The following is a 48238-nucleotide window of genomic DNA, read 5'->3' on the forward strand; positions in this document are numbered from 1 at the left end:
TGGGAAAAAGACCATGAACCCCCTGAAGAGGGAATCAACTGGAAAGACCTCTGTAACCGCGCCTTCTGGGAGGAGAAAACCCGGCGCAAGCGTGCCACGGAGAAGGGTCACGAGGTGCAGGTTTATGTGCCCTTGGGATTGGTGAAGCGCCAGCAGCAACCGCGACGGACGGGAGAAGAGATGCCGGGGGCGGAAGCGGGGATGCAGCAGTATCAACTGACGGAAAAGGAGATCGAAGAGCGCTACGAATACGAGAATTTTTTAGCGAAAGTTATCGGTAATGCGGAGAAAAATTTGGCCATTATTGGGGAGCCGGGGGCGGGAAAAACGACCTGGTTAGACCAGATTGGGCAGGATTTGATTAACACAGAACGTTATCCGATTTGGATACCCTTGGCGCGGTTGCAGGGGATGACGCTGGAGGCGTTTTTACTGGAGAAATGGTTAAAGGAAAATTTGCAAGTTTTGCAGCCGACACCGGAACAGAAGGATGAGTTTATTGAGTGGTTTAAGACGGAGAAGGTGTGGGTATTGTTGGATGGTGCAGATGAAATGTCTGCGGCTAATCCCGTGGTGGAGATTCGCGAGTCGTTGACGGGATGGGTGCAGCAAGCGCGGGTGGTGTTGAGTTGTCGGTTGAATGTCTGGGAAAGTAACCTGACAACGTTAGAGGGTTTTGAAACCTATCGCACGTTATGTTTTGAACGAGAGCAGGTGGAGCAGTTTATTACAGATTGGTTTAAGTGGGAGAAGGAACCGGAGTTAGGGAAACAGTTGGCGCAGAGGTTGCAGGAAGCGGAAAGTGCCCGGATTTTGGATTTGGTGAGAAATCCTCTACGGCTGTCTCTGTTGTGTAAAAGTTGGGTATTAAATCCAGGAATTTTACCCGTAACCAAAGCTAATTTATATGAACAGTTTTGCCGAGATTTTTACATCTGGAAACAGGATAAGTTTCCGACCACGTTTGTGCAGAGACAGCAGTTAAATCAACGGTTGGCCGAGTTAGCACTCAGAGGTATTAGAGAGAATGTGCTGTTTCGGGAAACTTTGGTGTATGAGGTATTGGAGGAAGAGGAATGGGTTAAGTTAGCCAAAGATGTCGGTTGGTTGAATTTTGTCTATCTCGATAATTACACTGAGGAGCCAGTTTATGCCTTTTTACATTTGACGTTTCAGGAGTATTTTGCCGCTTGTGCGGTGCCAATCTGGCACTGTTTTCTGCCCTCGGATCATTCGCCAGAACAGCCTTCGAGCCAACCCTATCGGATTTTTGAATCTCGTTGGCGCGAGGTAATTTTATTGTGGTTGGGACGTAGAGATGTTGAGCATGAGCAGAAGGAGGAGTTTATTGAGGCGTTGGTAAGTTTTGAGCATGGGATTGAAGAAAGATTTTATGAAGATCGAACCTATTTACTTGCGGCTGACGGGCTGGGACAGCTTGAAAATACTGAAAATACTAAATTAAGTGATGCTATTATTAGACAGATTATAGTCTCGGCATTTCATGATTTTGAGATTGGGCAAGGAGGATGGCAACCTTCTATTTATCCAATTGAGTTGATTTACGAGAAAACATTCTTAGCAACTAATAAAGATCGATTAATCGAAGAGCTATCGACCTTCATTACTTCTTCTGAATATTCTGCATACGCTCGTAGTAATGCTGCCAAATTTTTAGGGAAAATAGATCCGGGAAATCAAATAGCGATTTTGACTCTAATAGAGATCATGCAAACACCTGAGTATGATGGTATTTTTGAATATGCTGCCTATAACTTGGCAGAAATAGGTTTCGAGAATACAGATGCAATTGACTTTTTTATTTCAATTATTCAATCGTTTAGAAATTTCTATGTCCAGGACGAAGAGAGGGTTTGGCGAGCAGTTGAAATGCTGGGTTGGATAGGGCATGGTAATTGCAAAGCAATAAAAATATTGTTGAGTATACTAAAAGTAGGAAAAAGAAAATATAGAATATCTTTTTCTCAAGCGTCTGAAACTTTAAAGTTAATTGCACAAAATAATTATTATGCTATCTCTAGATTACAGCATATTCTGACTCATGATAGAGAATGCGATCGTCATGTAATTGCAAAAACTTTGGGACTTATTGATCCCCAAAATAAATTGGCTATTGCTGAGATGACTGAACTTTTAGAGATGACGGAAAATCCTGATGAACGTAGAGTAATTGCTGAAGATTTAGGGGAAATCGATCCAGGCAATGCTAAGGCGATTTGTGCATTGCTCAGTTTGATTCGATCTCCTAGAAGCAGTGTACAGATATTTTTTGTTTCTGATGCTGTGTCTAGTTTAGTGGAAATCGCTAATGGAAATCAGCAAGTAATTGAAGAATTATGTAATATCCTAGAAAACAATAATGATGAGTTCATTCGTGCGTCTATTGTAAAGCATTTATGGAAAATAGATCCCGATCATTTCCAATCTCTAGCCGTTTGTGAATTGGTTGATATCCTGAAAAAAACAGATCATTCACTCCTCCTCTTAAATTTACCACGAGACTTGGAGAAAATTGCCAAAGGAAATGCTGATGCGATCGCTGTCTTAATTGAAATGATGGTAACGACTGATAGTGAAAATATACGCAGAGGTGCCATTCATAGTTTAGGCCAGATTGCCCAAGGTCATTCTGATGCGGTCACGACTCTAAGTAATATTCTTGACTGCAATCAAGATGACCAAACGTTGTGGCAAGCTGCTGATAGTCTAAAAATGATCGATCCAGGAAATTCTAAGGCAATAGTCACTCTACTCAAGCTACTTATAACTAGCAAGCATCAACATACACCTAAAAATGCTGCTCAAAGTTTAAGCAATACGACTCTGAGTAATACACAAGAAAGAGGCATTGTATCTACTCTACAACGTCAGATCAACAATGAAACCTACGAGAACAACTCCGATCTATTCAACAACTGCTACGAACTCCTCTGGAATATTGCCCAAGATCTCCCCTACCCCGACTTCTACCGCGCTTGGCATCATCTCGACACTGCCCCCCATCCCGAAGTCGCAGACCAAACCCCGGTAGGCAAAACCGCCCTCACGGACACCCTCAACGCCCAACTCCTCGACCTCCCCAACCAACTGCACCCCACCCCCCACACCACTCCCGTCTGTGTGGATATCGAACACTTAACCGACTATACCAACAAGAACGAACTCGCAGAAGCCTTAAGTAACCCCATCTTTGAGCAGCTTTTTCCTGGGGAAATCGTGCCAGAAATTACCAATCGAGCGAAACTGCAAAGGCAACTCATGAACGCCAAACAACGCCTACCCCGCCCCCACATTGCCCTAATTTTGCACAACGGCGACCCCCAAGAGTGCCTCCTGCATCTGTGCCAGTTCCTCGCTCCCACCGTCTCCATTGCCGGCATTACCCATACTCCCCTCGATGCTCCCCTGCGCGGCTTCCCCCCAGATCGGGAGAACTTGGTCTCGGCGCTGCAATCTTGGCTAGAGTCCCTAGTGTGAAAAGAAACCAGGTTTCTAAGGACTTTCCTGATGGGATGCCAGATTGGGCAAGAAACCCGGTTTCTCTCTCTTCGTTATTACCGCAAAAATCGAGTAGTGACCACGAAAGTTCAAATTTAGATAAAATATCAGCAAATCCCCTCTTCTCTGTCAGCGCGATCGCTTGCCGACAGTTATCGATTTCCATACTGCCAATATTATAGGTATCATCAGAAGAGATGAATTGACTATAACCCAATATTTGATGCCGATTGGCGATCGCGAATGCCAATCTTAAGGATTAAACTGATAATCGCGCAGCCAAATCCGAATCGCCTCGGAAATGGCGGCTTCTCGACTCTCTGGTAAACGAAGCAACCGCTCCCCATCCGTCACCGCAGACAAGAGTAAGACTAACTCCCATCCCTGTTCAGTCTCGCTCAAAAATAGCCAATAATAGATCTGGCGATCCACAATAGTCAGTCCTTGATAGGTGCGCTCTAAGGAGGTGAGAAACACTTGGCGGGAATTTTCCGGAATCTCTTCTTCAAAGGGAAGAGGTAAAGGGTCAAAATCGGGTTTTCCCACCGTAATGACTGAGGGTAAAGGATTGGGTTTTATCCGGTCGCGCTGACGCTGAATCATCCGATTGGCATAACCGGGAAAATCCCGCACCATATCCTGGATTAACTGCTCAAAATTATCCCCATAGCGCTTCACGCTAGGGAATAGGGAATGGGGAATAGGGAATAGGATTGTGGTATATGGCTTTGGCGATGCAGCAGTGTCCTCCAATACAGCACTTTGTGCTGTATTGGTTGAGGCAACCCTAACTTCTGAACCTTCATACACAACCCAAGGATGTCCGAGGGTCAATTCCCAGAACAGCATTGGATTTAACCTGTAAGCTCATCAATAATCCGCCTCCAGGCTCCTTGGGGATCGGCAGCCGCTGTGATGGGCCTGCCAATTACCAAATAACTCGCCCCTGCTTTGAGTGCCTCTTGGGGAGTCATCACCCGTCGCTGGTCTCCCCCTTCTGCCCAAGTCGGGCGCACTCCTGGACAAACCAACAGAAACTCCTCACCACAGACGCGCCGTAGCCCAGCCGCTTCCTGGGGAGAACAGACAGCTCCCTGAATGCCCGATTCCTGGGCGAGTAGAGCCATCTGTAGAGCATATTCAGGCAACTCCACAGGCACTTTGAGATCGAAGGCTAAATCCCGCGAATTTAAGCTTGTGAGCAAGGTAATTGCTAAGAGATTCGGAGGGGATAATCCCGCCGATTCCGCCCCTTCTCTGGCGGCTTCTAGGGCACGCTGCAAGGCTGTTCGACCGGCTGCTCCATGGACAGTCAGTAGGTCTACCCCATAGCGTCCGGCGGCTCGACAGGCTCCAGCCATGGTGTTGGGGATATCATGAAATTTGAGATCGAGAAAAATGCGCTTGTGCCGTTGTTTGAGTTCATCAAGGATGCTGGGGCCGGTGCTGACAAATAATTCGAGGCCCACTTTCCAGAACTCGACATCAGGCAATCGATCCAAAAGAGCGATCGCTTCTTCCCGACTTGAAACATCCAACGGCACGATAATGCGGTGGCCAGCCGTCATACATTCCCCTCCTTATTTGACCAACCGCGCAAACTTGTTTTTACCAACCTGCAACACTTTGCCCTCCATCTCCTCAACTTCTTCAAACACTAAATTGGGATTGCTCACTTTTTCCCCAGCTAATTTTACCCCACCGCCTTGGATCAAACGCCTCGCTTCCGAAGACCCCTTCGATAATCCCGCCGCGCTGACAATGTAAAATAACTTGGCTGGAAACTCCACATTTTGCAAACTAAACTCAGGAATCGTTCCCGCTTCCCCTTGACTCAACGCTGCTTTTTGGGCTTCTAAAGCCGCTTCCTGCCCCTTATATTGAGTCACCACATCCAAGGCTAATACCTTTTGCCGTTCCCTAGGATTTTCGGGTAATTCATCCCAAGAAAGATCGGTCAACAACTCCACATAGTCTTGAATAATGGAATCCGGAGTTTTTTCCAACTTAGAATACATCGTGACTGAATTCTCCCACAGTCCCACATAATTGCCCAAGGATTTCGACATTTTCTGCACTCCATCCGTCCCCAGCAAAATCGGAACTAACAAACCAAACTGAGGTTTCAGTCCAAAATGGCGCTGTAAATCTCGACCCACGGCAATATTAAACTTCTGGTCAGTTCCTCCTAACTCCACATCAGCTTTGACTGCCACAGAATCATAGCCTTGCATCAGAGGATAGAGAAACTCATGCAGATAGATAGGGTTTTCCTGGCTATAGCGTTCAGCAAAGCCTTCTTTCGCCAACATTTGGCCCACCGTCATCGTGGCCAAAAGTTTTAAAATTTCACTTAAATCTAACTGGCTCAACCATTCCGAGTTATAGCGAATTTCCAAGCGTCTGGGAGTCTCAAAATCGAGAATAGGACGCAATTGATCCAAATAGGTTTGGGCATTTTCCTTCACCTGTTCGGCCGTTAATTGACGGCGTACCTCAGATTTTCCGGTTGGGTCACCAATTTGAGCGGTAAAATCACCAATAATCAAAACTGCTGTATGGCCAGCATCCTGAAAGGCTCGCAATTTCCGCACGGCAATACTATGACCGAGATGCAAATCTGTCCCAGTGGGATCGATGCCTAATTTTACTCTCAACGGTTGTCCGGACTGCTCAATGCGTCGTTGTAAGTTCTCATCAGGATCGTTGCTATCGGGGCGATCGGGAAAAATTTCACTTACACCGCGATGCAGCCAATTCCAGGTTGAGTTGATACTTGTCATGGGATCAGAAGTTCTATAATCCATTAATATTTTGCTAATCTCTGTAATAACTGTTAACAGTTATCGCGGGTACAGGTTAAACTATGGGTCAGTCCCCATTCATCTATCCCCTAAGACTCAAGGTCTGGTTCTTATCCCTATCCATTTGTTCGAGCTGAGGAAGTTAAATCATCGTGTCGTCTAATACTATCAGTCGTAAGCCATCTAAATCTATTACCCCGGCCCTTCAATTTGTCCAAGGTGTGGGCAAAGTGGCAGGGGGTACGATTTTGGGAGTGATGATGCTCACCAGTTCTATCTTTGCTGGAGGACTGGTGGGTTTGGCCTTAAGTTTTCGGAATCTGCCAGATGTCCGCAGCCTCAGAAGCTATATGCCAACAGAGACCAGCTATATCTACGATATTAATGGCGAACTGCTGACTCGGATTCATGATGAGGCGAACCGGGAAGTGGTGCCTTTAGAGCGGATCTCTCCCCACTTGAAACTGGCGGTACTGGCGATCGAAGATTCCCATTTCTACCAGCACAATGGGATTAATCCCAGTAGTGTCGGTCGGGCATTGTTAGCCAATATTGAGAAGGGAGGGATTCGAGAGGGGGCTTCCACCATTACGATGCAGTTGGTGAAAAACCTGTTTCTGTCTCCAGAGCGGCAATTGAGTCGGAAGGTCGCTGAAGCGGTTTTAGCCCTGCGCTTAGAGCAAATTCTGACCAAAGATGAGATTTTAGAACTGTATTTGAACCAGGTGTACTGGGGCCATAATACGTATGGGGTGGAGACGGCTGCCCAAAGTTATTTTGCCAAAGCGGCGGCGGATCTAACTTTGGCAGAATCAGCAATGATGGCGGGTTTGATTCAAGCGCCGGAGAGTTTTAGCCCCTTTGTGGATTATAAGTTAGCCAAACGACAGCAGGCGATCGTTTTGGGGCGGATGCGAGAATTGAATTGGATTACGGCTGAAGAAGAGAAAGAAGCAAAAGAACAGCCGTTATTAGTGGGACGGGTGACTTCTTTTGGTCAAAGTAAAGTGCCCTATTTAACGGAGGCAGTGATTCAAGAACTCTCAGACCGCTTTGGTCGCGATATGGTGGTCAAAGGGGGATTGCGGATTCAAACCACGATCGATCTGAGGCTACAACGAATTGCCGAGCAAACGGTTAAGGATTGGCATAGTCGCCTCTATAGCCGAGGTGTTTATTACGATTACGATAATGGACAATTAGCTCTTGTAGCGGTTGATCCTCGCACCCACTTTGTAAAAGCGATGGTGGGAGGGTTTGATTATGAAACCAGTCAATATAACCGAGCAGTGCAAGCGCAACGACAACCTGGATCTTCGTTTAAACCGTTTGTTTACTATGCGGCATTTGCTAGTGGCAAGTATACACCTGAGTCGGTGGTGAATGACTCGCCAGTCAGGTATCGGGATGGTAGTGGCTATTATTCACCCCAAAACTATGGGGGGAGTTTTTCTGGCGCGGTCAGTTTGCGTAAGTCTCTTGAAGTCTCTTTAAATGTGCCAGCGGTTAAGATTGGTCAAGCGGTTGGTCTGAATAAGGTCGTTGAAGTCGTCCGAAATTTGGGGATTAAAAGTCCCATGGACCCGGTAATTTCCTTACCCCTAGGATCGGTTGATTTAACGCCTTTAGAGATGGCTGGTGCGTTTGCGACGTTTGCGAACAATGGTTGGCATTCCCAGCCGACGTTTATTGCCCAAGTGATTGATAGCCATGGCAATGTTTTATTGGATAATACACCTAAGCCGAAGCTGATTCTCGATCCTTGGGCGGTGGCTTCTCTCAATAGTACATTGCAAGGGGTGATTTCACGGGGAACGGCTACTGGTGCTAGATTGGGTCGTCCAGCGGCTGGTAAAACGGGAACAACCACTTCGGAGCGGGATATTTGGTTTGTGGGTTATGTACCCCAATTGTCTGTAGCGGTTTGGGTGGGCAATGATGATTATAGACCTCTGGCTAAGGGAGTTACTGGAGGTACATTTGTAGCTCCGATTTGGCGCGATTTCATGCACAAAGCTTTGGCGAATGAACCGGTGGAGAAATTCCGTTCTCCAAGTGAATTTCCCCGACCACAGCCATAGGATGGGTTCAAGATTTACGATTGTTTTTCTAGTTCAGATTTCATCCGCTCTAGGGTGAAATTCATTTGATCGAACATTTGTTGTGGGGTGACTCCAAATTGGCCCAACTGGGTTTTGAGTTGTTCAACAGTCATTTGGGCCATGAAGTCTTCGGAGAGTTCAAAGCGTTTCATAAATACTTTATATCGATCCATTAAGGCTTCCATCTGTTCAATGAATAGCTTTTTCCCTTCTCGATCGAATTTGCCGTAGTCACTGCCAAGCTGGATCAGGGATTGATAATCCTCAAAGAGTTTCTTTGCTTCTTGTTGAACAATTTCTGAATCAAAAAATCCCATAGCTTTTTTTGGATAGGTTTACTAACGGTGTTAAGGGCATTGAGATGATGCACTGGTTTTATTCTAATGGAGTCGGAGGTTCGAGTAAAATTCGGTTTTCCGTATTTATAGGGGATAGGGGGCTTCAACTGCTCAAGTATTGCACAATGAAATAGAAAGACTATGAGCATCCTGGTTTTGTGACTGCTCTAAAAATGGACTATTTTAGTTGGGTCAAGGGACTAGGATGTGCTTGAGGCTGGAATGGGGGTAGCTTAACGGTGTTGAATAAGGAAAAGAGTCGAAAGGTGGGTATGATTTTGGCGTTTTCTGGGATGTTGATTCCGATCGCCGGATTGCATAAGTTTTATTTAGGTCAACCTTTATGGGGGGCGATCTATTTATTATTGTCTTGGACTCCAATTCCCCATGTGGCTAGCGCAATTGATGGCGTGTGGTATTTGGTACAAAATGATGAAGAATTTAACCAGAATTATCCCGGCCCGGTTCCTGTTATTCCAGGACTGAAAATCCCCCAAGTCAATTGGTCAAAGTTTTGGCCGAAGCAGGATTCTACACCAACTGGCCCGATCGCCGATCGAGTAGAGTCGGTAGCGGATGCCCTACGGGAGTTAGAGGCTTTGCGTCAAGAGGGACTGATTACTGAGTATGAGTTTGAACAGAAACGCCGCCAACTTTTAGACAAGATTGCTTAGAGTAAGGAGGCAATTTAGGCAGTTGGGGAAGTTTGGGCAATGCAGGAAGCGTCGGGAGGGGAGGTAGGGTAGGCAGAGACTGAAGACTGGGCAAGGAGGGGAGGGAGGCCCTGTGACCCCATATACTAGAGCGTTGTGACGGAACGGGCCAACCGAGGTGGGTGGGTTGTTGATAAATGCGTTTCAAGGTATTGAGGTCGCGAGAGGAGATGGGGGGAGGATTGGGCACTTGGGAGAAATAGAGCGCGTCGGTGGGTTCGGGAGAATGGCCCCAAATGCCGAGAGCATGGCCCAGTTCGTGACGAGCAGTGGCGAGGGTATATTCTGAGGTTTGATTTGGAGTCAGGAAGATTTCACAGCGATGGAGCAGGTATTCCCGATCGGGCTGATGAGGAGGAGAGTCAAGATAGAGTTCATAGTTAGTGGTAGCCGATCGCACTCGTCCAAGCTGACCATCGGGGCCGAGTTTGAGGGGAGGGCGCTGTCGGTGAATGATGATATGGGATCGATCGGGGCGATCGCTAATTTCTAAGGGAAAATAGGCTTGCCATTCCTCAATGGCACGGGTGACGGCTTCAACCCAACGCGGATCGGGGGTATTGACATCCAGAGACACTTGTACGGGGAATTCAGACCAAATTAAATACCCAATTTTGAGGGGTTTAATCGCTTCAAAATAGTCTCCGAGTTCTTCCGGATCGTGCCATTGGGCTAAAAGGGAGGGGAGGGGATGGGCTTGTGGTGGAGAAACCCTAATTCTGGGGGGAAGGGCTAGAATGGTTGTACAAGAAAAGACCGCCAACAGGACTGTGGCGATCGCGTAAGCGATGGGTCGTATCATCATGCCCATCCAAGATCTTAAGCATAGACCTTGACGGAAAAGGTTTAACCTTTTGGCTATCCATCGCCAAGGAGCCATGGCATTAACCAACAGGTTCTAACCATCCAGCGCTTAACACTACCGTTAAGCCAAGAAAGAGAACGGTTAAAGCCCAGGTTGTCCGATTTAAGGTTGTTTCAGCACTTTTAGCACTGGTAAATAACTGGGCTTGGCCGCCAATACCGCCAATACCGTCTCCTTTCGGACTATGGAGAAGAATTAAGACCACCAGACTAAAGGCTGAGATGGCCCAAACAATTTGTAGGATACTGACAACACTCATAGGGTGAAATGGAATAAACAATCATGGAATAATGAAGTGCGGGTTTACCGAGAGAGGGAAACCGGCGATCGATTGGGTTGCACTTCATAGACAGGGTTCTGAAACATAGATTTCCCAGTCATTTCCTTAGGTTGAGGAATTTGTAGAATTTCCAGGATGGTAGGGGCAATGTCTGCCAAACAACCATCGCTTCTCAAGGCAACATTGTTGCCATGGCCAGGAATTTTACGCTTTTCACCTTCAACCAGGATAAAAGGCACGGGGTTCGTCGTATGGGCTGTCCAAGGATTCCCTTTCTCATCGTACATGAGTTCGGCATTGCCATGGTCGGCAATAATAATCGTGGTTCCTCCGACTTTACCGATCGCCTCGATCAGATGACCTAAGCAGCGATCGACCGTTTCAATCGCCTGAACGGCTGCATCCATCATTCCCGTATGACCCACCATATCTGGATTGGCATAATTAATCACTACCATAGAATAAACTTGTTCTTCGATGGCAGCAATGGCTGTTTCTGTGACGGCTTCGGCAGACATACTCGGCTGTCGATCGTAGGTGGGAACCTGGGGAGAGGGAATTAATTCTCGGTCTTCTCCTTCTACTGGATCTTCGAGTCCCCCATTAAAGAAATAGGTTACATGGGCATATTTTTCGGTTTCTGCACTGCGAAACTGTCGTAGTCCTTGTTGGGCCAAAACTTCTGCCAAAATATTGTTCAGGTTTTGGGGTTCAAAGGCCACAGATACCGGCAGACTCGCATCATATTGGGTAAACGTAACGAAAGACAGGGGATCGATGATAGTCCGCTCAAATCCGTCAAAATCAGGATCGACAAAGGCTTGGGTAAGCTGCCGAGCGCGATCGGGGCGGAAGTTAAAAAAGATTATGCCATCCCCCGGTTCTACTGAACCTGGAGCGCAACGGACAGGGATCGCAAACTCATCGGTGATTCCTTGCTCATAGGATGCTTTTAAGAGTGAGATCGCGTCCCCTTGAGCAGTAATGGTATCGTCGATCAGGACTTGATAGGCTTTTTGCACCCGATCCCATCGGCGATCGCGATCCATGGCATAATAGCGGCCCATGAGGGTGACAATTTTCCCAACTCCCATGCAGTTGAGTTCTGCTTGCAGTTTTTCCAGGTTTTTCACCCCATCAGTGGGATAGGTGTCACGACCATCCATGATCGCATGAATACAGACTTGTTCAATCTCCTGTGTTTTGGCTAGTTTTAGTAATCCCAATAGATGGTCTAGGTGGGAATGAACCCCTCCGTCTGAGCAAAGTCCAATCAGGTGGAGTTTGCTAGAGCGGGATTTGACTTGCTCACAAACCGTTTGTAAAGCGGGGTTCTCTTGTAGGGAACCTTCTTCTACTGCATCACTAATGCGAAGCAGTTCTTGTTTTACAATTCGGCCTGCGCCAATGTTCATATGACCCACTTCTGAGTTACCCATTTGCCCTTGAGGTAACCCGACAGCTTTTCCAGAGGTTTGAATTAAGGTATTGGGGTAAGCTGCCTGTAGGCTATCCATTATGGGTGTTTTCGCGACGGCAATGGCGTTTCCGTCGGTGGCTTCACGGTAACCCCAGCCATCTAAAATGACCAGCACCACAGGAGATATCGGTGCTTTTGCCATAACCTCTTCACCCTTTTGCTGAATTTCTGTGCCCATCATACCATCAGTGTGAAAAAGCTGCTGCTTAAATTGCTGTAGAGGTGAAAGTTAATTGAAAATGGGAAGCTAAAATTAAGGGAGTTAGTTTAAGGTGTCGATAGTAAACAAGATGCGTTTTTGCACTTGTATTCTTCATGGTAATCAGGATCTTCTGGGTGGATAAAAGGCTATGAGCTTATTGGTTAAACGGGCGATCGCTTATCTGGGTGTATTTGTTATGGGAAGTAGTGCAGGTTGGCTAGGGAGCCGATATCTGGAGCGAGATCGGGTTTTAAGCTATTCCGATTCTTCTGCGGTTCCTGTTGTGTTGCCTCCTTTACCTCAACCTTCGGCGATCGCTAAATCAACGGAGCCTATCCCCACTAATTTTATTGCTAGAGCGGTGGAAAAAGTAGGCCCAGTCGTAGTCAGAATTGATGCCACTCGACGAGTAAAATCTCGGATTTCTCCACCATTTCGCAATCCGTTATTGGATCGGTTCTTTGGAGACGATATCCCTACTGAACCCGAACGGTTGGAGCGGGGAACGGGATCGGGCTTGATTTTGAGTACCCAAGGACAATTGATTACTAATGCCCATGTGGTTGAAGGTGCAGATGTAGTAGATATTACGCTCCGGGATGGGCGAACCTTTCAGGGAGTGGTCTTGGGTAGAGATCGGGTAACGGATATTGCTGTGGTTAAAATTGAGGCTCAGGGCTTGCCTGTGGTAGAAATCGGTGGCTCAGAGCCTTTAGTACCAGGACAGTGGGCGATCGCCATTGGCAATCCGTTAGGCTTAGACAATACGGTGACGGCTGGGATTATTAGTGCCACGGGGCGATCGAGCGCTCAAGTCGGAATTCCGGATAAGCGCGTGCGTTTTATTCAAACTGATGCCGCCATTAATCCAGGAAATTCCGGAGGACCCTTATTAAATGAGCAGGGCCAAGTGATTGGCATTAATACAGCCATTCGTGCTGATGCCCAAGGATTGGGATTTGCCATTCCCATTGAAACCGCCCTACGGGTCGCCGATCAATTATTTACTACGGGTACAGCAGAACATCCATTTTTGGGCATTCAAATGGTGGATTTAACCCCTGCCGCCAAATCTTTATTGCAACAACAGCAATTCCCGATCGCCGAAAGCCTCAATGAAGGAGTGATTATTACAGGAATTGTCAAGAATTCTCCAGCGGAAAATTCCCAATTACAACCTGGAGATATTATTCTGAGAGTTGATGGAATTCCCGTACAAAAGGCCACAGAAGTCCAAGAGCTAGTAGAAGAATCTACCGTGGGCGAATTATTGTTTTTAGAAGTTAACCGAGCCGGTCAGAAAGTGGAGATTTCTATTCGCCCTGGAACCTTGCCCCAGTCTCAACCCTAAGCCTGGTCAATTGACCACAGCGTTCCGGATGAGAGGAATCCATCGAAGTAGGGGATCAAAATCAAGAATTAATCGGATTTTATTGCCACAAAGAACCCATGGTTGATTATTATAAAGGTTGGATTATTCAAGTTTTTTTCGACGAACAATATTGGCACGTAGATCTAATGAGTCCAAAAGGAGATTATTCCGGAATGGGGTGTTTAGTCGGCATTCATTTCGATCCCTTTTCTGCTCTTCAGGAAGCTCGCGATCGCATTGACCGACGAAATGCTTGGACAAGCCTGGAGCAGGTCTTAGCCGAGTTTCGTGATTGTGGCTTGATTTCTGACACCGAATGGGATTATTTAAGGGACTCCTTAACCTGTTGGGTTGTACAGTAATGGAACAGGAATAGGGACTAAGTTAGGTGAATTCAAAGAAATTCGCGGTTGCTATAATCCTTGATTGGAGGCGCAGTTGAGCAATCTCCGGTTGACATGTGTATAGAAAAAGTGATATAGTTATAGACTATTTTGAGATAGTCTATGCCTCGTTCCAGTCAACCCATTCAACTGCCAACCCTAAAAGATGAAGCTCTTTGGCTTCATGCTTTAACCCATCGCTCTTATACGAATGAGCATTCAGATATCCTAGAGGATAACGAAGCATTAGAGTTTTTGGGAGATGCCGTTTTAGGGTTTTTAGTCAGCGAACTCATTTATAAGCGCTATGGCAGTTCCGTAAACATTACAGAAGCTCAAATGACACGATTGCGTTCTAAATTAGTCGATGAAAAGCAATTAGCGCGATTAGCCGAAGAATTAGGTATAGGTGAACTGATGCGTTTAGGGAAAGGGGCAATCCAAAACAATGCCCAGAACAATCCGGCTTTACTCAGTGATACATTAGAAGCAATTATTGGTGCATATTATTTAGATACCGGTATCGTCAAAGTGCGGCAGTTTGTAACTCGTTTGTTTACAGACATTGCTGATGATTTGATAGAGTCATCGGACGATCAAACCCTTCCAAATTTAATCGATAGTAAAGGAAAATTTCAGCAATGGGCATTGAAAGAATATCAACAAACACCAGAATATAAATTAGTCAAAGAAGCGGGAGAAGATCATGAGAAAATTTTCTGGGTTGAAGTTTGGGTAAAGGGGAAAAAGTATGGAGAAGGTCAAGGTCGTCGCAAAAAGGAAGCAGAGAAAAAAGCCGCTGAAGATGCCTTGCAGCATGTTGGTGGTTAGATCAATGAAAATGGGTAAGGGTTGGGTACAATTGCTTCTAGCAAGGATAATATAGAATCTATAAGGCGACCATTACCTGTTCCCTATCCCTCATTCCCAGCACAAAGCCCTATATTTTCATCTTCTACTCAGCAGAATTTCAGATTAAATTCACCAGAATGAATTATTCTATATCTTAGCTCAGAGTTGGGGAAAATGGAGTTAATCAGATGAACAGGGGTCTAGGTCAACGAGCGATCGCCTTAATCTTAATTGCATCTGGTGTTGCCTTAACGATTATCGTTCTGCAAGGGAAAAATATGCAGGACTTGCTCAAAACCCTACTGATCTCGATTCAATATTCTCAACAGGGTATTATCGCTTATATTCTCTTGTATAATCTTGCCACTGTACTATTAATTCCCGCTGTCATTTTAACCCTGGGTGGTGGTGCAATCTATGGCGTATTCTGGGGATCGGTTTATGTATTTATCGCTTCCACATTAGGAGCAACCCTGGCATTTCTATTAGGACGGTATGTTTCCAGGGATTGGGCAATCCGCAAACTCTCCCAATATCCCAAATTTCTTGCCCTCGATCGGGCAGTTGTTAAATCTGGATTTAAGATTGTATTATTAACTCGCTTATCTCCTATTTTTCCCTTTAATTTGCTCAATTATACCTTTGGAGTGATGCAAGTTTCTCTTCAAGATTATGTTTGGGGATCGATCGGTATGATTCCGGGTATTGTCGGTTATACTTATATTGGCTCTTTAATTGGGGATGTTACCCAATTAGGGAATTCCAGTCTGGATTTAGGGATCAGAGGACAGATGGTTCAAGGTACAATTTATGCGATCGGGACTTTAGCGACGTTAAGCTTGATTATTTATGGTTCAAAATTAGCTCAGAAAACATTAGAAGAAAGCCTATAGATCGAGGTGAATTCTATTTTTTATATTCCTCATTCCCCATTACCAGCCCATAGCGCTATATAACAAATTGTTACGAAAAACCCCCTAGATAGGTGACGTTTGCCCCCTTCAGTTGAGAGAATAGAGTGTGTGTTCGAGTTAAAACCTGAACGTCTCTATGAATGTTAATGAATTTCTAGACCGTTATGCCGCAGGGGAACGCTATTTTAAAGACGTTGACCTGTTCCGAGCTGAATTGAGTAGTGCTAGTTTACCCGGAATTCGCTTATTGCGAGCGGATCTATTTGCTGCGAATCTGTTTCGGATTAATCTATTAGGTGCTGATTTGTTTCGCGCTCGGTTAATTCGAGCCAATTTGTACTGTGCTAATTTGAGTGGAATTAATCTCAGTGAAGCAGATTTAATTGGTGCAGATCTTCGAGGCGCGGATTTAAGTGGTGCAGATTTAAGTAGCGCGGATTTAACTGGCGCAGATTTAACCGATGCTAATTTAAGCTATGCTGATTTAAGTCTGGCTAGTTTATGTCGGGCGAACTTAACAAATGCCCAATTCGACACAGCCAAGTTGGAGAAAACAGACTTGAGTAAAGCTGTTATGCCAGATGGGGGAAAACATCCTTAAGAAAAAAGATCGGAACAAGGCAGAGGGCTTTAAATCACCTTGTTACGGCGATCCAGAACAGTGGGTTAAGTACAGCATAATTAGGGTATCTTCTGACATCTACACTTCAAAATTATGTAACTATAATTGAAATTAGATTATGTCAAGTCAATTTTTTTCCCAAGATAATGATGTGATGAACGTAGATCCTGGCAGTCAGGAAAGTCAGGTAGAAGCCTTAAAACAGGATTTTATCCGTAATCTGCATTGTATTCAAGGGAAAACGATTAATTTATCCACGCCCCATGATTATTATATGGCTCTGGCGTATACGGTGCGCGATCGCCTCCTGGATCATCGCCTCAATACCAGCAGTCGCTACCGCAAACATCAAGCCAAAACCGTCTATTACCTGTCCGCAGAGTTTCTCATGGGTCGCCAATTGAGTAATAATTTACTCAATTTGGGCATTTATGACGATACAGTAAAAGCCTTAACGCAATTGGGCTTAAACCTACAAGATTTGGTCGTTTTAGAAGCAGAACCCGGTTTAGGCAATGGGGGATTAGGTCGATTGGCTGCCTGCTTTTTAGATTCATTGGCTACCTTAAGTTTGCCCGCGATCGGGTATGGAATTCGCTATGAATTTGGCATTTTCGATCAACTGATTATCAATGGGGTGCAAATAGAACGTCCTGATAAATGGTTACGCTATGGAAACCCTTGGGAGGTGTATCGTCCAGAAGCCAGTGTGCGGGTGAAATTTGGCGGCTATACGGAATTTCACCCTGATGAATCTGGGCAAATGCATGTTCGCTGGATTGGCGATCGCGAAATTACTGGAACGCCCTATGATACTCCTGTCCCTGGATATCAAAATCAGACCGTCAATCGGTTACGATTATGGCGAGCTTATGCCACGGAAGAACTTGATTTTGCTCAATTCGATCGCGGAGATTATATAGGAGCTGTATCGGATAAAATTTTCTCAGAAAATATTTCTAAAGTTCTCTATCCAAATGATAATACTTATCAAGGTAAACAGTTACGTCTAGAGCAACAATATTTCTTTGTCAGTTGTTCTCTACAAGATATCATTAACCGCTATCGACGGCAATATGAGAATTTCGATCATTTCCATGAAAAAGTGGCCATTCAGCTTAATGATACCCATCCCTCCATTGGTGTAGCCGAGTTGATGCGGCTATTAGTGGATGAGTACAACTTGGGCTGGAATAGAGCTTGGTATATTACCAAGCATGTTTTTGCCTATACGAATCATACCCTACTTTCGGAAGCGCTGGAAACTTGGCAGGTGAGTTTATTTGAGTCGTTGCTCCCCAGGCATTTAGAAATCATTTATGAAATTAATCAGCGATTTTTAAATGAAGTTCGTTCTCGATATCCAGGGGATTTAGAGCGGTTATCGCGCATGTCTTTAGTGCAGGAAGATCCAGAGAAAAAGATTAGAATGGCCCATTTAGCTTGTGTAGGTTCCTATTGCATTAATGGGGTGGCACAACTGCATACTGATTTGTTAAAAGCTCAAGTTTTACCTGATTTTCACGACTATTGGCCGCAAAAGGTTCAAAATAAAACGAATGGCATTACACCAAGGCGCTGGTTGCTGTTGAGTAATCCCCAATTGTCTAAATTAATTTCCTCAAAAATTGGCCAGGACTGGATTACGGATTTAGATCAATTGCGAGGGATAGAACCTTATGCTGACGATCCTGAATTTCAACAGGAATGGCAACAGATTAAATATGACCATAAGGTGGCTTTAGCCGAGCATATTTTGTTGTTTAATGATTTAGAAGTGAATCCAGATTCTTTGTTTGATATTCAAGTGAAGCGGATGCACGAGTATAAGCGTCAACTGTTGAATGTGTTGCATATTATCACGTTGTATTATCGGATTAAGCAGAATCCTGGGTTAAATCTCGTCCCTAGAACGTTTATTTTCGCCGGGAAAGCCGCTCCAGGGTATTTTATGGCAAAAATGGTGATTCAGTTGATTAATGCGGTCGCAAGGGTGGTGAATCACGATCCAGAAGTGGGCGATCGCCTAAAAGTCGTATTCCTGGCAGGCTATTCCGTTTCCTTGGGACAAAAAATTTACCCAGCCGCCGATCTCTCAGAACAGATTTCCATGGCAGGAAAGGAGGCATCGGGGACGGGAAATATGAAATTCGCCCTCAATGGTGCAGTCACTATTGGTACATTAGATGGGGCAAATATTGAAATCCGGGAAGAAGTGGGAGAGGAGAATTTCTTCTTGTTTGGTTTAACTGCATCTCAAGCGCAAGCACTAAAAGCAAAGGGATACGATCCGAAATCCTATTATCACTGGAATCGCGAACTGAAAATGGTGATGGATGGAATTGCGAAAAGAGAGTTTTCACCCGAAAATCTGGAGTTATTTCAGCCTATTATTGATTCCTTATTGGATCGGGATGAATATTTGCTCTTTGCTGATTATGCAGATTATATCAACTGTCAAGAACGCGTCAGTCAAGCCTATCAAGATCGGGCAAGCTGGACAAGAAAATCGATTTTGAATACGGCGAGGATCGGTAAGTTTTCTAGCGATCGCGCGATCGCCGAATACGCGAGAGATATTTGGCACATTCACCCGGTTTATTCATCTTAGCAATTAGGCAATAGGCAATAGAAAGTGGCCTAATATCATTCCTGTATCATGTTGCGCTTAACAAGGGACTTTTAAGCCCCTTGCCTCTCACAATACCTTCGCCATTTTCCCGTAGGTTGGGTTGAACGAAGTGAAACCTATTCCCTATTCCCTAGCGCGCAGCGCTATATGAGCGTCGCGCTCTTCTAGGACATTAGCTGTATTACCTTTCCCTCTAGTTAAATTTGATCCGATAATAAAGGCCGCTAATCCAACGAAAGGACTAATTAAAGTAGGAAAGCCATCAAAATCGGGCGTAAATAAATCATTGGGAATATAGAGTAAAGTATTGTCCAAGCCAAATGTCGTAGGCATGAGAACAAACATGACAATACGAGTTAGCGTTCCCAAAATAATACAGGCTAAGGCTCCTTGTTTTGTTGCCCCCGGCCAATAGAGTCCTCCGGCTAGGGGAATTAATAACCCAGCAAAGCCAATATCAAAAGCTAAGAGTAAGAGAATCCCCGTTTGAGGAATACGCAAGGCAAAGAATAAGCCCATGGCGGTAATGACAACGGCCATTAATCGGGTAATTAATAATAAACGATCGCCGCCAGCATTGTGTTCATCATGGCGAATACCGATAATATTATGGGCAATCACCGAAGACGTGCCTAAAATTGCCCCATCTGCTGTGGACAAAGAAGCAGAAAGAATCGCTGCAATCACCAAAAGTCCCACTAGGGGAGGAACAACGCCTTGCAGCAAGGCGTAGAGCAGGGGCCCCTCTGGGGTAATATTCGCTTGTGCTAAAATAGACGGTGCAGACAACGCCACCATTGAGAACGGCACGCCAATCAGGATGGTTCCCGCAGAGCCAATAAAACAAGCTCTTTGGGCGGTTTCTGGACTATCGGAGGCAAAGACACGAGCCATAAAATCAATCGCCACAATATCGCCCAAACCCAAGGCTAAGAGGGTTGCCCAGTTAATCGCTGCACCCGCTCCAGGATTGGTTAACTGCTCCAAGTGCATGGGGCCCATACCTTCGGGAATGGTAAAGCCAAAGTTAAAGCCAATAAAACCCACTAGAGCAATCATACCGACTAAGGCGATCGCCACTTGAATAGCATCGGTATAAGCAACGGCAAACAATCCCCCACTGGCAGTGTAGATCAGGACAATCATGGCAATAAACATCGCTCCAGACGTATAATTTGTCCCCATGAACGCTTGGAATAAATAGCCCCCAGCCACCAGATTACCCGCCAGCAGAAAGGAGAAACTCAGCACCATAATCACTGATGCCACCCATTCTGTAGTGCGATCGTACTTGATACGATAGAAATCGGGTAGCGTAATCAATCCCATACGGTTCATCGGTTTAGCGAAAAACAGCGCCGTCAGAAACAAGCACAACGCTAAACCAATCGGTAACGACGCACCCGCCCAAAATCCAAATTCAGCCGCTAAATCCGTATTGCCCAAAGTCGCATTAGAATCCACAGACTGAGCCATCAAGGTGGCAGCCGCTAGGGGAAGAACCAGCCCCCGTCCAGCCACCAAATAGTTCACGCTGTCTCCCTTAATCTGCTTAGAAGCCCAGACACCAATGCCTAGGGTTCCAAAGAGGAAGAGCAAAATTCCCCAGAACAAAATCTTTTCTGTCATAATTATTTTCTCCCGGTCTACTTAGACCGATGGACTGTTTTTGTGGTTTAGAGCTACTCCAAGTTTTGGCAGAACATTGGAGTAGCTTTTTTAATTCAACCTAAACGGGCATCGCCAGCGGTTGAGCCGACGCTGGGGTTACTTGAGTGCGAACCCAAGTAAACCAAGCATCTAATCCCTCACCGGTTTTTGCCGATAGGGGAATGAGGGTAACGTGAGGATTGATTTGCCGCACGTTTGCTTCAAGTCGCTCTAGGTCAATCTCTAGATAGGGAGCGAGATCCATTTTGGTGACCAAGAGACAATTGGCTTCTTGAAACATAATTGGATATTTGAGGGGTTTATCTTCTCCCTCAGTAATGCTTAAGAGGGCAACTTTGGCATGTTCGCCCACTTCAAATTCTGCGGGACAGACCAGGTTGCCCACGTTTTCCACCAGAACTAAATCAAAGTCGGAAGGGGTGTATTGGTTGGCTAACTGGTGAATGCCTCCAGAGACCATCTTTGAGTCCAGATGACAGGAACGCCCAGTATTGATAGCAATCACGGGCACGCCATATTGACGCAGACGCTCGGCATCCAGTTCGGTGGTCATATCTCCTTCAATGACGACCATGTTGAGGTCAGAATGCAAGGCTTCTAAGGTTTTCTCTAGAAGAACCGTTTTTCCTGCACCCGGACTACTCATCAGGTTCAGACAAGTAATCCCCCATTCGTCAAAATGGGCACGATTATGGTCAGCTCCCGCTTGGTTGGCATGGAGTAAGTTGATTTCTAAGGCAGCATCAAAGGTTTGGTGCATGGCTGGTTTGGGTTAATGGGCTATATTCAATGCGATCGATTTTGAGTTCTCGTCCAGAGCGAATATCTTCCATAGGAGAATTGCAGGTTGGACAGGCATAGTGCTGGCCAATTTGCGGTCGATATTCGATTTGACAGGAATGGCAAAAGGCGATTAAGGGTTTTTCTTGAATAGCCAGTTTGGCTCCTTCTAAAAACGTGTTTTGAGTTTGCACTTCAAAGGCGAATTGCAAGCTGGCCGGTTCGACACAGGTGAATTGACCAACGATTAGGTGAACCGTTTCTATTTTGGGCGATTCTTCTTGGTCATTCCACCAGTCTCGCAACGTCAAAATTAAGGCTTTAGTCATATCAGTTTCATGCACGTTGTTTACCTGCCTCTAGTGATATCCTCGGGTTAGGTCCATTCAACGTGTTCCGGTTGGGCTTCTGGATGAATATAGCTAGGCTTTTCTTGGCGAGGAAGTTGCTCAGAAATAACTAAATGAGCCATCGTATCACAGATGACGCGAGTGGCCATTAAAGCCGTGATATCACTAATGTCATAGGGAGGGGAAACTTCCACGACTTCTAAACCACAAACGGGAGTATTTTGGACAATTTTTTTCAGTAAGTAGAGTGCTTCCCTGGGTAGGAGCCCGCCGGGTTCTGGCCAACCGGTTCCGGGGACAAAACCCGCATCGATACAATCAATATCGAAGCTAATCCAAACACAATCTGTGCCATCGGTAGCTCGCTGTATGGCAAAGTCTGCGGCAGCATCTAATCCCATGTCTGTAATGTCGGTTACCGTTAGGATATTGGTCGCTCTCTCTCGACAAACTTTGACTCCTTGACGGGGAACTTGCCAGCCTCCAATTCCCAGTTGAACGAGGTTTTTAGCGGGGGCATTTTTGATGTTGGTGGCATGAAACCAAGGGCAGGTATGCATCCGTTCGTCTAAGTCGGTTTCTTGGGTATCCACATGGCGATCGAAGTGAATTATGCCGATTTTTTTATCTCCTAAGTGGCGACAAATACCGCGCACGGTGGGGAATCCAATGGAATGATCGCCGCCTAAAACGATGGGAAATGCACCGGAATGAAAGACATGGGCAATGCCTTTGGAGATTTGATCGAAGGATTTTTCGTTGTTAGCGGGAATGGTAAAAATATCACCGACATCGCAAAGGGTGATTTGTTCGCGTAAGTCAATGCCAAGTTCAAAATTATAGGGGGTGTAAAGGGCACTGATACGACGGATACCTTGGGGACCAAATCGAGTACCGGGACGGTAGGTGGTTCCGGAGTCGTGGGGAACGCCGATAATGGCGATATCGTAGTTGCCGACGTTCCGCACATCTTCTAAGTAAGGTGCTTTGAGAAAGGTGTTAATCCCGGCGTAGTGGGGGAGTTCTCCACGGGAAAAGGTGGGAATGGTGCGATCGCGGATACTTTGAGCAGCTTCTAAACCATATTCTAATCCGCGATCGACTTCCTGCTGCCAACCGCTTAGGGGTAAATTTCTCTCTTTTTCTAAAGCCTTCTGAGCTTCAGAATCAGGAAGTTGAAATGGAAGTTGTTCGCTCATTATGGGTTGCTCTATATTTTTAAGTATGTTCTGAATACGTCCAACAAGAAGAAAGCCCAGGAGTTTGACGTACTCTTTCTCAACGCCAAAATCTCCCGGGCTTTTATCCCGCCGTGGAGCTATAGTCTTTTATGGATTAGACTTTAGCTTGCTTCTCTTGGACCAGTCACTGAAGTACTGTAAACTTCAATCGGAACCCTAGAAGCGGTTATTCTTGTATGACTTGACCTGTGTTATAACCAGTTTTGAGACAATAAACTGTATTGAGAATTACTAAATTGAGTCTTGATTTTTATTGGGATTGCCTTCTGCATCGTCTTACCCGCTAAAGATGTATTTCATAAATAGGTTCTAACTAGCTACAATTGCATAATACAGCATTAGAGTTTACCCAAGAATTTGTCGAGATGGGGATACTGAAAACGGATATTTTGATTGGAGTTCAACCACCATCTATCCGCACAGTTTTCGGTTATGCGATGGGTTAATTATCGTTCTAAGTCCCGCACTCGTTGTAATAATTGAGCCGCCGCGATCGCCCACTGTTGATTGCCTTCTGTCTCATACAGTTTCTGTGCAAACGCTAATACCCGTTGTGCTTCTTGATAATCTTGTTGTTCTATAAACACTAATCCAGCGCCATAATAGGCATTCCCATAATTAGGATTGGCTTCAGCCGCTTTTCGGAAGGCATTCAGCGCTTCATCCAGTTGCCCCTGTTGTAATAAAGTGGAGCCGATCGCATAATAAGCTTGGGCATACTCTGGATTTTTGTCCACTGCCTGACGGAATTTCTCCATCGCTGGGGTTAATTGCCCCTGTTCTTGATAAATCAAACCCGAATAATAATAGGGTTCTGGAGCAGTCGGCGAAAACACCATGGCTTGCTTAAATGAGGCGATCGCCGCCGTCCTATTTCCCTGTAACTTTTGTACCAATCCCAGATTGTAATGTCCCACTCCCAACTTTGGATCGAGCTGGACTGACATTTGTAAATACTCCTGAGCCTGTTGTAAATTACGCCCTTCCAACAGCGCTGCCCCTAAATTCGCGTAGGCGATCGCGAAATTTGGATCGATCTGAATGGCTTGGTGGAAGGCACTCGCCGCTCCCTGAAGATCCCCCCTTTGCCGTAGCGCTAGACCTAAATTATACGAAGCTGGAGCTAGATTTGGCCCTAACCGTGCTGACTCTTGAAACGCGGCGATCGCCCGTTCCACCTCTCCCATTTGAATCAACTGCAACCCTTGATTCAAATATTCCACTGCCTGAGAGTTAACCTCAACCTGAGCCAACTCGATAGGATCGAGCGATCGCACTGCGCTACTAGAGAATAAAGTGGCGATCGCCGTTGCAAACCAGAAACCGATCCACCACCGATTACCAAAACCCATCATCATGAATTTATAAGAGACATGCCGAAAACCCTGTAATTTATTGCGGGGATGAAGACTAAGGGCAAGTTTTAACTTGCCTATCTTAAACCAGATTTGCGATACTGTAAGAGTCAGTGGCATTAGTCCTTACCTATGGAGAAAGCCTTTAATTACCGATTTTACCCCACCCCTAAGCAAGAGTTGCTATTGCGGCGTACTTTGGGATGCGTAAGATTAGTTTACAATAAAGCTCTCCACCAAAGGACTCAGGCTTGGTATGAACGACAAGAAAGAGTCAGCTATCGACAAACCTCTTTCATGCTAACCGACTGAAAAAAACAAGAAGAATTAGATTTCTTAAATCAAGTCAGCAGCGTTCCCTTACAGCAAGGGTTAAGGCACGTATAAAGTGCATTCACTAACTTCTTTGCTGGCTGGAGTAAGTACCCAAACTTCAAGAAAAAACACCAAGGAGGTAGCGCCGAATTTACCAAATCCGCTTTTAAAAAGTCTGCAAATTATAGTTCATAAAGAAAGGGTTAAAGTCCCTTGAAACCACTAGGATGGCAAATCATCGTAGCCGAATGTTATGATTGCCCCGATAATCATCATTGCATCAACCGGAATTAAAATGACTACAAAATCAAAGTGTGGTACACACCCCTTGAGCTGCATGAGTATCAGTTCTGCTTTAGTTGCTGCAACTGCTGCTGTTAGCACAGCAGTTGTCAATGGTGCAGCTCACGCAGCCTCAGTTACTCTATACAACGGAAGTGGACTACCAGGCTCTCAGGGACAACTAGTTTTCGGAGCAATAGACAGCTCTGGAAATCCCGTCGGGAGCGGAGAAACGCCTGTTGCTGGGGGAGTACAAGTCGACAGTGATGCCAATAGCGCTGAATATGCAGGCTACTCCAACTACAACCCCTTAACTATGAACTTTGTTAACTCTCCATTACCCTACACACTCGATCCAACCACCGGATACAGTATTTTTTTTAACGCAACTCTGAACTCTACAACCTCAAATAGTAATGATAGAGCCGCGTTTTCGATTACTGCGACGAGCGTTGGCGGCTCAGGTATTGAGATAGCCTTTGAAAATAGCTTGATTTTTGCTCAAGATGCTAACTTTACTCGGGGTGAAAATGCTCCCTTTACAACCCCCTCCAATACTAACTATGAATTGAGAGTCATCGGTAGCAGTTACCAGTTTTTCGCTAACAGCTCACAGCTTTTGACGGGTTCACTACGAAATTATAATTTTAATCCAGCAACAAGCAACCCCCCTCTAACTTTCAATCCCTATACAATCGACAATTTTATCTTTTTTGGAGATAACACGGGTCAAGAGCAGGGTGTATACACTCTAGGAGAAGTTCGCGTACAAACTGGAGTAGCAGGTGTTCCCTTTGAATTTCCAGCCTGGACAGGTATTTTAATCATGGGAATTGGTACAACTGTTTACCAATTCAGGAGGAAGAAAAAGTAGGGAGAGTTAAGAGATAACCGAGGATAGGTTAACCCGTTGCTGTATCATACTGTTGTCATGAGTGCTGAAATCTTGTGCGTGTCCTAACCTTAAAATACTTGTTACTGGCGATCGCTGTCTGCCTATTAGCCGTTCACCTGACGCTGAATTGGCAGTTTACTGGCGATCTAAATCAGTTGAGCCTGGCTGCTTTCGGCAGTCTCAGCCTCCTATCTCTGCTCTGGGAAAACCATCACAATTTGACTCTAAAAGCAGGACTAGGGTCAAGCCTTTTGGGAGGATTACTGATAGGTTGGATAGCGCTTCGCAGTGTCTCTGTCTCAGCGGCTGATGATATCTTACGAGAAGTATCTCTCCTCATTTCTGGTATCGGACTAGCCTTACTAGCCTCTGGAGTGCGAGGACTGAAACAACACAAGAAACCATTATTCATTTTAGCGATTATTTCTCTGCCAGTAACTGCCTTACCTGGACTGATTGACCCCATTTTAGGGGTTAGTATCAATACAGCAAAAGCCGCTACATTTGCCCTCTGGTACTTCGGATTTGAGCCTATCCGTCAAGGGACGGAAATTTTCTGGCAAACTGGGGGAGTTGAAGTTAATGATTCTTGCTCTGGTATTCATGTGATGATTTTATTGTGCCAACTGGCAGGAATCTTGGCTCTGAGATACTCTTTCAGTCAGATGAGTATGCTGTGGATTTTGGTCAGTGCGATCGCCATTACATTTGTTATGAATGTAGGGCGCGTGATCTTACTGCTATTTCTGCGAGCTAATCTGCAAGAAGCAGCGTTCGAGTATTGGCATCATGGCGGTGGAGCGCAATGGTTCTCTACGATAGTTATGTTGGCATTCGGACTCGCTTGTTATGCGATCGCCAAACAACAAGAATTGAATCAAACTCTTTTTGATGATGTTGACCCCCAATCCTAGCTATACTCTCCGCATAGGGGGATTGATGCTCATTCTGAGCGGTGTACTCCTTACCTTGGGACATATTATTCTGAGGTCACCCGTGAATCAGGAAACCTCGCTACCGATAGACTTAACCCAGCCTTCTCTAGTAGAATGGAGTTATCGGGGTAGTGATGCTCTTAATGACCCTCCAGGAAGAGTTTATCGATATCGTGAAGATCGGGATGGCGATCGCCACCTAACCGTTGAAATTCGCTATCTCACTCACACCGACGGAAATATTGCCACCTATTTTCAACGCTATTATAATATCCAAACTACATTCAACATTAAACATCAAGAGAAAACCGGATTTTATAGTTTATTTTCTCAAGATCGAACAACCTATTTAAGTTCATGTATTGACGTTCATGGAAACACAACAGTAACTACAGAGCAATTCGCTCATAACCGTAACACTCAAGACCTAGAATTCAGACGAATCTTATCTTGGTTATTAGGTCAGTCTGACTTGCGTCAATGGAATTGTTTGTGGATTATCCTTTCTCTCCCATTAAACAGTGATATTCCAGGCGAGAACTATACAAACCTAGAACGCATTTGGTTAGAATTGGTAGCCAATAATTACCTGAGCTATGAATAAACCCAAATTTTCTTCATCTAAACCGCCAAAAGAACCCTTAATTTGGCCATCAGAAACCACCTTACAACGGTCTGAATCTATATTACATACTATCGGTTATATTTTGTTAGCCTTGGCGGTTGTAGATTATTTAATTATTCTAACTCCCTTGCAATTGACCAATCCTCTATGGGAATTTCAAACCATAGGACGAATCGTTGAACACTCTCCAGTCCCTTTAATTGGATTAGCTTTCATTTTTTATCGCGGCCCTAGCCCCCTACACCGAAGAGAATTGTATCTCCTGAAAATACTCTCTTGGGTTTGTATATTAGTCGGTATTCTTTATTTCATCATCATCCCTTTGGGAATTCAGAACGCTCTTCGTCTCAACCAGATTAATACAGCTCAACTGAATAACAGTATCTCCCAGCAACAGCAGCAGTTAGCAACCCAGCAGTCCCAAATTAATCAATTAAATAATGAACAGTTGCAAAACTTATTGGATTCAGCTTCGATACCAGACAATGTAATTGATTTAGAAACTCCAGAACAACTGAGGACACGATTGCTAGAGAGCGTTAACCGGAGTAAAGAAGGTTTGCAGAATCAAGCAGAAACACTACAACAAAATCAGACGCTAGAATTAAAGAAAATGGCAATCAAATTTAATCTAGGCGCATTTTTATCGGGTATTGCATTTATGAGTATAGGGTACTTTAGCCGATGGGTAAGACAATACCGCCGCTGAAATCATTAGGCGATCGCCGCCCAATTCACGATGACTAAAGGATGGCTAATAACAATCGCGATCGCCAAAGGGCAAAGTTTACAAATTATAGTTCATAAAGACATGGTTAAAGTCCCTTGCAACCGCTAGGTTGGCAAAGAGTCTAGATGCAGGCGATCGCTTTGTTGAGGGGTGCCATCGCCAATGCCAGCAATTGCGTAAGTTTCCCTATTCCGGACGTTCTTACGCTCATAAATTATGAGAAGCACATTAAATAATGTCAAATTGTTACGAGATTTACTGTTTTTTGTTTTTCTTTGTAATCCTGAGCTAACGTAAAACTATAAGGTTGAATTAACACCATTCATAAGAGGTAAACTCTGATGATGCAATCCTCAGTTAAGATGCCCCAGCCTCCCACACCGGCCCATATTTGCCCCATGGATCGCACCTGTAGTTACTTGCAGCAAGCCGGTTCCGAACTCAATACCGATCCGGGTATCCTGGCCGTTTTGGAGAATCCCCGCAAAGTTGTCACCGTTTCCATCCCCGTTAAGCTTGATACCGGAGAAGTCCAAGTTTTAGCCGGACACCGGGTTCAACATTGCGATGTTCTCGGCCCTTACAAAGGCGGAACTCGCTATCATCCCTCCGTTACGTTGCAGGAAGTCTCAGCTTTAGCCATGCTGATGACCTGGAAATGCGCCTTATTGGGCATTCCCTACGGCGGAGCTAAAGGCGGTATTGCCATTGATCCCCGTCAATATAGTGTCGGTGAGCTAGAGCGCATTACCCGCCGCTATACCAGCGAACTGATTAAAGACATTGGCCCAGCCGTCGATATTCCAGCTCCAGATATGGGAACTTCGGCGCGAGAAATGGCTTGGATGATGGATACCTATTCCATGAATGTCGGTCATGCAGTTCCTGGTATTGTCACCGGTAAACCCCTCTCTGTCGGTGGTTCTAAGGGACGACAACAGGCGACGGGTCGAGGTGTCATGATTGTAGTGCGCGAAGCTTTGGCGCAACAGGATAAACCGTTGGCGGGTGCTTCCGTGGTCATTCAAGGTTTCGGGAATGTTGGGGGTGCGGCGGCTCTGTTGTTCCATCAAGCAGGCGCTAAAGTGTTGGCAGTTTCCAATGTTTCCGGTGCTATCTTTGCCGAAAATGGCTTAGATATTCCGGCGTTGCGTAAGCATGTGGTCGAAAATCATGCCCCGATGAACAACTTCCCAGGTGGTGAATGGATTACCAATGAGGAACTGTTAACCTTACCCTGTGATGTCTTGATTCCAGCAGCTCTCGAAGATCAGATTACGGAAGACAATGCCCCTCGAATTCAGGCAAAAATTGTGGCAGAAGCGGCCAATGGCCCGGTTACGCTAGTGGCGGATCAACTGTTGCACAGTCGCGGCATTATGGTCTTGCCGGATATCTTGGCTAATGCTGGCGGTGTAGTCGTCAGTTATCTGGAATGGGTACAAGGTCAGTCCTATGTATTCTGGGATGAAGAACGGGTAAATCAAGAGATGGAAGGCTTGATGGTACGGGCGTATCATCGGGTTTATGAAACGTCTCAACAACGGGGAATTCCGTTGCGGTTAGCGGCGTATACCTTGGGTGTCGGTCGTGTGGCTCAGGCTCTTGGCGATCGCGGTTTATATCCGTAACTCACTTCTCATTTTTCCCTCAATTTCTAACTCGACAATTTTGGTCTACTTTAAGATTCTTTTGCTAGAATTGAGATAATCACTTTTGAAATCTTTTTTTAATATTCAGGGATCATTTTTAACTCCCCTTTTATCCTATTCCATTTTTAGGGAAAGATTCCCGGCAGAGGTGGCGTTGATTCCCATCCCCTACCCCATGGATGTATTCTCCGAATCTTTACCTCTTTGATTCAATAGGCAAAAATCTCTCCAACCCCCTTTTTTAGGGAATTAATTGATGTGGCACAAAGCAACAGGCTGTAACTATTCCCTGTTGCCTATTGCCTGTTGCCTCTATTATTCCAGTTTTGGGAGCGATCAAAAAAATGTTGAAAACTGTTGATTTAACAAACGCTTATACCGAACAATCTAAAGCTTTGATATTGTGGAAAGAAAATGCTTTTATCCTGTGGTTCGATCAAGTCGGTTTAGAAGATATTGGGTTAGTGGGCGGTAAAAATGCTTCGTTAGGAGAGCTAATTCGTCAGTTAACCCCCAAAGGAATTAATGTTCCCCAAGGATTCGCCATTACAGCCCATGCTTATCGTTATTTTATCTCTTCGGCGGGGCTAGAGCCGCAATTGCGGGAACTATTGACAGATTTAGATGTGGATAATGTGCTATTGCTGCGTCAGCGAGCCAAACAAGTGCGATCGCTCATTCTCAACACCCGATTCCCCAAAGAGATCGAAATGGCGATCGCCGTCGCCTATAAGCGCTTAGGCGAACTCTACGGTCACAATCCGGATGTGGCAGTGCGCTCTTCAGCCACCGCAGAAGATTTACCCGATGCCAGTTTTGCCGGTCAACAGGACACCTATCTGAATATTTCCGGCTTAAAAGAGGTCATCAAGGCGGTTCATCGCTGTTTTGCCTCCCTGTTTACCGATCGCGCCATCTCCTATCGCACCCATAAAGGCTTTGACCATTTTGAAGTTGCCCTCTCTGTGGGAGTGCAAAAAATGGTACGCTCTGACCTCGCGACTTCAGGGGTAATGTTCTCGATCGATCCAGAAACGGGATTCAAGAATACGGCTCTGATTACCGCTTCCTATGGCTTAGGAGAAACTGTGGTGCAGGGCGCGGTAAACCCGGATGAATACTTGGTGTTTAAACCTACATTGCGGGAAGGGTTCAAACCGATTTTGCAAAAACGCCTAGGTCGTAAGGCCATTAAGATGGTCTATCGTCACGATGGCAATCATGCGACTAAAATTGTGCCCGTTCCTTGGGTGCGACAACAACAGTTTGCCCTCAGTGATGAGGAAATTCTCAAATTAGGCGATTGGGCTGTGATGATTGAAGATCATTACTCTAAATTGCGGCAAACCTATACGCCTATGGACATTGAATGGGCGAAAGATGGGCAAACGGGACACTTATTTATTGTCCAAGCGCGGCCAGAAACGGTGCAGTCCCAGAAGTCAAGCCAGGTTTTACGCCATTATCAGTTGAAAGAAAAAGGCGAGCTGTTAGTGCAAGGTCGAGCAGTGGGAGAGGCGATCGCCTCTGGACCGGCACGGGTGATTCTGGATGTGTCACAAATCGATCAATTCCAGTCCGGGGAAGTGCTGATCACCCATCGCACCGATCCAGATTGGGAACCGATCATGAAAAAGGCGAGTGCGATCGTCACCAATACGGGTGGACGGACGTGCCATGCCGCCATTATTGCCAGGGAAATGGGCATTCCGGCAGTGGTGGGTTGTGAAAAAGCCACGGAGCGGTTAACCAACGGTCAGGAAATTACCGTCTCCTGTGCAGAAGGGGAACAGGGCAATGTTTACACCGGTTTGTTACCCTTTGACGTGCAAGAAACGGTGTTAGATGAACTGCCGAAAACCCGGACGCAGATTCTCATGAATGTGGGCAACCCAGAGGAAGCCTTCCGGTTGTCAGCCATTCCCTGCGACGGTGTGGGTTTGGCTCGCCTAGAGTTCATCATTACCAATCAAATTAAAACCCATCCCTTGGCGCTCCTTCACTTTGACGCACTCGAAGATCCGGATGTAAAAGCCGAGATTGAGGAGCTTACGGCACACTATCCCTATAAACCCGATTTCTTTGTCGATCGGTTAGCCTATGGTATGGGGGCGATCGCGGCTGCCTTTTATCCCCATCCCGTCATTATCCGCCTTTCCGACTTCAAGAGCAACGAATACGCCAATCTTTTAGGCGGTCGTCAATTTGAACCCCAGGAAGAAAACCCCATGATTGGTTGGCGCGGAGCCTCCCGCTATTACGACCCCCAGTATCGGGAAGCCTTTGCCTTAGAATGCCAAGCCTTAAAACGGGTTCGAGATGACATGGGATTAGTAAATGCCATCCCCATGATTCCCTTCTGTCGAACTCCAGAAGAAGGGCGCAAGGTGTTAGCAGAAATGGCGAAACATGGATTGAAACGGGGTAAACATGGCTTGCAAGTTTATGTGATGTGCGAGTTACCGAGCAACGTGATTTTAGCTTCGGAATTTGCCCAAGTCTTCGATGGTTTTTCCATGGGTTCCAATGATTTAACCCAACTGACATTAGGCTTAGACCGGGATTCTGGCTTAGTTGCACCCTTGTTTGACGAACGCCATGAAGCAGTGAAACGGATGGTGAAATTAGCCATTGAAACCGCAAAAGCGGAGGGTCGTAAAATCGGCATCTGCGGTCAAGCGCCGAGTGATTATCCAGAATTTGCCCGCTTTTTAGTGGAGTTAGGCATTGATTCGATTAGTTTGAATCCGGATTCAGTGTTGAAGACGATGTTGGACATTGCCGAACTGGAGCGCGGATAATGTTAAGTTAGGTCGTTGTCATTGCAACCTCAGGAAAGCAATCGCAACAATCCACGAGATAGTCGAGATTGCTTCATTCTACTTCGTTCCATTCGCAATGACTTATCTGAATAAGACTGTACTCCGTTACAGCGCTTTACGCTGTAAACGGCGCGATGCCCAATGATAGTCTTAAGCCCTCTAGGAGCGGGTTATACCCAAATCTAGAACACCCACCCATGTCTAGAAACCCGGTTTCTTGAAGAAACCGGGTTTCTGGTCTTCGCCGGAATCAATCAATTGCCGCCCCTTGTCATCATTTAACCAAACCTGATTTTTTCGCTTGTGCTAACCACTCTGGATGGAGATCCTTAACCCAAGAGGGTACAACTAGAGCTTTACTAGGATCATCAAGCCGCAATTGGCGATCAATCAGTTCAAGAATGTTCCCTGGCCGATAATTGCCTAAATCAAACGTCAAAATACTACAAGGTCTGCCATGTCTATAGCGGGCCTATTGGATTTATGAACAAAAAAGCTCGTAATCAGATAAAATAAAAGTCTGAACTTCAAGAGACGAGCCGGTCAAATGCATTCTAACCATTCCGAGAGCAAAAAACAAATAGAAATCTTAAAAGGGTTTATTATTTGCTTGTGTTAAGCGTTTATTTCAACTCTTTGTTGATTTCAAGTTGTTCAATCTTCCCGATCTGAAAAAATACGATGCTTTTTCACAATTCGTTTAGGCCCGCTATATTACTAATAATGAACAATCGGTTTTCCTCCAATGAAGAGATTTTAGACCTGCTCTATCAACTCTTGCAAGATTACGGAAAGAAGGCACAGCAAGAAGCCGTTTACAGCGCTTTGCGCTGTTATGAGGGACAGTAACAACAATGAGTAAACCAGTTTTTTAAAGGTTCAGGATCGATCAACTTAAGAGCTACGGACAGAAGAACATCAATCATAGCAGGGGTAGTAGGAGCAAAAGCGAAGACAAAAGACTTCAGTTGTGACCACCACATTTCAATGGGATTAAAATCTGGAGAATAAGGAGATAAATAGATGACACTAGCACCCACCGCTTCAATTTTAGAGACAATTGAAGCAAGTTTATGAACCGGTAAACTATCCATCACAACGACTGCACCTGGCCATAATTTAGGCAGGAGACAATCATTGATAAACACCTTAAATGCCTCTCCATCTAATGAGCCATCAAGAGTCATTAATGCTAAAACTTCCTGCTGACTAATGGCTCCGACAAGAGTGATTTTCGCTCCTCGATAATAAGGTTTAAGTTCTCTGACTCTTGTCCCTTTTTCTGAACGACCATAAGCACGACTTCCTCCTAAGAGAATACCCGATTCATCTATAAATACCATGTCTTCTGGCTTTATTTTTTTGATTTTTTCCCAATATTCTACTCTTAGTTTTTGTACTCTTTCTGTTGCCGCTTGACTGCTATGCCTCGTGTTTTTTTACGAGATAACCCTAATTTCTGTAAACAGCGACACAGGGCTGTCGGACTTACCCAATTACCAGTCGCTTCGGCAAAGAATTCACACAGTTCCCTTAGAGTGGCATCTATATGTTTTTCTACTAAGGCTTTCACTTGCTCTTGAGCTTCAACACTTGTCAGATGACTAAACTGGGGCTTGCCTCTGCGTTTTGGCTCTACATTTCCTTCTATTTTTTGTTGTTTTACGTTCCTTGTGAACTAAATTTTTACTCACTGAAAATCTCGCGGCCACTTGTCTAATTGAGTAGTTTTCTACTAGATGCGCTTTAACGATTTTTTCTCGTAAGTCTACGCTATATGCTTTCATCATCTACTCCATCACCTCTATTTCTTTACTGTACACCATTACAGCGCAAAGCGCTGTATCTAGAAGTGAATGGGGCTGTTTTTATCGTCGCGATCGCTTCTACCTAATCTAATCTAGTGCCCGATCCCTCTTCTCAAAGCCTTACCAGAAGAGGGGTTCCCCCAAGTTTTACCCCATCCATGAGCAAGGAAACAATCAATCATGTCTAATCACAATCAAGCTTGCTGCTGCTGTTGTCCCCATCAAACCCAGTGTTGTCCACAAGTTAAAAACCAACAAGCCATTTATCCCTTGTGGTTTTTCGGATTGGTAATCATGGTAACGATCATGAGCATCCGGGTTAATCCTGCTCCTATCTCCCTTATGGGGATTAGGAATACGAACTCGTAAACTTTTCAAGAGCTTCTTGCAGCAATTTTGGATTAACTTCAATTAAAGTGCCTACGCTCTTCTCTTCCATCCGTTCATTTAGAGTTATATTCACCCTAACTATATTAGTATCAAACCATCTTACTGAAGCAATCTGGAATTATGATAGAGTATCTCATTATTGTTTCTACGAGAGTTTGGTGAGGAAACTGAGGAATTTTTTGGTTTTAGGAGTCAAGAGGGTTCTTTTGTAGGCATCGGCGGCTTTTTTGATAGCTTCCGCTTGAGTCGGATAGGGATGAATGGTGCTAGAAAGTTGACTTAAACCGATCTTACCCGCGATCGCCGTGGTCACTTCACTAATCATATCCCCGGCATGACGTGCAACAATAGTTGCACCGACAATTTTATCCGAACCTTGGAGATAGTGGATTTTAACGAAGCCTTCCGTCTCTCCATCGGCGATCGCCCGATGTACGCTACTCATTAATACCTTAATCGTTTCAATTTCAATTCCCCTCTCTTGTGCCTCCCACTCATAAAGTCCCACATGGGCAATTTCTGGATCGGTATAAGTCGCCCAAGGCATAATAAGATCGCTTAATTTCGATTTCCCCAACCCAAATGGAGAAAACAACGTATTCTTAATGACGATTCGTGCTGCCGCATCCGCCGCATGGGTGAATTTCCAATTCATACAAATATCGCCAGCCGCATAAATTTGGGGATTCGTCGTTTGTAAATAATCATTTACTTTTACCCCTTTGCGGTCATAGTCCACCCCAACTCCTTCTAAATTCAAGCCTTCCACATTGGGGGCACGACCTGCACCAGCTAAAATTTCATCCACAACTACGGGATAGGGTTCCTGTTTTCCCTGGCTAGAAACATAAATCACTTTACCTTCTGGAGTGGATTCTACCCGTTGAATCTGACTCTCTAAAATCAGTTGAATTCCTTCTTGTTTAAACTGCTCTTGAATAATTTCTGCTGCATCTGGATCTTCCCGGTCTAATAAATGTCCCTTATTGTGAAATAAAACGACTCGAGCGCCTAAACGGTGGAATGATTGGGCCAACTCACAACCAATCGGCCCACCCCCAATTACCGCTAACCGTTTCGGGCATTCTATGAGATTAAACACGGTTTCATTGGTCAAGAACCCGACTTCTTCTAACCCTTCAATTTTCGGCCGCACAGCCCTGGCACCAGTAGCAATTACAGCTTTCTTAAACGGTAGCGTTTTCCCGGAAACTTCCAGAGTCGAATTACTGGTAAATTGCCCTTCTCCTAAAAAGACATCAACCCCTAAACTCTGGAATCTTTTCGCCGAATCATCGTGGCTAATTCCGGCACGAATTTTCCGCATCCGTTCCATAACTTGGGCAAAGTTAATGTTAATCTCTTCTGAGGGATGAATGCCAAAATTAGGGGCATTGCGGATATCTTCTACCACACGAGAGGAGCGAATCACACATTTAGAAGGCACGCAACCCACATTTAAGCAATCTCCTCCCATTAAGTTCTTTTCTACCAAAGCGACTTTTAAGCCGACATCTAATCCTGCGGCTCCCGCAGCGACGACTAACCCGGCAGTTCCCGCACCAATGACGACTAAATCATATTGTGCTGCGGGGGTTGGATTAACCCAATCTTGGGGATGAACCCGATCAATTAACTGTTGGTTATAGCGATCGATAGGAGATAAGTTTAGGGATGACATGGTTTTGAATAGGGGAATGGGGAAATTAATTAGACTTCTTGCAGAAGTCAGGGAATTAAAGAATAGGCAATAGGGATAAGAATACAGAATTACTCCATTACTATTTATTTTCTACCCACTTATGCAAGAGGTCTATTGAATTCACATCAGACCTAATTGTTCATTGTTAATGGTTTTCAATTGCTCCATCTAAGGCTTTACGGGCAATGCGGGTAACATAAAGGGTAACGGCAACTGTGGCAATAAATCCAATAATCCGCAATGTCCAAGTAATGGTTGGGTTAGAAGGTTGATCCCCTGTGCCAATCGTGGCCAGGTTGCCGGCTAGGGAGCCAATATAAACATACATGATTGTGCCGGGAATCATGCCAACAGAACCGATAAAGTAATCTTTGAGGGAGACTTGGGTTAATCCATAGGCGTAGTTGAGTAAGTTAAAGGGGAAGACTGGAGAGAGTCGAGTGAGGAGAACGATTTTCAAGCCTTCTTCACCAACGGCTCGATCGATCGCACTAAATTTAGTATTACCTTCGATTTTCTTGGCGATCCAATCCCGTGCTAAGTAGCGTCCCACGAGAAAAGCAGCGGTTGCGCCTAGGGTTGCGCCAATAAACACATACACCGAACCAAAAGCAACTCCAAAGACGACTCCTGCACCCAGGGTAAGGATAGAACCAGGCAGGAAGGCCACAGTGGCGACAATATAAAGGAGAATAAAGGCGATCGCTCCAATTGGGCCGAGGTTTTCAATGCTCTGTAGGGCAGAGCGTAGGAGTTCTTGAGGGTTGAATCCCGTGCTGTTGGTGAGATCTTGGGCAAATACAGGGCTGCTGGTGACGAGGAGCGCGATCGCCCCGATGGCCAACAGGGAGAATAATTTGCGAATGGTCAGATGGCGATCGATCATCAATCAGAGGTTCCATAGGACTTTATGAATTATCCTCTCATACTACTCTGAGGAACTCCTGAGAATACCCTTGAACATTAATGAACGTCAGTTTTGGTTAAGCGATCGTTATGGTTAACGGTAATCAAGCGTCAGCATAAACCTCTTGCAGGGCATCTTGGGCTTCTTGACGCAATCCACGGGCAATGCGGAACAGTTCTAGCCCAGTATGTAAATAGTGTTCGTCATAGTTGTAAGGAAACCAGGAGAACTCCTCAAGTCCATCACTGACTTGATTGAGGCAATGATAGAGATGGGCGGCAATGCTGGCAATTGGGCCAGGATTAGGGAGGGAACGAAAGTGCTGTTGCGCTTCCTCCAATAAGGAACGACAATTTTCTAAATACAGTTGAAAATTTTCTAGTAATTGATCGTCAAAAGGGTCGGCAGAAAGGTCATCAATTTCTGCTTCTATGGAGTAGAGAATCTCGATTAAGGAAAGATTGACAGGATGATAGACTCTTGAGAGCCATTGTTGCCAATGTCGATCTGGATCTAGGGGTTTTTTAGAGGAACGGGTAGAGGGTTGGGGAGATTTGGAGCGATCGCCCCTTTGACCATAAGGAAAGTGTTGGCGATCGTACACTCGGCGACTGTGGGAATCGCTGAGGGTTTCATAGGCCAGATTAATCTCCACGATCCGGTTTTTATCACCCACCGCTTGATTGAGATCCGGATGATAGAGTTTCACCAAACGGCGATACGCTTGGCGAATTTCCTCTGAAGTCGCCGTTGGCTCAATTTCTAGGGTTTCATAGTAATTCACAGCCCTCTTCCCCATTCCCGCGTCCCCATGTCTGGAGTGTCCTCCTATTCTGGATCTTGGAATAAGGGGGTACTCAGATAGCGCTCGCCAAAACTCGGTTGAATGACCACAATTAACTTACCCTTATTTTCTGGGCGCTTGCCAACTTGGATCGCAGCGCAGACTGCAGCACCACTAGAAATGCCAGAAAGTAAGCCTTCTTCCCTGGCTAAACGGCGACCATAGGCGATCGCCTCTTCATCGGAAACCGTTACGACTTCATCAATTAAATCTACCCTTAAAACTTCTGGCACAAATCCAGCTCCAATCCCCTGAATTTTATGCGGTCCCGGTTGTCCACCGGATAAGACTGGGGACGTTTGCGGTTCCACGGCGATCGCCTGAATCATCTCGTTTTTCTTCTTCAGCACCTCCGCAACCCCCGTAATCGTGCCCCCAGTCCCTACACCAGAAATAATCATATCCACCTGGCCATCTGTATCAGTCCAAATCTCCTGGGCCGTAGTTTTGCGGTGAATCTGGGGATTAGCTGGATTTTGAAACTGCTGCAACATATAAGCATTGGGGGTTTGTTCTACCACTTCCATTGCTCGACGGATACATCCTCCCATGCCCTCTGAGCCTGGAGTCAAGACTAACTCGGCTCCATAAGCCTTTAACATTGCTCGCCGTTCTACACTCATGGTTTCCGGCATTAATAAGATTAATCGATATCCTCGTGCAGCAGCCACCATGGCCAACGCAATCCCTGTATTCCCAGATGTGGGTTCAACCAAAACGGTCTGATCTGGAGCAATTAACCCTTCTTTTTCCGCCGCATCAATCATATTGACTCCAATGCGGTCTTTGACTGAGGAAGCTGGGTTCATACTTTCGAGTTTAACCACAATTCTGGCCCCACAGCCCTCTGCTTGCGGGATGCGGTTCAGTTGAACCAAGGGTGTATTTCCGACTAATTTAGTAATATCTTGTGCGATTTTCATGTTGAACCGGTGAAATGATTAGCGATTAGATAGAGAACATCTTGCCCATTGTCCCAAAGCCTATGGACAACGTGCAAGTTATCGCCCTGGGAGCGAGGGAATAGGCAATCGTCTTGTGAGACTTAGCTTTGAGAATTAAATTCAACCCATTTTACGTTGTCAATTTTTAAGCCAATTGGCAGTTCAATTAACAATAAGGGGAAATGAGTCCTTGCTTCTTCCTCTCCCTATTTCCCCATTTCCCCATTCCCCCTATAATAGTTAAACTCAATACCAAATTGTTGGGAGAGGCCCCTATGCCGAAAACCGTCGCTGATGTCATGACTGCAAATCCTATGGTGGTTCGCCCAGATACTTCCTTGAAGGAGGCGATTCACTTGTTGGTGGAATACCGTATTAGTGGTTTACCCGTCGTCGATGCAGAAGGTAAGCTGATTGGGGTGATCTCAGAGACGGATTTGATGTGGCAAGAAACGGGGGTGGAGCCGCCGCCCTATATTATGTTGCTAGATAGTGTGATTTATTTAGAAAATCCATCAACCTATGAGAAGGATTTGCGTAAGGCGATGGGTTTGACGGTGGGTGAGGTGATGAGCGATCGCCCCATTTCAGTCACGGGCGATCGCTCTTTGCGCGATGCCGCTAAGGTAATGCAAAAACATAATATTCGCCGTTTACCGGTTTTGGATGATGCCCAGGAGTTGGTGGGTATCCTTACCAGAGCCGATATTTTGCGGGATCTCTTGGAGGCTTAGAGTTAAGTTCTTTTCCTATGTGTATCGATATGTATCGATCGGATTTGCCCTATTGAGAGTATTGGAAGTCTATGAGTGTAACCCCTGAATCAGTTCAGCAATTATTAGATTCGGAAAATTATGGCGATCGCCTACGCGGGGTGAATCAATTGCGTCTGCTCGATCCAGCCGTGGCGTTTAGCAAGATTCAAGCCTTAGCCATTGATAGTAATGTGCGGGTGCGCTATGCAGCGATCAGTCAGTTATCGACGGTGGGAGAGGTCAATCGAGAGGAAAGTTTAACTATTTTACGCGATCGCCTGGAAAACGATCCAGAAATTGATGTCAAAGCAGCAGCGGCTGATGGTATTGGGGCGTTGCACTTAACTGAAGGTTATCTGGATTTAGAACAAGCCTATGGCAATACGGAGGAATGGCTGTTGCAGATGAGTATTGTGGCAACCTTGGGAGAATTAGGCGATCCTCGCGCCTTAACCTTACTCAAAGTAGCCCTCAACTCCCCCACAGATTTAGTCCGTTCCGCAGCCGTCAGTTCTGTGGGAGAATTAGGCGATCCTGAAGCTGTGGAATTGTTATTTCCCTTAGTTGACGATCCCGATTGGCAAGTTCGCCACCGTGTCGCTCAAGCATTGCACTCTTTGGGGGGAGAAGGAGAAGGGGTAGAGTCTGCCCTGAATCAACTCGCTCAAGATCCGGTGGATCAAGTGGCGATCGCTGCCAAAAATACCTACTCCTAATCTAATCTTTATCTAATCTTTTCAATTTGATATCAAGTCCCAAGTATCAGTATCGATACAAGGCTGAATTTGCGTGCCGTATTCCTTCAGCAAAAGGATTTAATCTACCTCATAAGAGCGCAAACTGCTGTATCATCGAGGAATGGGACTAGGCTAGGAAACACTGAGGGGAATTTTTCTCGCTGTCCGCTCTAACCACAATTCCAAGTCATTAGAGTCCGAAAACTTCAGCAAAGCAATAGATAGATCCTCTAGAGCCGACAGAGAGAGCGCCTCAATTTCTTCCTGTAAATAGGGCTTAACCGCTCCAACTTTCCAAGGCAGTTGCTGCAAAATCATTGCCACGGCTTGTTCGTGCTTACCTTTTTCTCTACCCTCTTCCATCCAATGCATAATGCTTGCCATGATTCGATCTCCATTTTTATTTTTAATCTTGAGTTATTCGGCTTCAGGAAGAACCCCAACTCAGCAAACAATGGCTGATCTCAACGCCCAGTTGCTTCTGGATCGTTTACTGTTGATAGATTAAATTCTTCCAGCGATCGCCACTTGAACTAAGTCGTATTGTTATCCATATTTAAGCATAATCTCTTTTCTACAAAAAGGCAATCACTTTACCTTGAATTTCTTTTAAAGAGTAACGCTATTTTTCTTCACTGCCTCCTTAAATAAAGTCCTGCGTGAATTACTTAGCTTCCATCCAACTCTTTCCTCGATGAATTTCTACCGCCAAAGGAATTTTTAAAGAAACCACCTGTTCCATCGTCTCTTGAACTTTCACCGACACCTCATCCCATTCCTCTACTGGCATTTCCAGTACTAATTCATCATGAACTTGCAAGAGCATCCGTGCCTCATAGGGACATAAAACTCGATCTAATTTCACCATTGCCATTTTAATTAAATCGGCGCTTGAACCTTGAATAGGTGCATTGGCAGCAGCACGCAATAACTCTGCATCCCTTTGTCCTGGTTGTATTTCTTCCCAGCTAATCTCCTCTAGAGGTTGTCCGCGTAAACGCATTAAATCAGATGATCCAAACTCAAAATAGCGCCTTCTCCCCAAAATTGTTTCCACAAAACCTTGACTAATCGCCTGTTTTTTTGTATATTCCAAATACTCAAACACTTTGGGATATTGGCGATTAAATCGCTTAATAAAATCATTACCTTCTCGCACACTTACTCTCGCTTCTCTGGCAAATCGTTGCGCCCCCATGCCATAAATAACTCCAAAATTAATCACTTTCCCTAAACGGCGCTCTTCCGAGGTTATCTCCTGGCGATCAAATAGCAACTGAGCGGTAACTTTATGGACATCGAGTTGATTTTGATAGGCATCTACCAGAATTGGATCGTCACTTAAATGGGCTAAAAGTCTTAACTCAATTTGGGAATAATCAGCCGCGACTAACGTCCATCCCGACTGAGGAATAAATGCTTTTCGGATTTGGCGGGAAAATTCGGTACGAATGGGAATATGTTGTAAATTCGGGTTAGAAGAAGATAAACGTCCCGTGCTGGTAACCGCTTGGTTAAAATCCGTATGCACTCGTTGGGTTTGGGAATTTACCAATTTGGGCAGAGCATCCACATAGGTGGATTTTAATTTATGTAACGTGCGGTACTCTAAAAGTGCCTTAACCACTCCCGTTTTATCCTCCGGTTGCAGTTTTTCTAAAGTTGCTGCATCTGTGGAATATCCAGTTTTGATTTTGCGCCCTTTGGGCAGGTTTAGTTGATCAAATAACAAGGTACTGACTTGCTTTGGGGAGCGTAAATTAAATTTTTCACCAGCAGCTTGATAGGTTTTTTCTTCAATATTTTTCAGTTGATCTGTCAATGGCTTGGAGAGAGTTTGCAGATAATTCTTGTCGATACAAATACCCCTCCACTCCATCTCTGCTAAAATCGGTTCCAATGGTAGTTCAACATCTTTTAAGAGCTGCTTAAGTTTGGGAAAATAGCTGATTTTTTTTGTAAAGATTGGGGCAAGTTGAAACGTGACATAGGCATCCATACCACAGTATTTCGTAACCAAGGAAATATCGATATCAGCAATGGTTTGTTCGTTGCGAACCAATTGCTCATAACTTTGGGGCATGAGTCCTAATTCTTGTTGGGCTAGGGCGCTGAGACTATGATTTCTATCTGGATTTAAGACATAACTGGCAAGTCGGGTATCGAGGACAACGCCTTGTAGATTAATGCCGTTATTTTTGAGGATTAACCGATCAAATTTAGCATTTTGGAAAACTTTAGGATAGGCAGGATTTTCGAGCAGGGGGCGCAGAAGTTCCAAAGCCCGATCGCTCTCTAGATTCTGTCCCCGTTTATGCTTGAGGGGGATATAGGCAACAGTCAGGGTTTCATCCTGCTGAAAACAGCATCCTAAACCGACTAATTCTGCATCTCTTGGTTCTAATGCTGTGGTTTCCGTATCCCAAGCAACAGGATGTTGGGGATCTTGGCAGGTTTTGAGTTTTGCAATTAAATCAGTCAGTTTCTGCTCATCATCAATAATAATCGGGGTAAAGGGCAACTGATTTTGAGCTTGCGCAGCTTCCGTTTCTGCTGCGCTCCAAAAATCGAGAGCTTCATCTACGATCTGTGCCTCAGCTTCTCCCACTTCTTGAGCTTTACCCCCTAACAGAGTTTGGAAGTGATTCAGTTTTGGGCGAAAAGTTTCTAATTCTAAGCGTTGGAATAACTCAGATGGGGCTTGGGGAGGAAAGCCTTGCAGATGACAATCATCTAGGGTGAGATCGAGGGGAACTTCAGTGGTGATTTGGGCTAAAAATTGGGAATGGTACGCATCACCTCTACCGGCGATTAACTTCTTTTGCATCGCGCCTTTGATTTGATCTACCGATGCATAAACCCCATCCAATGTGCTGTACTCTTGCAACAATTTCACCGCCGTTTTCTCCCCAATGCCTTTAACCCCAGGAATGTTATCTGAAGAGTCACCGCAAAGGGCTTTATAATCGACAATTTGGCTGGGATGAACTCCCATTTTTTCTTTCACTTGTGCTGGATAAAATTCCTGGGTTGCGGTATCGCGTTTCTGGCTACCTCCAGCAAGATACAGAACGCTGATGAGCTTTTCCGAATTGACGAGTTGGAATAAGTCGCGATCGCCGGTTAGGATCTTCACCTGATATCCTGCTTTAATCCCCCGCTCTGCTAGCGCCGCCAGCACATCATCGGCTTCATAACCCGCACAGGTGGCAATAGAAACCTGGAGAGCCACTAAAATCTGCTGTAGGTTTTGCAGATCGCCAATAAAATCCTCTGGAGTTTCCTGACGGTTGGCTTTATAGTTGACATCCGCTTGATGGCGAAACGTGGCTTCAGCGCGATCGAATGCTACGGCTAAGGCTTGGGGATGTTCTTTTTCGAGGACTTCAAACATCGACTTCAAAAAGCCAAAGCAGACACTGGTAGGGATACCACCACGGGTTTTCAGTCCTCCATCGCGCCCTTTAGAAAAGGCATAATAAGCACGGAAGGCTAAGGAATGTCCATCAATGAGCAGGAGGAGGGGACGAGGGGAATTTGCAACCACAGTGAGAATTCAAATGATGTGTTACGGGGATTATAGCAATTTACGACTGAATATATGAACACTGTATGAATACAGTAACTGGGCAATGAGTTTTGCTCTCCCAGATCCTCTTTCCTTTGCTTTTTCTTTACATTGAGACTTGAGAAATATTAAAAGTTACTCGATGTTTTTTCAAGTGCTTGTAAGAACAGAAGAGGGGATCGTCTTTCCGTTTTTGACAAAGTTCCTGAACAAAATTCCACATCACCTGGCAATCTTCTTTCAACACGTCTTCAAAATACTCTGTTCCGGTTTGTGAAATGATGAGGAAACATCCAACTGGCGCTCTCGATACTCTTAAATGAAGCATGGGTTTCTCTAGCAATTTGCTCTAGAAGAGGATTTTTATAACCCAATAGCAAAAAATCAAGCTCACCTACTTCATTAATATCGCCACTAACCAGTTCAATATTTAAGTTCATGGAAATTGTAGAGAAACTTTATAGAACTTTTCTTTTCTATGGAGTACAATTTTAAGTCTTAGACACTAAGCAATGCAAGCTATTGCTAGAGAGCCTGTTGCTTGTTGCCGAGCGCAAAGGACTATAACAGTTAATTAAATGGGGATGGATATTGTCTGTAATTTGCTGACACTCCCACTAATCTTTATAAAATGTTTAGCTTTGTGCCTTTTCCCTGTCCCCTATTGCTAGAGTACCTATCCCCCCCAGGGGGATGCTACCCTAGAAAAATGTGATCTTAAACCCACTGAGGAAACAGCCGTGGTTGCAACTCCAGAAAAATACTCAGAACAAACTCCAGTTGGCGATCGCCAGCCCCCTCGCGTTGCCGTTCTGTTAATGGGCTATGGTGAAGTGGAAAGTTATGCCGACTTTGCCAACTATAACGAACAAGCCCTAAATCTGCTCACCGCTAAGTTTGCACCGGTTCCGACTTGGATCTATCCCCCGTTAGCCAAACTCCTCGCGATCTTTGATTTCCATGAATGGAGTCATCAGCATGGTAATTTCATTTCCCCCCACAATGCCATTTTTGAGCGTCAGCGAGCCGGAATTGAGGAACATTTACAGCAAAAATGGGGCGATCGCATTAAAGTCTTTAAAGCCTTTAACTTTTGCGCTCCCTACCTTCCTGAGCAAGTGCTAGAGCAAATTAAGGCAGAAGGGTTTGATAAACTGCTCATTTATCCCCTGCTTGTTGTTGATTCCATTTTCACCAGTGGTATCGCTGTTGAACAAGTGAATCAAGCTCTGGCGAAAGAAGAGGGTAGCGAGCATTGGGTGACGGGAGAGCGCTATATTCCCTCATTTTATAACGAGCCAGACTATATCAACCTCATGGCTCAAGTAGTAGAGGAGAAAATTGCCCAGAAATTGCGCGATCGCATTTTACCCTCCCAAATTGGTATTGTTTTAATGAATCATGGCTGTCCCCACAAAGCCAAAGGCTTCACCTCCGGTATCACCGAAAGCCAAACCCTCTATGAATTAGTGCGGGAAAAACTGATTTACAAATATCCATTGATTTCCGTGGGTTGGCTCAACCACGATACCCCCCTGATTGAATGGACTCAACCTGACGCTAAACTGGCAGCAGAAAACCTGATTCAGCTTGGTGCAAAGGCGATCGTATTTATGCCTATTGGTTTCGTCACCGAAAACCACGAAACCCTACTCGATGTTGAGCATATTATCGAAGCCTTACAGCGCCAATACTCCAACATTACCTATATTCAAATGGAGTGCGCTAACGATCATCCAGAATTCCTACATATGGCTGCACATTGGGCAGATCCCCACATTGAAGATCTGCTCTCAGAAGAAGCTTTATCGGTGAATACTCAACTCACTGTTGAGCATCATCACCATCATCATCATCACGATCGCGATCATCATCACCATCATCATTAATTAAACGATTCCATAAATCGCTAAAAAGTAGGGGTGAAAACTTTTCGCCCCTACTTTTCTTAATATTAGCACTTCAACTCAACTAAATCGCGCTCAAACTTCACCCCTTTGCGCTCAACAATTTCCGTATCATAAACTTGAAAACCAAACTTCTTAAATAAACCCACACTAAACAGACTTACCTCAGCATAAAATCGTTTCATTTCCTGACTTTTTCCATAGTCTAAAACGACCCTCATCAAAGAACTACCAATCCCTTGATGCAAACAATCATGGCGCACATAGACTGAAGTAATATGCCCATCATTTCCTATACCCGCAAAGCCTAAAATATCAGTCTCATTCACTACCACAAACGTAGTAATATCAACAATAAACTGACGGAAAAAGCGTTCGCTTAACCCAAAAGCAGCCCAGGCTTGGGTCTGCTCTAAGGTATAATACTGGAGTCCATGGGTCTGAACCGTTTGATAGTAAAGATCTGCCAGTTCTGGCACATCAGATTCTTGAGCAACTCGAATATTCATCAACGATAACGATCTTGTTTAATTTTTCTGTCACTCTTGGAAAGTCTAACCAATTTCTAAGAATGATCGTCCGCGATCGCGAACTAAAGAATAATGATTCCGTACAATTGTATTGCGACCTAGATTCTGTAAATTTCATACACCCTAATGTGGAGAAAAAACTATGGCTCTCAATCAAGTTACCGTCACCATCGACAATGCTGCCCCTAATCTAGGAACCAGCCTCACCCCCTTCTGGGTTGGCTTCCATAATGGTGGTTTTGATACTTACGATCGCGGAGCGCCCGCCTCACCCGGACTAGAACGACTCGCAGAAGATGGCAATAATAGCGTTATCAGTCAAGAATTCACCAACAGTGGCTTCGGCAACCTCGATGCCACCATTGGCAGCGCTCCCATCGCCCCCGGAGCCACCGTCCGCCAAACCTTTAACGTTGATGCCTCTCAAGGTCGCTACTTTAACTACGCTTCTATGATCTTGCCCAGTAACGACACCTTCGTTGCCAACGGCAATCCCCTCGTTAACGAAATTTTTGATGCCAACGGTAACTTCGTCGGCGCTGATATCCTCATTTCCGGTTCGCAAGCCCTAGATGCCGGCACCGAAGTCAACGACGAAATTCCAGCCAACACCGCCTTCTTCGGGCAGAGCGCTCCCAACACCGGAGTCGCTCAAAACGGAACCATTCAACTCGCTACCGGCTTCAATGCTCCCGGAAGCGGCGGCATTCTCGACGATGCTCGGTTCACCAACGCTGACTATACCGCTGCCAACTATCAAATAGCTCGCATCCGAGTCACCTCCAATCCCTCCGCGCGCCTCTCTTCCGTACTCACCGGCGCTCAAGAAGTTCCCCCCACTACTTCTAATGCCACCGGTACTTCGCAACTCATCCTGAATGAATTTGGCGATGCACTCAGTTACGAACTCAACGTCTTCGGCTTGGATTTTGGTCAAATCCTCAACGGTACGCCGCAAACCGCCGATCCCAATGATGATGTCACCCGCATCCACATCCATAATGCTCCTCGCGGGCAAAATGGTCCCATCGTCTTCGGTTTAGTCGATCTGATTAATGCTGCCAACAACGGTCAAGATAGTGACGATCTGCAAATTACGCAAAATACTGATGGTTCAGTAACCTTACGCGGAATTTGGGAAGAGACCGATCTGCCGCGTGTAAGTGGGGACGCGACTCAGCGGGCACCTGTCTCTTTTACCAAAGAACTGGGTTTAAAGCCCCGTCCTTTAGCGAAGCGGAGGGCGGCTTTTTTAATTGGTCGCACCATTTAGAAAAATCCATGCTATGATTTATCGCAAGCAAGAACGATAAAACCATGATGGTCTACGAGATGAAACTAGAAGGAGCGAAAGAGCAGTACGGAAGGCTCGATGAAGCTATCCGCACGGGTCGTTTTGTTCGCAATAGTATCAT

The 48238-nt window shown here is 45.3% G+C and carries 43 protein-coding genes, 3 pseudogenes and 1 riboswitch (1 of these 47 running past the window's edge); of the genes and pseudogenes, 24 read left to right on the forward strand and 22 right to left on the reverse strand.

Annotated elements, in window-relative coordinates:
• Window positions 1-3498, forward strand: partial view of a HEAT repeat domain-containing protein gene (locus J7545_RS19000; protein WP_318702199.1) — the 3' portion only. It extends 309 nt beyond the left edge of the window; only the last 3498 of its 3807 coding nucleotides appear in the window; its start codon lies off the left edge, out of view; its stop codon occupies window positions 3496-3498.
• 273 nt (window positions 3499-3771) lie between these two features.
• On the opposite strand, the gene J7545_RS19005 is transcribed toward J7545_RS19000, so the two are convergent.
• The 3 genes from J7545_RS19005 to tyrS are packed head-to-tail and all read right to left on the reverse strand — an operon-like array spanning window position 3772 to window position 6302.
• On the reverse strand, window positions 3772-4368 hold the full coding sequence (locus tag J7545_RS19005; protein WP_318720008.1) for a hypothetical protein: 597 nt from the start codon (window positions 4366-4368) through the stop codon (window positions 3772-3774).
• A gap of 5 nt (window positions 4369-4373) precedes the next feature.
• Window positions 4374-5087, reverse strand: coding sequence for an orotidine-5'-phosphate decarboxylase (gene pyrF, locus J7545_RS19010; protein ID WP_318702201.1), 714 nt, complete (start codon window positions 5085-5087; stop codon window positions 4374-4376).
• Window positions 5088-5099: 12 nt separating this feature from the next.
• Complete coding sequence (gene tyrS / locus J7545_RS19015) at window positions 5100-6302, reverse strand: tyrosine--tRNA ligase (protein ID WP_318702203.1); 1203 nt, start codon at window positions 6300-6302, stop codon at window positions 5100-5102.
• A gap of 173 nt (window positions 6303-6475) precedes the next feature.
• Between tyrS and J7545_RS19020 the strand changes: the two genes are divergently transcribed.
• The gene (locus J7545_RS19020; protein ID WP_318702204.1) at window positions 6476-8404 is read left to right on the forward strand and encodes a penicillin-binding protein 1A; all 1929 of its coding nucleotides are present in this window, start codon (window positions 6476-6478) and stop codon (window positions 8402-8404) included.
• A gap of 14 nt (window positions 8405-8418) precedes the next feature.
• On the opposite strand, the gene J7545_RS19025 is transcribed toward J7545_RS19020, so the two are convergent.
• Window positions 8419-8742 (reverse strand): DUF1825 family protein, encoded by a 324-nt coding sequence (locus J7545_RS19025; protein ID WP_271936189.1) that lies wholly within the window; start codon window positions 8740-8742, stop codon window positions 8419-8421.
• Window positions 8743-9002: 260 nt separating this feature from the next.
• On the opposite strand from J7545_RS19025, the gene J7545_RS19030 reads away from it, so the two are divergent.
• On the forward strand, window positions 9003-9437 hold the full coding sequence (locus J7545_RS19030) for an NINE protein (protein ID WP_318702205.1): 435 nt from the start codon (window positions 9003-9005) through the stop codon (window positions 9435-9437).
• On the opposite strand, the gene J7545_RS19035 is transcribed toward J7545_RS19030, so the two are convergent.
• From J7545_RS19035 to gpmI, 3 genes are all read right to left on the reverse strand, one after another.
• Window positions 9382-10281, reverse strand: coding sequence for a hypothetical protein (locus J7545_RS19035; protein ID WP_318702207.1), 900 nt, complete (start codon window positions 10279-10281; stop codon window positions 9382-9384). The genes J7545_RS19030 and J7545_RS19035 overlap by 56 nt on opposite strands.
• A 79-nt stretch (window positions 10282-10360) precedes the next feature.
• Entirely contained in the window at window positions 10361-10600 is a 240-nt protein-coding gene (gene secG, locus J7545_RS19040) for a preprotein translocase subunit SecG (RefSeq protein ID WP_271936181.1), read from the reverse strand.
• A gap of 44 nt (window positions 10601-10644) precedes the next feature.
• Window positions 10645-12243 (reverse strand): 2,3-bisphosphoglycerate-independent phosphoglycerate mutase, encoded by a 1599-nt coding sequence (gpmI, locus tag J7545_RS19045; RefSeq protein ID WP_318702209.1) that lies wholly within the window; start codon window positions 12241-12243, stop codon window positions 10645-10647.
• Between the two features lie 208 nt (window positions 12244-12451).
• On the opposite strand from gpmI, the gene J7545_RS19050 reads away from it, so the two are divergent.
• The 6 genes from J7545_RS19050 (at window position 12452) to J7545_RS19075 (ending at window position 19057) form a co-directional block, all read left to right on the forward strand.
• The gene (locus tag J7545_RS19050; protein WP_318702211.1) at window positions 12452-13654 is read left to right on the forward strand and encodes an HhoA/HhoB/HtrA family serine endopeptidase; all 1203 of its coding nucleotides are present in this window, start codon (window positions 12452-12454) and stop codon (window positions 13652-13654) included.
• A gap of 98 nt (window positions 13655-13752) precedes the next feature.
• The gene (locus J7545_RS19055) at window positions 13753-14037 is read left to right on the forward strand and encodes a hypothetical protein (RefSeq protein ID WP_318702212.1); all 285 of its coding nucleotides are present in this window, start codon (window positions 13753-13755) and stop codon (window positions 14035-14037) included.
• A 144-nt stretch (window positions 14038-14181) separates the two neighbouring features.
• The gene (gene rnc, locus J7545_RS19060) at window positions 14182-14889 is read left to right on the forward strand and encodes a ribonuclease III (protein WP_318702214.1); all 708 of its coding nucleotides are present in this window, start codon (window positions 14182-14184) and stop codon (window positions 14887-14889) included.
• A 209-nt stretch (window positions 14890-15098) separates the two neighbouring features.
• Window positions 15099-15803, forward strand: coding sequence for a TVP38/TMEM64 family protein (locus J7545_RS19065; protein ID WP_318702216.1), 705 nt, complete (start codon window positions 15099-15101; stop codon window positions 15801-15803).
• A gap of 157 nt (window positions 15804-15960) precedes the next feature.
• Entirely contained in the window at window positions 15961-16425 is a 465-nt protein-coding gene (locus tag J7545_RS19070; RefSeq protein WP_318720009.1) for a pentapeptide repeat-containing protein, read from the forward strand.
• 175 nt (window positions 16426-16600) lie between these two features.
• On the forward strand, window positions 16601-19057 hold the full coding sequence (locus J7545_RS19075; RefSeq protein WP_413038554.1) for a glycogen/starch/alpha-glucan phosphorylase: 2457 nt from the start codon (window positions 16601-16603) through the stop codon (window positions 19055-19057).
• Between the two features lie 144 nt (window positions 19058-19201).
• Here the strand turns inward: J7545_RS19075 and J7545_RS19080 are convergent, their stop codons facing one another.
• The 4 genes from J7545_RS19080 to J7545_RS19095 form a co-directional block, all read right to left on the reverse strand.
• On the reverse strand, window positions 19202-20707 hold the full coding sequence (locus J7545_RS19080) for a sodium:solute symporter family protein (RefSeq protein ID WP_318702221.1): 1506 nt from the start codon (window positions 20705-20707) through the stop codon (window positions 19202-19204).
• Between the two features lie 100 nt (window positions 20708-20807).
• Window positions 20808-21509 (reverse strand): hydrogenase nickel incorporation protein HypB, encoded by a 702-nt coding sequence (gene hypB, locus J7545_RS19085; RefSeq protein ID WP_318702222.1) that lies wholly within the window; start codon window positions 21507-21509, stop codon window positions 20808-20810.
• Window positions 21493-21873: a hydrogenase maturation nickel metallochaperone HypA gene (hypA, locus tag J7545_RS19090; protein ID WP_318702223.1), complete on the reverse strand. Its 381-nt coding sequence runs from the start codon at window positions 21871-21873 to the stop codon at window positions 21493-21495. Before hypA ends, hypB begins: the two co-directional genes overlap by 17 nt.
• Window positions 21874-21905: 32 nt before the next feature.
• Window positions 21906-23078 carry an agmatinase family protein gene (locus tag J7545_RS19095; RefSeq protein WP_318702225.1) on the reverse strand — a complete coding sequence of 391 codons (1173 nt, stop codon included), beginning with the start codon at window positions 23076-23078 and terminating at the stop codon, window positions 21906-21908.
• A 90-nt stretch (window positions 23079-23168) separates the two neighbouring features.
• Window positions 23169-23291: riboswitch (guanidine-I (ykkC/yxkD leader) on the reverse strand.
• A gap of 152 nt (window positions 23292-23443) precedes the next feature.
• Between J7545_RS19095 and J7545_RS24190 the strand changes: the two genes are divergently transcribed.
• Window positions 23444-23566, forward strand: a complete 123-nt coding sequence (locus J7545_RS24190) for an element excision factor XisI family protein (protein ID WP_413038553.1) — start codon at window positions 23444-23446, stop codon at window positions 23564-23566.
• Here J7545_RS24190 and J7545_RS19100 read toward each other — a convergent pair whose 3' ends face one another.
• Complete coding sequence (locus J7545_RS19100; protein WP_318702227.1) at window positions 23567-24595, reverse strand: tetratricopeptide repeat protein; 1029 nt, start codon at window positions 24593-24595, stop codon at window positions 23567-23569.
• A 12-nt stretch (window positions 24596-24607) separates the two neighbouring features.
• On the opposite strand from J7545_RS19100, the pseudogene J7545_RS24195 reads away from it, so the two are divergent.
• The 9 genes and pseudogenes from J7545_RS24195 to J7545_RS19135 all read left to right on the forward strand — a co-directional run.
• Window positions 24608-24961 (forward strand): annotated as a pseudogene (locus J7545_RS24195) (RNA-guided endonuclease InsQ/TnpB family protein); the annotation flags it as partial.
• A gap of 166 nt (window positions 24962-25127) precedes the next feature.
• A complete protein-coding gene (locus J7545_RS19105; protein WP_318702229.1) occupies window positions 25128-25946 on the forward strand; it encodes a hypothetical protein in 819 nt (272 codons plus the stop codon).
• A 74-nt stretch (window positions 25947-26020) separates the two neighbouring features.
• Complete coding sequence (gene crtA, locus J7545_RS19110) at window positions 26021-26881, forward strand: cyanoexosortase A (protein ID WP_318702231.1); 861 nt, start codon at window positions 26021-26023, stop codon at window positions 26879-26881.
• A gap of 82 nt (window positions 26882-26963) precedes the next feature.
• Window positions 26964-27506, forward strand: coding sequence for a cyanoexosortase A system-associated protein (locus J7545_RS19115; protein WP_318720010.1), 543 nt, complete (start codon window positions 26964-26966; stop codon window positions 27504-27506).
• Window positions 27499-28236: an HpsJ family protein gene (locus J7545_RS19120; protein WP_318702233.1), complete on the forward strand. Its 738-nt coding sequence runs from the start codon at window positions 27499-27501 to the stop codon at window positions 28234-28236. Before J7545_RS19115 ends, J7545_RS19120 begins: the two co-directional genes overlap by 8 nt.
• 362 nt (window positions 28237-28598) lie before the next feature.
• Window positions 28599-29888, forward strand: a complete 1290-nt coding sequence (locus J7545_RS19125; RefSeq protein WP_318702234.1) for a Glu/Leu/Phe/Val dehydrogenase — start codon at window positions 28599-28601, stop codon at window positions 29886-29888.
• 365 nt (window positions 29889-30253) lie between these two features.
• Window positions 30254-32710, forward strand: coding sequence for a phosphoenolpyruvate synthase (gene ppsA, locus J7545_RS19130; protein ID WP_318702236.1), 2457 nt, complete (start codon window positions 30254-30256; stop codon window positions 32708-32710).
• Between the two features lie 617 nt (window positions 32711-33327).
• A pseudogene (locus J7545_RS24200) lies at window positions 33328-33435 on the forward strand (transposase); the annotation flags it as partial.
• A 19-nt stretch (window positions 33436-33454) separates the two neighbouring features.
• Window positions 33455-33580 (forward strand): hypothetical protein, encoded by a 126-nt coding sequence (locus tag J7545_RS19135; RefSeq protein ID WP_318702237.1) that lies wholly within the window; start codon window positions 33455-33457, stop codon window positions 33578-33580.
• Here the strand turns inward: J7545_RS19135 and J7545_RS19140 are convergent.
• The 6 genes from J7545_RS19140 to cysK all read right to left on the reverse strand — a co-directional run bounded on the left by J7545_RS19140 (window position 33565) and on the right by cysK (window position 39305).
• Entirely contained in the window at window positions 33565-34098 is a 534-nt protein-coding gene (locus J7545_RS19140; RefSeq protein ID WP_318702260.1) for a transposase, read from the reverse strand. The genes J7545_RS19135 and J7545_RS19140 overlap by 16 nt on opposite strands.
• A 20-nt stretch (window positions 34099-34118) precedes the next feature.
• The gene (locus J7545_RS19145) at window positions 34119-34304 is read right to left on the reverse strand and encodes a hypothetical protein (protein WP_318702238.1); all 186 of its coding nucleotides are present in this window, start codon (window positions 34302-34304) and stop codon (window positions 34119-34121) included.
• A 770-nt stretch (window positions 34305-35074) separates the two neighbouring features.
• Window positions 35075-36610, reverse strand: coding sequence for a mercuric reductase (locus J7545_RS19150; protein ID WP_318702240.1), 1536 nt, complete (start codon window positions 36608-36610; stop codon window positions 35075-35077).
• 166 nt (window positions 36611-36776) lie between these two features.
• Entirely contained in the window at window positions 36777-37517 is a 741-nt protein-coding gene (locus tag J7545_RS19155) for a TVP38/TMEM64 family protein (protein ID WP_318702242.1), read from the reverse strand.
• A 124-nt stretch (window positions 37518-37641) separates the two neighbouring features.
• Window positions 37642-38322: a J domain-containing protein gene (locus J7545_RS19160; RefSeq protein WP_318702244.1), complete on the reverse strand. Its 681-nt coding sequence runs from the start codon at window positions 38320-38322 to the stop codon at window positions 37642-37644.
• Window positions 38323-38366: 44 nt separating this feature from the next.
• On the reverse strand, window positions 38367-39305 hold the full coding sequence (gene cysK, locus J7545_RS19165) for a cysteine synthase A (protein WP_318702245.1): 939 nt from the start codon (window positions 39303-39305) through the stop codon (window positions 38367-38369).
• A gap of 296 nt (window positions 39306-39601) precedes the next feature.
• Here cysK and J7545_RS19170 point away from each other — a divergent pair, with 296 nt between their 5' ends.
• Window positions 39602-40060 carry a CBS domain-containing protein gene (locus J7545_RS19170; protein ID WP_318702247.1) on the forward strand — a complete coding sequence of 153 codons (459 nt, stop codon included), beginning with the start codon at window positions 39602-39604 and terminating at the stop codon, window positions 40058-40060.
• Window positions 40061-40131: 71 nt separating this feature from the next.
• Entirely contained in the window at window positions 40132-40797 is a 666-nt protein-coding gene (gene nblB, locus J7545_RS19175; RefSeq protein WP_318702249.1) for a phycobilisome degradation protein NblB, read from the forward strand.
• Window positions 40798-40950: 153 nt separating this feature from the next.
• Here nblB and J7545_RS19180 read toward each other — a convergent pair whose 3' ends face one another.
• The 3 genes from J7545_RS19180 to J7545_RS19190 all read right to left on the reverse strand — a co-directional run bounded on the left by J7545_RS19180 (window position 40951) and on the right by J7545_RS19190 (window position 44826).
• Entirely contained in the window at window positions 40951-41202 is a 252-nt protein-coding gene (locus J7545_RS19180; protein ID WP_318702250.1) for a DUF4351 domain-containing protein, read from the reverse strand.
• 280 nt (window positions 41203-41482) lie between these two features.
• Window positions 41483-44365, reverse strand: coding sequence for a DNA polymerase I (polA, locus tag J7545_RS19185; RefSeq protein ID WP_318702252.1), 2883 nt, complete (start codon window positions 44363-44365; stop codon window positions 41483-41485).
• Between the two features lie 272 nt (window positions 44366-44637).
• Entirely contained in the window at window positions 44638-44826 is a 189-nt protein-coding gene (locus J7545_RS19190) for a hypothetical protein (RefSeq protein WP_318720011.1), read from the reverse strand.
• 300 nt (window positions 44827-45126) lie between these two features.
• Between J7545_RS19190 and J7545_RS19195 the strand changes: the two genes are divergently transcribed.
• Window positions 45127-46275, forward strand: a complete 1149-nt coding sequence (locus tag J7545_RS19195) for a ferrochelatase (RefSeq protein ID WP_318720012.1) — start codon at window positions 45127-45129, stop codon at window positions 46273-46275.
• A 65-nt stretch (window positions 46276-46340) separates the two neighbouring features.
• On the opposite strand, the gene J7545_RS19200 is transcribed toward J7545_RS19195, so the two are convergent.
• The gene (locus tag J7545_RS19200) at window positions 46341-46802 is read right to left on the reverse strand and encodes a GNAT family N-acetyltransferase (protein WP_318720013.1); all 462 of its coding nucleotides are present in this window, start codon (window positions 46800-46802) and stop codon (window positions 46341-46343) included.
• A 163-nt stretch (window positions 46803-46965) separates the two neighbouring features.
• Between J7545_RS19200 and J7545_RS19205 the strand changes: the two genes are divergently transcribed.
• Window positions 46966-48096, forward strand: coding sequence for a spondin domain-containing protein (locus J7545_RS19205; protein ID WP_318720014.1), 1131 nt, complete (start codon window positions 46966-46968; stop codon window positions 48094-48096).
• Between the two features lie 44 nt (window positions 48097-48140).
• Window positions 48141-48238: pseudogene (locus J7545_RS24205) on the forward strand (transposase); the annotation flags it as partial.

It is taken from the genome of Roseofilum sp. SBFL (genome assembly GCF_017746885.1).
Classification (GTDB): Bacteria; Cyanobacteriota; Cyanobacteriia; order Cyanobacteriales; family Desertifilaceae; genus Roseofilum.

Coding starts and splice junctions, on each gene's coding strand:
- J7545_RS19005 (WP_318720008.1), bottom strand. CDS start 4,368: ATGCTGTTCTGGGAATTGACCCTCGGACATCCTTGGGTTGTGTATGAA.
- pyrF (WP_318702201.1), bottom strand. CDS start 5,087: ATGACGGCTGGCCACCGCATTATCGTGCCGTTGGATGTTTCAAGTCGG.
- tyrS (WP_318702203.1), bottom strand. CDS start 6,302: ATGACAAGTATCAACTCAACCTGGAATTGGCTGCATCGCGGTGTAAGT.
- J7545_RS19025 (WP_271936189.1), bottom strand. CDS start 8,742: ATGGGATTTTTTGATTCAGAAATTGTTCAACAAGAAGCAAAGAAACTC.
- J7545_RS19035 (WP_318702207.1), bottom strand. CDS start 10,281: ATGATGATACGACCCATCGCTTACGCGATCGCCACAGTCCTGTTGGCG.
- secG (WP_271936181.1), bottom strand. CDS start 10,600: ATGAGTGTTGTCAGTATCCTACAAATTGTTTGGGCCATCTCAGCCTTT.
- gpmI (WP_318702209.1), bottom strand. CDS start 12,243: ATGGCAAAAGCACCGATATCTCCTGTGGTGCTGGTCATTTTAGATGGC.
- J7545_RS19050 (WP_318702211.1), top strand. CDS start 12,452: ATGAGCTTATTGGTTAAACGGGCGATCGCTTATCTGGGTGTATTTGTT.
- J7545_RS19055 (WP_318702212.1), top strand. CDS start 13,753: ATGGTTGATTATTATAAAGGTTGGATTATTCAAGTTTTTTTCGACGAA.
- rnc (WP_318702214.1), top strand. CDS start 14,182: ATGCCTCGTTCCAGTCAACCCATTCAACTGCCAACCCTAAAAGATGAA.
- J7545_RS19065 (WP_318702216.1), top strand. CDS start 15,099: ATGAACAGGGGTCTAGGTCAACGAGCGATCGCCTTAATCTTAATTGCA.
- J7545_RS19070 (WP_318720009.1), top strand. CDS start 15,961: ATGAATGTTAATGAATTTCTAGACCGTTATGCCGCAGGGGAACGCTAT.
- J7545_RS19075 (WP_413038554.1), top strand. CDS start 16,601: ATGAACGTAGATCCTGGCAGTCAGGAAAGTCAGGTAGAAGCCTTAAAA.
- J7545_RS19080 (WP_318702221.1), bottom strand. CDS start 20,707: ATGACAGAAAAGATTTTGTTCTGGGGAATTTTGCTCTTCCTCTTTGGA.
- hypB (WP_318702222.1), bottom strand. CDS start 21,509: ATGCACCAAACCTTTGATGCTGCCTTAGAAATCAACTTACTCCATGCC.
- J7545_RS19095 (WP_318702225.1), bottom strand. CDS start 23,078: ATGAGCGAACAACTTCCATTTCAACTTCCTGATTCTGAAGCTCAGAAG.
- J7545_RS19100 (WP_318702227.1), bottom strand. CDS start 24,595: ATGCCACTGACTCTTACAGTATCGCAAATCTGGTTTAAGATAGGCAAG.
- J7545_RS19105 (WP_318702229.1), top strand. CDS start 25,128: ATGAGTATCAGTTCTGCTTTAGTTGCTGCAACTGCTGCTGTTAGCACA.
- J7545_RS19120 (WP_318702233.1), top strand. CDS start 27,499: ATGAATAAACCCAAATTTTCTTCATCTAAACCGCCAAAAGAACCCTTA.
- J7545_RS19125 (WP_318702234.1), top strand. CDS start 28,599: ATGATGCAATCCTCAGTTAAGATGCCCCAGCCTCCCACACCGGCCCAT.
- ppsA (WP_318702236.1), top strand. CDS start 30,254: ATGTTGAAAACTGTTGATTTAACAAACGCTTATACCGAACAATCTAAA.
- J7545_RS19135 (WP_318702237.1), top strand. CDS start 33,455: ATGAACAATCGGTTTTCCTCCAATGAAGAGATTTTAGACCTGCTCTAT.
- J7545_RS19150 (WP_318702240.1), bottom strand. CDS start 36,610: ATGTCATCCCTAAACTTATCTCCTATCGATCGCTATAACCAACAGTTA.
- J7545_RS19155 (WP_318702242.1), bottom strand. CDS start 37,517: ATGATCGATCGCCATCTGACCATTCGCAAATTATTCTCCCTGTTGGCC.
- cysK (WP_318702245.1), bottom strand. CDS start 39,305: ATGAAAATCGCACAAGATATTACTAAATTAGTCGGAAATACACCCTTG.
- J7545_RS19170 (WP_318702247.1), top strand. CDS start 39,602: ATGCCGAAAACCGTCGCTGATGTCATGACTGCAAATCCTATGGTGGTT.
- nblB (WP_318702249.1), top strand. CDS start 40,132: ATGAGTGTAACCCCTGAATCAGTTCAGCAATTATTAGATTCGGAAAAT.
- J7545_RS19180 (WP_318702250.1), bottom strand. CDS start 41,202: ATGGCAAGCATTATGCATTGGATGGAAGAGGGTAGAGAAAAAGGTAAG.
- J7545_RS19190 (WP_318720011.1), bottom strand. CDS start 44,826: ATGAACTTAAATATTGAACTGGTTAGTGGCGATATTAATGAAGTAGGT.
- J7545_RS19200 (WP_318720013.1), bottom strand. CDS start 46,802: ATGAATATTCGAGTTGCTCAAGAATCTGATGTGCCAGAACTGGCAGAT.
- J7545_RS19205 (WP_318720014.1), top strand. CDS start 46,966: ATGGCTCTCAATCAAGTTACCGTCACCATCGACAATGCTGCCCCTAAT.